Origin of the sequence: Leclercia sp. GLN_9, assembly GCF_043105735.1 — a bacterium.
GTDB lineage: Bacteria > Pseudomonadota > Gammaproteobacteria > Enterobacterales > Enterobacteriaceae > Enterobacter > Enterobacter adecarboxylatus.
Genome location: NZ_JBICLV010000015.1, coordinates 113,696 through 170,228 on the forward strand (window position 1 = coordinate 113,696; position 56,533 = coordinate 170,228).

Genomic DNA, 56,533 nt, shown 5'->3' on the forward strand with positions numbered 1-56,533 from the left:
AGAAAATTGGTTACGGCATGGGTGACGCCGCAAGTCACATCATTTTCGATAACGTTATGTTGTACATGATGTTTTTCTATACCGATATCTTCGGTATCCCCGCCGGGTTCGTCGGCACCATGTTCCTGCTGGCCCGTGCGCTGGATGCCATCTCCGACCCCTGCATGGGGCTGATTGCCGACCGCACCCGCAGCCGCTGGGGTAAGTTCCGTCCGTGGATCCTGTTCGGTGCCATCCCGTTTGGCCTGGTCTGCGTGCTGGCCTACACCACGCCAGACCTCAGCCTGAACGGCAAAATGATCTACGCCGCCGTCACCTATACCCTGCTGACCCTGCTCTATACCGTGGTCAATATCCCTTACTGCGCGCTTGGCGGGGTGATCACTAACGACCCGACACAGCGCATCTCCCTGCAATCCTGGCGCTTTGTGCTGGCGACGGCGGGCGGCATGCTCTCCACGGTGCTGATGATGCCGCTGGTGAATTTGATTGGCGGCGAGGATAAAGCGCTCGGCTTCCAGGGCGGCATCGCCGTGCTGTCGGTGGTGGCGTTCATGATGCTGGCGTTCTGCTTCTTCACCACCAAAGAGCGCATCCAGGTGCCGCCTGCCACCACCTCCATGCGCGAAGATCTGCGCGACATCTGGCAGAACGACCAGTGGCGCATCGTCGGCCTGCTCACCATCCTCAATATTCTGGCGGTCTGTGTGCGCGGCGGCGCGATGATGTATTACGTCACCTGGATCATGGGGTCGCCGGCGCTGTTCGTCGCCTTCCTCACCACCTACTGCGTCGGCAACCTGATTGGCTCCGCGCTGGCAAAACCGCTCACCGACTGGAAGTGCAAAGTCAGCGTCTTCTGGTGGACTAACGCCCTGCTGGCGGTAGCGAGCGTGGCGATGTTCTTCGTGCCGATGCAGGCCAACATCACCATGTTTGCCTTTATCTTTGTGATTGGCGTGCTGCACCAGCTGGTGACCCCGATTCAGTGGGTAATGATGTCCGATACCGTCGATTACGGCGAGTGGACCAACGGCAAACGCCTCACCGGCATCAGCTTTGCGGGCACGTTGTTCGTGCTCAAGCTGGGCCTGGCGCTGGGTGGCGCATTGATTGGCTGGATGCTGGCAGGCGGCGGCTACGATGCCGCAGCTAAAACCCAGAACAGCGCCACCATCAGCATCATTATTGCCCTGTTTACTCTGGTTCCGGCAGCGTGCTACCTGCTGAGCGCGGTGATCGCCAAACGCTACTACAGCCTGAAAACGCCATTCCTGATGAAAATCATGGACGACCTGGCACAGGGCGCGCGTCGTAATCAGCAGGAATTTAACACCCTGCCGGTCAGCAAAGAATTACAGAACTAAGAGGACGAACGTATGAAAATCAGTGATGGAAACTGGCTCATTCAACCAGGTCTGAACGTGACCTATCCGGTTCAGGTATTCGATGTGGAGCAGCAGGGCAACGACCTGGTGGTGTATGTCGCCCCGCGCGACGTGCGCGAGCGCACCTGGCAGCTCGACACCCTGATGTTCACGGTGCGCCTGTTTTCGCCGCAGGAGGGGATTGTCGGGGTGCGCATCGAGCACTTCCAGGGTGCGCTGGATAACGGCCCGCACTATCCGCTCAACGTCCTGAAGGACGTTAACGTGCAGATTGAAAACAACGCCGGGTTTGCCGAGCTGAAAAGCGGCAACGTCAGCGTGCGCGTCACCAAAGGCGAGTTCTGGGCGCTCGATTTCCTCAGGAACGGGCAGCGCATCACCGGCAGTCAGCTGAAAAACAACGGCTACGTGCAGGATGGCAACAGCGATCGCAACTACATGTTCGAGCGGCTGGATCTGGGCGTGGGCGAAACCGTCTACGGTCTGGGCGAGCGTTTTACCGCCCTGGTGCGCAACGGCCAGACGGTCGAAACCTGGAACCGCGACGGCGGCACCAGCACCGAACAGTCGTACAAAAATATCCCGTTCTACCTCACCAACCGTGGCTATGGCGTGCTGGTGAACCACCCGGAAAACGTCTCGTTCGAAATCGGCTCCGAGAAGGTGTCGAAGGTGCAGTTCAGCGTCGAGGGCGAGTATCTGGAGTATTTCGTCATCGACGGCCCAACGCCAAAAGAGGTGCTCAACCGCTATACGCAGTTCACCGGACGCCCGGCGCTGCCGCCCGCGTGGTCGTTTGGCCTGTGGCTCACCACCTCGTTTACCACTAACTATGACGAAGCGACGGTGAACAGCTTTATCGACGGCATGGCCGAGCGCGACCTGCCGCTGCACGTCTTCCACTTCGACTGCTTCTGGATGAAGGCCTTCCAGTGGTGCGACTTCGAGTGGGACCCGGTGACCTTCCCGGACCCGGAAGGGATGATCCGCCGTCTGAAGGAGAAAGGGCTGAAGGTCTGCGTGTGGATCAACCCGTACATCGGCCAGAAATCGCCAATCTTCAGGGAGCTGAAAGAGAAGGGCTATCTGTTGAAACGCCCGGACGGCTCGCTATGGCAGTGGGATAAATGGCAGCCGGGGCTGGCGATCTACGACTTTACCAACCCGGAAGCCTGCCAGTGGTATGCCGACAAGCTGAAAGGCCTGGTGGATATCGGCGTTGACTGCTTCAAGACCGACTTTGGCGAGCGCATTCCGACCGACGTGCAGTGGTTCGACGGCTCCGATCCGCAGAAGATGCACAACCACTACGCCTATATCTATAACGAGCTGGTGTGGAACGTGCTGAAAGAGACAGTAGGCGAAGAGGAGGCGGTGCTGTTTGCCCGTTCGGCCTCGGTGGGTGCGCAACAGTTCCCGGTGCACTGGGGCGGCGACTGCTACGCCAACTACGAGTCGATGGCCGAAAGCCTGCGCGGCGGGCTGTCGATTGGCCTGTCCGGGTTCGGATTCTGGAGCCACGATATCGGCGGGTTCGAAAACACCGCTCCGGCGCACGTCTACAAACGCTGGTGTGCGTTCGGGCTGCTCTCCAGCCATAGCCGCCTGCACGGCAGCAAATCCTACCGCGTGCCATGGGCTTACGATGACGAATCCTGCGACGTGGTGCGTCACTTCACCCAGCTGAAATGCCGGATGATGCCGTACCTCTATCGCCAGGCGGCACTGGCGCGCGAGTCTGGCACGCCGATGCTGCGGGCGATGATGCTCGAGTTCCCGGACGATCCGGCCTGCGATTATCTCGACCGCCAGTACATGCTGGGGGATTCGGTGCTGGTGGCACCGGTGTTCAGCGAGGCGGGGGATGTGCAGTTCTACCTGCCGGAAGGGCGCTGGACGCACCTGTGGCACAACGACGAAATCCAGGGCAGTCGCTGGCATAAACAGCAGCACGACTTCCGAAGCCTGCCGGTCTACGTGCGCAACAACACCCTGCTGGCGCTGGGCAATAACGACCAGAAGCCGGACTATGCCTGGAATGAGGGAACGGCCTTCCAGCTGTTTAACCTGGACGATGGCGCCACGGCGGTGAGCGAAGTCTCCGCGGCGAACGGTGCTGTCGCCTTCACCCTGACCGCAACGCGCAGCGGCGACACCCTGACCCTGAAAGGAAACGGCGAGGCGCGTGACTGGTCGGTCTGTTTGCGCAATGTGCACCGTGTTAGCGGCGTGAAAGGTGCGTCACATGCGGGCAGCGAGTGGGGCGTGGTGATGAAAGCAGAGGGGGACGAGGTGGTGATTCACCTCTGAGACCCTTCACCCTAACCCTCTCCCACAGGGGAGAGGGAAGAGTGAGTGCCCATCTTTAACAGGTGAGGACGGGGTAGCTCCCTCTCCCTTTTAAGGAGAGGGCTGGGGTGAGGGTTGTTGCTCAACCGTATTCACCGCCCCACCCGTCATTGTCTGCGTGACCTGCTGTTTATTCATATTCACCGCATTCAGCCTGCCGTTGACTGTCGGCTTCAACGGCGTGTCTTTCTGCACATTACCGCTGGCGTTGAGCTGAATATTGCCGTCGCCCGTGACCGGCAGCGCGGGCCAACCCCACTGCTGGAGCACGTTCAACGGCACACCTCGACCGGTCAGGTTGAGGGTCGTCTGGCGTACCGGCGTCTGCGAGACGCTGGCCTTCGCTTCCAGAATGCCTTTCTCGGTAAAAGCGCTCAGTTCATTGATGGCAATCGTCGAGGCGTTAGCCGTCAGGGAGAGTGACGGACGGCGCACGTCCACCCGGTTAAAGGTAGCGGCCGCCCCGTTCAGGGTGGCGGTGCCCGCCCATACGCCCCATTGACGATCTTTCGCCAGTTGCAGATTGGTGCCGTAACCGTCGAGGGCGGTGATCTGCCACGGGAAGGCGGGATCAACGTCGATCACCAGGTTACGGCTCAGGCCGAATTTGCGCAGCGTGACGTTGTGTAGCCATTCCGGCAGTGTCTCCATCCATTGCGTTTTCCAGTTCTGCGGCAGGGTGTACTCCAGCCCGGCGACGGCGACATCGTCCAGCACCAGCGCTTTTCCGCTGCGCAACCAGTTGCCGGAGGTGCGCACCATCCCGCCTTCCCAGCGCGAGGTGAACTGGCGCAGGGCGATCCCTTGCGGGGCAAATTCCGCATTCAGGATCGGGTCGAACAGGTGCAGCGAACCGTAGATAAACTCACTGGCATTCATCGACAGGCGACCGTCCTCGCTCTGCCAGTCGCCCTGGCTCAGGGTCAGGTTGCGCAGGCTCAAATCGAGATCCGTTACCGCCCAGTCCGGCCCTTGCAGGCGGGCGTCCGTCACGTCGAGGCGGCCAATCTGTAACGACGGCAGCGTGGTGATGGGAGCAAAAAAGTCGGACAGCGATTTATCGCTCTGCAGGCGGATATCGTTCAGGCGCATATTGTCCACCTTCCAGCCACCGTTGGCGTCGCGACGCGCGGTGCCGGTGAGGGAACCTCGTGCCATATCCGCACCGATGGTGGTCAGCACCACCTCTTTGTCGGTCAACTCCCCCTCGATCAGCACGTTGCTGGCCGGTACGCCGTTCAGCGTCAGCGACCCGGCGCTGATCTGGATATTTGCTTTTTTACCCAGCACGTTACCTGCTTCAGGGTCCCACGGGCGCACGCCGCCGGTCACCTTCTGGGCGCTGAGATCCCACGCGGTATTGGGGCTGTTAAAGGCCATGTTATTCAGCAGCAGGCGATCGGCCTGGAAGGGAAGCGGCGCCGTCTGAGGCGAAAGGTTCAGCGTGCCGTCAAACAGGGTAATGGTATCCATATGCAGCGGATCGGTGAGCTGGCGGCTGCTCACGCCGATATCCACCATTTTTGCCACCAGGGTCGCCGGTTGGCCATCGCGCCCGAAGGTGACGTTTTTCAGCACCAGGTGGGTGGGGGACGAGAAGCGGTGATCCATCAGGTCGAAATTGAGTTCGTAGTCGGTGTTTACCGTGATCCAGCTACTGACCTGCGCCGCTCCCCAGCGGGTTTGAACAAGGATATAGAGCGCGAGGATCGCGATAAGCAGAACGGCCAGAATACCGACGAGAAGCTTTCCAATAAATTTCATGGTCTTCCATCACGTAAAACACACATAAAGGAGTTATGCACGATTTATGCGCATTGCTCAAGGCGCGAATGGTGGAATTCCGGGTTACGGCAGCAGTTGCCTGCTGCCGTTAAAAGGATTAGTTCTTTTCTGGCGGGAAGATCAGGTTCAGGACGATAGCGGTGATCCCACCGGCGGCGATGCCGGAAGAGAGCAGGTTTTTCACCCAATCAGGGGCAAACTGCAGGATCAGCGGCTGCTGAGACACACCCAGGCCTACCGCCAGTGACAGCGCGATAATCATGATGGCGCGGCGGTTCAGCGGTTCACGGGAAACAATACGCACGCCCGATGCCGCGATAGTGCCGAACATCACCAGCGTTGCGCCGCCCAGCACCGGCTCAGGAATGTGCTGCACAAAGCCACTCACCGCCGGGAACAGACCGAGCACAATCAGCATCAGCGCCACGACAAAGCCCACGTAGCGGCTGGCAACGCCGGTCAGCTGGATCACGCCGTTGTTCTGGCCGAAGCAGGAGTTCGGGAAGGTATTGAACACGCCGGAAACAAAGGAGTTCAGGCCGTTGGCCAGCACGCCGCCCTTCAGGCGCTTCATGTACAGCGGGCCAGAGACCGGCTGCTCAGAGACGTCGGAAGTGGCCGTGATATCGCCGATCGTTTCCAGGGAGGTGATCATAAACACCAGCATCAGCGGCAGGAGCAGGTTCCAGTCGATGCCGAGACCGTAATAAAGAGGTGTCGGAACCACGATCAGCGGGTTGTCGGTCGGGGTGTTGTTTTGCGGCAACATGTCCATCGCCCAGGCTGCCAGGTAACCTGCCGCCATGGCGATCACCAGTGAGGCGACGCGCAGGTACGGGTTACGCTGACGGTTGAGCAGAATAATGATTGCCAGCACCACACCCGCCAGCAGCAGGTTTTTTGGGGCGCCGAAAGTGTGGTCGGCCATCGCAGCGTAACCGCCGCCGATGGAGGTGAGACCGACCTGAATCAGCGACAGGCCGATAATCATCACCACCACGCCGGAGACCAGCGGAGTAATAATGCGGCGCGCCAGGTGCAATACGCGGGAGATGACCATCTCGGTGCAGCTTGCCAGCATCAGAGTGCCGAACAAGGCTGCCATCATCGTAGGAACATCCGCGCCGCCGGTTTTCAGCGCCGTGCCGCCCATAATCAGTGGAGCCACAAAGTTAAAGCTGGTGCCCTGAATCGACAGCAGACCGGAACCCACCGGACCCCAGGCTTTAATCTGAATAATGGATGCCACGCCCGAGGCAAACAGCGACATGCTGATGATGTGCTGGGTGTCCTGCGCCGGTAAGCCGAGCGCCTGGCAGATCAGCAGAGCAGGGGTGATCACCGCCACAAACATTGCCAGCAGATGCTGACAGGCGGCGAACAAGGTCTGCGCCAGCGGCGGGCGATCTTCAAGACGGTAAATCAGTTCACTGTTATGCGGCTGCGCAATCGGTTGCGCATCTTGCTGTTCTACGGCGTTAACGGACATCTGCTGCGATCCCCTGGAAGAAAAGCGGGCATTTTAGCCGAGTGGATGAGAAAAGCAAACGATTGCTCACAAATATCGTTGATAAAAGCCTCAACTTAATGCGGCTTTTCTGTCACGCCACGGCAAAGTTCATTACACTCCTGCTCCCGATTGCGCTTAAGTCGCGCAATCGGTTCAGGAAAACGCGCATGTTGATGGAGTACGTGCCATATAAGGAGCCTACTATGATTCATCTTGATACGTTGTCGACCCTCGTTGCGGCAACGCTGGTTTTACTGCTTGGCCGTAAGCTGGTTCACAGTGTCCCCCTTCTCAGAAAATACACCATCCCGGAACCCGTCGCGGGCGGGCTGTTAGCCGCCGTTGCGCTGCTGGTGCTGAAAAAAAGCATGGGCTGGGAAATCGACTTTGATATGTCGCTAAAAGACCCGCTGATGCTGGCTTTCTTCGCCACCATCGGCCTGAACGCCAACCTCGCCAGCCTGCGGGCTGGTGGCAAAATGCTGGGCGTGTTTTTAATTGTGGTGGTCGGGCTGCTGGTGATGCAGAACGCCATCGGTATCGGCATGGCCTCCCTGCTGGGGCTGGATCCGCTGATGGGCCTGCTGGCCGGCTCCATTACCCTGTCCGGCGGACACGGCACCGGGGCGGCGTGGAGCAAACTGTTTATCGAGCGCTATGGGTTCCAGAATGCGACCGAAGTGGCGATGGCCTGCGCCACTTTCGGCCTGGTGCTGGGTGGTCTCATCGGCGGGCCGGTGGCGCGCTATCTGGTGAAGCACTCCACTACCCCGAACGGCCGCCCGGAAGATGAAGCGGTGCCAACGGCGTTTGAAAAGCCGGACGTTGGCCGCATGATAACCTCCCTGGTGCTGATCGAAACCATTGCGCTGATCGCCATCTGCCTGACGGTGGGTAAAGTGATTGCGCAACTGCTGGCGGGCTCCGCGCTGGAGCTACCGACCTTTGTCTGCGTGCTGTTTGTGGGGGTGATCCTCAGCAACAGCCTGGCGCTGATGGGCTTTTATCGCGTCTTTGAGCGGGCGGTATCGGTGTTGGGCAACGTCTGCCTGTCACTGTTCCTGGCGATGGCGCTGATGAGCCTCAGGCTGTGGGAGCTGGCCTCGCTGGCGCTGCCGATGCTGGCTATTCTGGCGGTTCAAGCCCTGTTTATGGCCCTGTATGCGATGTTCGTTACCTGGCGGTTGATGGGCAAAAACTACGACGCGGCGGTGCTGGCAGCGGGGCATTGTGGATTTGGTCTGGGGGCAACGCCAACGGCCATCGCTAACATGCAGGCTATTACCGAGCGCTTCGGTCCTTCACATATGGCGTTTCTGGTGGTGCCGATGGTGGGGGCGTTCTTTATTGATATCGTCAACGCGATCGTGATTAAGATGTACCTGATGTTGCCGATGTTTGGCTGATCAGGCGTTGGAGTAACGTTCGGTCTCTGGCATCCAGCGCTCGATTAACGCTGCCGCCTGGTCGGGGTAGCGTTCATGGATATGGCGCGCCAGACGCTGAACTTCGGGGATCATGCCCTGATCGCGCAACAAGTCGGCGACTTTAAACTCGGCGTTACCGGTCTGGCGGGTACCGAGCAGTTCGCCGGGGCCACGGATCTCCAGATCCTGTTGCGCAATCACAAAGCCGTCGTTGCTGTCACGCAGCACCTGCAGGCGCTTCTGGGCGGTTTTCGACAGCGGGGCTTTGTACAGCAGTACGCAGTGTGAGGCCACTGCGCCACGTCCGACGCGGCCACGCAGCTGGTGAAGCTGCGCCAGACCCAGACGCTCCGGGTTTTCGATGATCATCAGGCTGGCGTTAGGTACATCCACCCCCACTTCAATCACTGTAGTGGCGATCAGCAGATGCAGATCGCCTTGTTTGAAGGCCTGCATCACCGCCTGCTTTTCGGCAGGCTTCATGCGGCCATGCACCAGCCCGACGTTCAGTTCGGGGAGGGCCAGCTTTAACTCTTCCCAGGTGGCTTCTGCCGCCTGCGCTTCCAGCAGATCCGACTCTTCAATGAGGGTACAGACCCAGTAAGCCTGACGGCCTTCCTGGCAGGCGTTACGCACCCGATCGATGATGTCGCTGCGGCGCGTATCGGGGATAGCGACGGTAGTCACCGGCGTACGTCCCGGCGGCAGTTCGTCGATGGTGGAGGTGTCGAGATCGGCATAGGCGGTCATCGCCAGGGTGCGGGGGATCGGCGTCGCGGTCATGATCAGCTGGTGCGGATGGTATCCCTGCTGGAGTCCTTTCTCCCACAGGGCCAGACGCTGATGCACACCAAAACGGTGCTGCTCATCAATGATCACCAGCGCCAGGCCGTGAAACTGCACCTGCTCCTGGAAGATGGCGTGTGTGCCGACAATCATCTGCACCTGACCACTGGCAATGGCGTCCTGCTGCGCCTGTCGCGCTTTGCCTTTTTGCTTCCCGGCCAGCCAGCCCACTTCAACCCCCAGCGGGGCAAACCAGCTGCGGAAGTTATTCGCATGCTGCTCGGCCAGCAGTTCGGTCGGGGCCATTAACGCCACTTGTCTGCCGTGCGCAATGGCGCGCAGGGCGGCCAGGGCAGCCACCAGCGTTTTACCGGAGCCGACATCGCCCTGCACCAGACGCATCATCGGCACATCCAGCGCTAAATCGTGCTCGATCTCAGCGGTTACACGAGCCTGTGCCCCGGTGGGTTTAAAGGGCAGCGAAGCCAGAAGTTTATCTTTTAATTCGTTACGGGCCGGGAGCGGCAGGGCGTGAAAACGCTGGGCACCGGCGCGTAACGCCAACATGCTCAGGTTATGCGCCAGTAGCTCTTCCAGAATCAGACGACGCTGGGCCGGGTGCTGCCCGCTCTCTAAATCGCTGAGTTGCAGCGTCGGCGGCGGGCGATGCAGGGTGCGCAACGCTTCCGGCAGGCTCATCATGCCCTGCGCCAGCTCGGGTGGCAGCAGTTCGGCAATGGCGCAGGTGTCGAGCAGCTCCAGCGCTTGATCGGTCAGCTTGCGCAGCGTTGCCTGCTTGATGCCTTCGGTAGTCGGGTAGACCGGCGTCAGGGTCTCCTGCATCTCCGGGGTGCTGAGATCGCCCTGTACACGGTACTCCGGGTGGATCATCTCCGCGCCGTATTTCCCGCGTTTGGCTTCGCCATAGGCCAGCACCCGTCGCCCGGCGGCCAGGCTATTTTTCATCGCCGCGCTGAAGTTAAAGAAGCGCATCGTCAGGATGCCGGAGCCGTCGCTAATCTGGCAGGTCATCATCCTGCGGCCGCCAAAGGTGATGTTGCTGTTCAGCACTTCGCCTTCAACGGTGGCGTAAATGCCGGGCAGCAGCTCGCCAATCTGATAGAGCTGGGTGCGGTCTTCGTAACGCAGGGGGAGGTGCAGGAGGAGATCCTGCACGGTATGCAGGCCAATTTTTGCCAGTTTGCTGCTCTGGGCCGCGCCAACGCCCGTCAGGGAATTGAGCGGCACAGCATCAAGCAGACGGCCTTGCATGATTACTTCGTCGCTTGCATGGTGGCCCACCACGTTGCATCGGCTTCAATCTCGCCCTGCATATTCACGTGGGGGTAGGGTAATTTTTTCTGCTTCGCCACGTTGGCCAGCACCGGATAACCACCTTCAAACAACAGGCGCTGCTGCTCTTCTTCCGGCAGCATGCTGTTCTCGCGTTTGTACATCCCGGCATTTTGTCGCTGGCGCTGGGCTTCATACAGAATGAGCGCGGAAGCCACGGAGACGTTCAGCGACTGCACCATGCCAATCATCGGAATGATGATGTCCTGATCCGCCAGATCTAGCGCTTCCTGGGTGATCCCCGTTTTCTCCTGACCCATCAGAATGCAGGTCGGGCGGGTGTAATCAATTTCGCGGAAATCGACGGCTTTGTCAGAGAGGTGGGTCGCCAGAATCTGCATGCCGCGCCCTTTCAGATGTGAAATGGCGTCGGCAATATTGTCGTGGGCTTTGACCTGCACCCAGCTGTTGCTACCTGCAGCAGCCGAGGCCATGGGACGCATCCGCGTACCTTTCCAGACGGCGTGCACTTCATGCACACCGACGGCGTCTGCGGTACGGACGATAGCAGCAACGTTATGAGGTTTATGGACCTGCTCCATGCAGACCGTCAGATCGGGCTGACGCCTGGCAAGCATTTCGCAGATCCGGGCATAACGTGTTGAGTTCATAAACCTAGTTTCGGTTACGGGTGACTTTAATCACGTCGGCCATCACGCGGATTTTGCGCATGATATTCGCCAGATGCACACGGTCACGCGCGGTCAGACGAATAAAGGCGCTGTACACACGGCCATCTTTCTCTTCCGTATTCAGGCTATGAATGTTGGAAGAGGCGGTATTGATTGCCGCCGTCAGGTTGGCCAGTGCACCCTGGTGGTTGAACATATCCACCTTAATTTCGGTGATAAACTCCTGCTCGGTCTCTTTATCCCACTCTACCGCCATAAACTTCTCAGGCTCTTTCTGGTAGCCACGGATGTTACGACAGGATTCGTGATGGATAACCAGACCTTTACCAGGGCTGACGTGGGCAATAATCGGGTCGCCCGGGATCGGTCGGCAGCACTTGGCAAAGGTGATCAACACGCCGTCGGCGCCTTTGATCGGCAGATGGCCGTGGCTGGTTGATGACGGCTGCGGCACAGAGGTTTCGCCCTGCTGCAGGTTCTTCGCCACCACCACGCTCATGGCGTTACCCAGACCAATTTCCGCCAGCAGATCGTCAAGCGTGGCGAGCTTCATACGCTCGATTTCACGCTGCACGTTCTCTTTCGGGATCTCTGCCAGCTTGCGGCTGCCACCCAACGCGTGGTTGAGCAGACGACGGCCCAGGCTTACAGAGTCGTCGCGTTTGAGGTTCTTCAGCAACTGGCGGATCTTCGCGCGGGCTTTCGAGCTAACGACAAAGTTGAGCCATGCCGCGTTCGGACGGGCACCCGGTGCGGTAATGATTTCTACCGTCTGGCCGCTGGTCAACGGCTGTGACAGCGGGTACGGCTGGCGATCGACGCGCGCACCTACGCAGGCATGACCGATATCGGTGTGCACGGCATAAGCGAAGTCGACCGGAGTTGCGCCAGCAGGCAGTTCGACAATGCGCCCTTCTGGCGTGAAAACGTAAATCTCATCCGGGAAGAGATCGGATTTAACGCTCTCGATAAATTCAAACGAGCTACCGGCGCTCTGTTGCAGCTCCAGCAGGCTCTGCATCCAGCGCTGAGCGCGGATTTGTGCGGTGGTGCTGGTTTCGCCCTGTTCTTTGTAAGCCCAGTGCGCGGCAACACCCATCTCTGCCATTTGATCCATGTCTTCGGTACGGATCTGCACCTCAACCGGCACGCCGTGCGGGCCAATCATTGATGTGTGCAAAGACTGATATCCGTTGGCCTTTGGAATGGCGATATAGTCTTTCATGCGACCTGGACGCGGCTTGTACAGGCTGTGCATCTGACCGAGTACGCGATAGCAGGTATCGGCGTCGTGGACGATCACGCGGAACGCGTAGATGTCCATGATCGAGTGAAAACGCTGCTCTTTAAGCACCATTTTCTGATAGATAGAGTACAAATGCTTTTCGCGACCGCTGACGCGGCAGGGAATACCTGCTTCCTGCAAACGCCCTTCGATTTCAGAGAGGATTTTCTGAATCATCTCTTTACGGTTACCACGTGCGGCTTTCACCACCTCTTTAATCACGCGGAAGCGGTTCGGGTATAAAGCTTCAAAACCCAGCTCTTCCAGCTCGGTTTTAATGTGATGAATACCTAAACGGTGCGCCAGAGGGCTATAGATTTCGAGGGTTTCACGGGCAATGCGACGGCGTTTGTCCGGGCGTAATGAACCCAGAGTGCGCATATTGTGGGTACGGTCAGCGAGTTTGATCAGAATGACGCGGATATCCTGCACCATCGCCATGATCATTTTGCGGAAGTTTTCGGCTTGCGCCTCTTTCTTGTCGCGGAAATTCAGCTTATCAAGCTTAGAGACCCCTTCCACCAGCTCGGCAACGCTTTTGCCAAACAGCTGTTCCATGTCCTGGTAGGTGGCAGGGGTATCTTCGATCACGTCATGCAGCAGGGCGGCCATAAGCGTTTCGTAGTCGAGTTTCATCTCGGCCAGAATACAGGCCACCGCTACCGGGTGCGTGATATAAGGTTCACCGCTTGAACGTGTCTGGCCCTCGTGAGCGTCACGTGCAACGAGATACGCCTGCTGGAGACGCTTAATCTGGTCTACCGGCAGGTAGGTTTGAATCAGTTGATTCAGGCTTTCAAACAGATACAAGGGCGACCCGCAGGTTTAATTAACGACGACCTTCAGCAATGGCGGTAACGGCCTGCAGTTCTGCGGCTTCCTGCTCTTGCTGCTCCTGGCGTTCACGAACATCAAGGATCTGGTTGTTGATCAGACCTTCTTCGATTTCACGCAATGCGATAACAGTAGTTTTATCGTTTTCTTCTGGTACCAGCGGATCTTTACCGCCTGACTGCATCTGACGAGCGCGACGCGCGGCGACCAGCACCAGGTCAAAACGGTTACCAATTTTCTCTACAGCGTCCTGAACAGTTACGCGTGCCATACTTAAAATGCTCCACAGATGAAGAAATGACTGGGCATGATACTGAATGTGGGTTCAGTCTGCCAACAGTTTGCTGATTAATGCGTCATGTCGCTGCTTCTGGCGGCTCATGCGCAGACGTTCGGCGCGAAGGATAGTTTTGAGATCGCCCAGGGCGGTATCGAAATCATCATTCACAATAAGATAATCATATTCGGCGTAATGGCTCATTTCCGCAACTGCCTGGGCCATACGTTTTGCGATAACTTCTTCGCTGTCCTGGCCGCGGCCACGGAGACGGCGATCCAGCTCATCTTTCGACGGCGGTAAAATAAAGATGCTGCGCGCCTGCGGCATCTTCGCGCGAATTTGCTGCGCGCCCTGCCAGTCGATATCAAGGAACACGTTCACACCGGTCGACAGTACCTGCTCAATGGTCTCACGTGAGGTGCCGTAGTAATTACCGAAGACTTCGGCGTGTTCAAGAAACGCCTCTCTGCCAATCATCGCTCTGAATTCATCGTGATCGACAAAGAAATAATGTTCACCGTGCACTTCACCCGGACGCGGCGCGCGCGTGGTGTGAGAAACCGATACCTGGGTATCGTACAACGGTTGGGTTTTTAACAGCGCCTGAATCAGGCTGGATTTACCCGCGCCACTAGGGGCAGAAACAATATAAAGCGTGCCTTGAGCCATGAGAGTCTTTTGTATGTGTTAACGAAGAAAGTCCTACATACGGGCTTATTATACACGTCGCCGCTTCGTGACGTAGCCTTTGTCACACTTTTTCCGCTTCTTCGTTGATTTTTGCTCGCCCTTTTCCGCTTTTTTGCGCCGTTTGCTGCAACAGAATCAAAGTCCTGATGCTGGCTCGTAAAGTCTGTTTTTCCCTGTCGCCTGCAATTTCATACCGCGTTATACCTTCCATAAAACAGGGAGGGATGACGATGTGGCGAGGATTAGGCGTAGTGATGTTGTTGTGGAGCAGTTACGGGCTGGCGATATGCCCGGCCTGGTCACCCGCACAGGCAGAGCAGGAGATCGCCCGGCTTAGTGCGCAAATAGCCCGCTGGGATAAGGCTTATTGGCAGCAGGGGGTCAGCGACGTGAACGACGACGTCTATGACCAGCTGGCCGCGCGGCTGAAGCAGTGGCGGCACTGCTTTGGTGATGAACAGGCGACAGAGGCGCAAATGCCTGCGGGCGGTTCGATCAGGCACCCGGTCAGCCATACCGGTGTATCGAAGGTCGCGAATAAAGCGGCGCTCCGGCAGTGGATGCGTTCACATCAAGACCTGTGGATCCAGCCAAAGGTAGATGGCGTGGCGGTGACGCTGGTCTACCGGCAGGGGCAGCTGGTGCAGGCCACCAGCCGGGGAGATGGGCTGAAAGGCGAAGACTGGACGGCGAAAGTGAAGCGCATCGCCGCGATCCCCGCCCGGGTGACGGGGCCGCTCGCCAACAGCGTATTGCAGGGTGAGCTGTTCTTACGTCGTGATAATCATGTTCAGCATCAGATGGGCGGGATGAATGCGCGGGCAAAAGTTGCCGGAGCGATGATGCGGCAGGATGACAGCGCCCTCCTGGATCATATTGGCATCTTTATCTGGGCCTGGCCGGACGGTCCCGCCACGATGGATGAGCGTCTGCAAGCGTTAACCCGGGCGGGCTTTGACCTGACCGAATCCTGGACGCATAAGGTCAGTTCAGTGGAGGAGGTTGAAAAACTGCGCCATCGCTGGCTGACGTCGCCGCTGCCCTTTGTCACCGATGGCGTTGTTGTCCGCTCGGCACAGGAGCCGGCAGGCAACCGCTGGCTGCCCGGGGACGGTAGCTGGGTGATTGCGTGGAAATATGCTCCGGTTGCACGGATCGCTGAGGTCCGATCTATCACCTTTGCCGTGGGTCGCACCGGCAGGATCGCAGTGGTCGCCACCCTTGAACCCGTGCAGCTTGATGATAAACGGGTGCAACGCGTCAACCTGGGGTCAGTAGGGCGCTGGCAGGCGCTGGATATTGCACCGGGCGATCAGGTTCAGGTCAGCCTGGCCGGGCAGGGGATCCCGCGGTTGGATAGTGTCGTCTGGCGAGGGAGCAACCGGCAAAAACCGGTTCCGCCAGCGTCGCGCTTCACGCCGCTGACCTGTTTTTATGCCTCGCCGGAATGCCACGAGCAGTTTATGGCCCGCCTGGCCTGGTTGAGTTCGAAAGATGTGCTCGATATTAAAGGCGTGGGTGAGTCGGGCTGGAGGCTATTACATCAAGCACATCATTTTGAGAACATCTTTTCGTGGCTGGCGTGGACCAAAGAGCAGCTCCAAAACACGCCAGGAATGAAAGCCACGCGAGGCTTAATGTTATGGCATCGTTTTGAGTTCGCTCGCAAGCAGCCCTTTAGACGGTGGATTGCTGCACTGGGCGTTCCTTTACCGCGAGCCGCAGCAAAAGCGCTTAACGTGCATTCGTGGCAGCAGTTACGCGAAAAAGATGCAGAAAGCTGGCAACAGCTTCCTGGCGTCGGCAAGGAAAATGCGCAAAAGTTGATCGCGTTTATTCATGATCCCACCATCGCGACCCTGGCTGCATGGCTCGGAGAACAAGGTATCCAGGGATTTTAAAGTGAGCCAGGTTTTGCTTTCCGCCAGGGCGTATTTAAATCTTGTGAGCTAAACGTATTGCGTAGCTGGTTGTAATCGAAGATATGGCGTCCGCCGTCCATAACCGGAAGTGACGTAGGCTCTTGATAGCAGGTTTCGAGCACCGAAAGGCAGTTTTTAACCCCTGTAGAGATGCCGAGCCAGTTGAGCATAAGCCAATAGTTATTTGCGGTGGGCCAGAAGCCATTAACCCACCCTAACCGCCGTTTTTGGCTGAAAAGTGCGGGCTGGCTGTACCAGATGAACTGCGGGACTTCGTAAGCCTCTTTACTTGGATTACGGGAACCATGCATATAAATAGATTCCAGTTGCGGATTTTTTTCCAGCCCGTGATCGGAAAAATAAAGAATTGAAGAGGCGGTGTTTTGCAAGCGTTTAGCCACTTCGCCGATAAAGTAATCTGTATAACGAATCGCATTGTTATAGCAATCTTCGTACTTATTTCCGGTATCCAGAACACCTGCTGATGCAGGGTAGCGGTCACATGCCATTTCATGACTACCGTTAATGTGCAGGACAATGAATTTTTTACCGGGTTTGTTTAGTGCCTCTTCGAGGGCGGGTAAAAGCTCCGTATCATATTGGGTATTAATCCAGTGCAAATTTTGGCTGGTTGAAGCAATAGCAGCAATATAATTATTACTCTTTCCTGAGTTCCCTTGCGCACTGATCCATTCCGTGTAATAGCCTGCTTTTCTGGCAATGCTGACAACGTTGTCGGCAAGTTTGTCGACAGTGAAATTATCCGGGTCGGCCTGGCTGAGGATCATAGGGACCGCCAGTACCGTGGCCGATGCCGGGGCAATAGCATTCCTGAAGATCAGAGCGTTCTTTTTAAAAGATGACTCAACAGGTGTAGTGTTCTGGTTGAAACCATAAAGCTGCATATTGCTGCGTCGTGCAGATTCCCCGACGATAACCACGTAGTTTTCGATACCGGTGCGTTGGTATTGCAGGGCAGGATAATGCACATTTTGCTTACTGATTTTCTCAGCCAACGCGTTGTCCCGGTGAGCAATAATAAATTCAGAACCGATGTAAAACGGCGTATAAGTCAGGATCCTTGAACTGAGCGGATAGTAGACTTCCAGGTCTTTGCGCTTTTTAAGCCAGCTTGCGGCAGAGTACCAGCCCATATAGCCCACCAGTAACACCATACTGATGGTTTTTGCCCGATCCGACAGGTTTTCGCTAAGAGACTTAATGGCGTACCAGGTAATAACAAAATAGGCCATGACAATGGGAAGGCTATTGATATAGAGCCCCGACATGCTTTTAGCTTCAGCAATATGGGTTGCCAGGATACTCATGGCAAAAACGGTGTTGAATTCGCTCTGGTAAACATTCCACGTACTGAACGCAAACGCAAAATTGAGCGTTAACAGAACAGTCAGAGCGAAGGCAATAATTTTACCGGGGAGGTAGCGATAGATAGCTGCGGCAGCAAGCAACAAAAGGCTATTACAAATCGCAATGCGCACCATAAAACGTGCAGGTTGTGTGAAATACACCGGCCATAATTGAATCAATACAGAGCACAGCAGCAGGATTAAAAAATGCCTGCAGAGCTTTTTATCTATGATGAGGACAGAGGCTTTAGCAAATGACATCAGTTCTTAATGCAAATTTTGAAGATAATGACAGAGCGGTATTGTATGCGCTTTCCAATATATTATAAGCGCACAAAAGTGCTTTTTTCTGTCCATTTTCCTCTTATCCTTTTGTTAAAAACTCAGTGCGAATCATGTGTGTAATGAAAAACGGGTAGCCCAAGTTTCAAGCGCAGCGCCATCATACGCAGGGTAAAACCAAAAAGTAGTGTCGTAATAACGATGACATCATTGTTCGATACATAATGCTGCAATGCGATGTATAGCAAGGCTGCAGCGAACGAGATGCCGGCGTAAAGCTCTTTCTGGAAAACCAACGGAATACGCTTACAGAACATGTCGCGCAACACGCCGCCAAATACTCCGGTTACCACGGCAGCAATAGTCGCAATGATCGGGCCTTCCCCCATATCCAGCGCAATCTGAGCACCAATAATAGAGAACACAATCAAGCCTATTGCGTCCAGAACCAGAAACAGACGTCGAAGATAAGGCATCACAGGGGCGAAAATGGTTGTGAGCACAGCAGCAACAGCAACAATCACAACATACTCTGGATGTTTGACCCAACCGAGAGGATAGTGCCCAAGCAAGATATCGCGAACAGACCCTCCGCCGAGTGCCGTTGCGGTGGCAATAATGATGACACCAAAAGTGTCCATACGACGACGCCCGGCAGCCAGCGCCCCGGTCATCGCTTCGGCCGTAATACCGACCAGATAAAGAATGTGTAAAAGCATTGTCGCCCCCCAGAAACGTTCAGCAGAGTAGCCTTTTGTAGGGCGGAGCACGATTGAGATTTTCTAAGGCGAAGATTTTTAGCTTAGTTTAACTAATCCATACACACCATTTTTCTCAGTAAAGAGAAAAGAATTATTCTTTAACGATCTTTTATGGCATTAGAAAAACTAATGGGTAACTCACGCTGAGTTACCCATTCTGATTATTCGATGTTCTGAATCTGTTCGCGCATTTGTTCAATCAGCACTTTCAGCTCAATCGCAGAATTAGTCACTTCAGCGTTGATCGATTTCGACGCCAGGGTGTTCGATTCGCGGTTGAACTCCTGCATCATAAAATCGAGGCGGCGACCTACGGCCTCTTTCTTCTTCAGAATGTTATACGTCTCTTTGACATGCGCTTCCAGACGGTCCAGCTCTTCGGAAACGTCGATACGCTGGGCCATCAGCACCAGTTCCTGCTCGAGACGGTTATTCTCCAGCTGCACTTCGGCATCTTCCAGTTTGGCGACCAGACGCTCGCGCTGCCACTGCAGGATTTCTGGCATATGGGAACGGACTTTCACCACTTCGCCGCTCACGCCTTCCAGGCGCTGCTCGATCAGCGCTTTCAGCGCCTGGCCTTCGGTTTCACGGGCCACGATGAAATCGTCCAGCGTACCGTCCAGCGCAGCCAGGATCTCAGCGGTAATCGCGTCCAGATCCTGTTCGCCAGCCGCCATCACGCCAGGCCAGCGCAGAATATCAACCGGGTTGATTTCGCCTTCGTCGCTCTGCATCTTGACCCAGTTAGCGGCGTTAACCAGCTGTTTAGCCAGTTTTTCGTTGAGGATCAGCTCCCCTTGCGCACTCGCATCAGGCTCAAAACGCAGGTTGCATTCAATCTTTCCGCGCGTCAGACGAGCGCGGATACGCTCGCGAACCACTGGCTCAAGACTGCGGAACTGCTCCGGCATACGGAAATAGGTTTCAAGATAGCGTTGGTTTACCGAGCGCATTTCCCAGGTAGCGCTGCCCCAGCTACCCTTGATTTCACGGCGGGCGTAGGCGGTCATACTGCGGATCATAGACATTTCCGTTTTCAAAGGAGAGATGGGGGGATTATAGCTTTCGGGGCTTTCTCAGGATAGGAATAAGCGCGTTTAATCCGTATAATGCGCAGCCACATTCGTTTCAAGCCGGAGATATCATCATGCGTCCATCAGGTCGTAGCGCCAACCAGGTGCGCCCCGTCACCCTGACCCGTAACTATACAAAACACGCTGAAGGCTCTGTGCTTGTTGAATTCGGTGACACCAAAGTGCTGTGCACCGCCTCCATCGAAGAGGGTGTGCCACGCTTCCTGAAAGGCCAGGGTCAGGGCTGGATCACTGCCGAATATGGCATGCTGCCACGCTCCACCCACACCCGTAACGCTCGCGAAGCGGCGAAAGGTAAACAGGGTGGCCGTACTATGGAGATTCAGCGTCTGATCGCCCGTGCGCTGCGCGCGGCGGTTGATCTGAAAACGCTGGGCGAGTTTACCATCACCCTGGACTGCGACGTGATCCAGGCAGACGGCGGCACGCGCACTGCCTCTATCACTGGTGCCTGCGTGGCGCTGGCCGATGCCCTCAACAAACTGGTTGCGGCTGGCAAGCTGAAAGCGAATCCACTTAAAGGCATGGTTGCTGCGGTGTCTGTGGGTATCGTCAATGGCGAAGCGCTGTGCGATCTGGAGTACGTTGAAGACTCTGCAGCAGAGACCGACATGAACGTGGTGATGACCGAAGATGGTCGCATCATCGAAGTGCAGGGCACGGCAGAAGGTGAGCCGTTTACCCATGAAGAGCTTCTCGCCCTGTTGGCGTTAGCCCGAGAGGGAATCGAATCTATCGTAACGACGCAGAAGGCGGCGTTAGAAAATTGATTTTAAAGGCGACTGATGAGTCGCCTTTTTTTTGTCCGTAGAAAAGTAAGGAGCGAATCCATGAAACCGTATCAGCGCCAGTTTATTGAGTTTGCGCTTAGCAAGCAGGTACTTAAGTTTGGCGAATTTACGCTGAAATCCGGGCGCAAAAGCCCCTATTTCTTTAACGCCGGGCTGTTTAATACCGGGCGCGATCTGGCACTGTTAGGCCGCTTCTATGCCGAAGCGCTGGTGGATTCCGGGATTGAATTCGATCTGCTGTTTGGCCCGGCCTATAAAGGCATCCCGATTGCCACGACCACCGCCGTGGCGCTGGCGGAGCATCACGATCGCGACGTACCGTACTGCTTTAACCGTAAAGAGGCTAAGACCCACGGCGAAGGCGGTAGTCTGGTCGGCAGCGCCCTGCAGGGCCGCGTCATGCTGGTGGATGATGTGATCACCGCGGGCACCGCCATTCGTGAATCAATGGAGATTATCCAGGCGAATAACGCGACGCTGGCGGGCGTGCTGATCTCTCTGGACCGCCAGGAGCGCGGCCGGGGGGAAATTTCTGCTATTCAGGAAGTGGAACGTGACTACAGCTGTAAGGTGACATCGATCATCACCCTGAAAGACCTGATCGCGTATCTGGAAGAGAAGCCGGAGATGGCAGAGAGCCTGGCGGCGGTGCGGGCGTATCGCGAAGAGTTTGGCGTGTAAATAAAGTGCCCGGTGGCGCTGTGCTTACCGGGCCTGGAATACTGTTTCCGCTACTGCAACTGCGCAGCCACTAACGGCCAGCGGGCGTCAAAATCGTCCGTTGGGCGATATTTGAATTCACTGCGCACAAAGCGGGATAGCATCCCTTCACAGAAGGCCAACACCTGCCCCGCAAGCAGCGATTCATCCATGCTGTAACCCTCGCCTTCACGCATCTTCTTTTCGCGCAATACCTGGCGCAACTGCGCTTCGATACGTTCGAAAAGCTGGTTAATCCGCCCCTGTAGCCTGTCCTGCTCAAACATCAGTGCATGGCCGGTCAGGATACGGGTTAAACCCGGATTGCGTTCACCGAAACCGAGGATCAGCTGAACAATCAGACGCAGCCGTGCGGTGGTGTCTTTTTCATCCTTCAGAATCAGGTTGATACGCGTGATCAGGCTATCTTCGATAAACTCGATCAGGCTGTCGAACATCCGCGTTTTACTGGGGAAATGACGGTACAGCGCCGCTTCCGACACGCCCACAGAGGCGGCCAGTTTTGCGGTGGTGATGCGTTGACTGCCATCGCTGGATTCAAGCATCAGAGCCAGAGATTGAAGTATTTCTTCGCGACGGTTCCTTTTCGCTGTTTGTTTTTCTGCCATGTTGCAAAATACCCCTGAAAATAAGCACTTGTCAGGCTGACATCCACACAACGACCGCAAACAGGTGTTTGCGGTTTGTTAATACGTTATTAGATTGTGAGATGCGTTTAGCCGGGTTTATTTACGCCCGGAATGGCCGAAGCCGCCTTCGCCGCGATCGGTGGCGTCGAAGTCTTCTACCAGATTAAATTCAGCCTGTACCACCGGGACGAATACCATCTGGGCGACACGCTCGCCGGGTTGGATGGTGAAGCTGTCCTGGCCACGGTTCCAGACGGAGACCATCAGCTGACCCTGGTAGTCGGAATCGATAAGCCCCACCAGGTTGCCCAGCACGATGCCATGCTTATGGCCCAGGCCAGAGCGCGGCAGGATCACCGCAGCCAGAGAGGCATCGGCAATGTGAATTGCAAGACCGGTCGGCAGCAGGGTGGTAGCACCCGGCGCCAGTTCTACAGCGGCGTCGAGGCAGGCGCGCAGATCAAGACCGGCAGAACCGGATGTAGCATAGGTCGGCAGGGGAAATTCCTGACCAACGCGCGGGTCCAGAATCTTAACGTCGATTTTTTTCATCATAACGGGTAACGATCTCGTCCAGTAATAGTTGGCCCAGGAGTTCCTTGCGCTCAAGCGGTAAGACTTTATCTCCCTCCTGCCAGAATAGGTGCAGTGCATTGCTGTCGCTGTTAAACCCTTGGGTGGCCAGCGATACGTCATTCGCGCAAATCAAATCGAGGTTTTTGCGGGTACGTTTTTGCCGGGCATATTCTTCCACATTATTTGTTTCAGCAGCAAACCCAACAACGTAAGGCCGACGATCTTTTAGCGCGGCGACACCGGCAACGATATCCGGGTTTTTCACCATTTTTATTGTGATTTCATCGCCTTGCTTTTTAATTTTCTCATCTGCTATGGCCGCTGCGCGGTAGTCCGCCACGGCGGCACAGCCAATAAAAATTTGCTGCTGTTGTGCCTGTGCCTGGACAGCCGCTTCCATCTCCAGCGCGGTTGTCACGTCGATGCGCTGCACCCGCGGTGGGGTTGGCAACGATACCGGGCCGCTGACCAGCGTAACCCTGGCTCCGCGCTGCGCGGCGGCGGCGGCAATCGCAAAGCCCATCTTGCCGGAGCTTTGGTTAGTGATATAGCGCACCGGATCCAACGGCTCACGCGTCGGACCCGCGGTAATCATGATGCTGAGATGTTGCAGATCGTTGACAGGTGAAAAATGGCTGGCAGCCAGATCCACAATCGCCAGCGGATCCAGCATACGGCCCGGGCCGATATCGCCACAGGCCTGGCTGCCGCTGTCTGGCCCCCAGATCAGCAGGCCACGGGAAGCCAGCGTGGCAAGGTTATGCTGCGTTGCTGCGTTGCGGTACATCTGCTGGTTCATGGCGGGTACCACGGCGACCGGGGCCGGAGTAGCCAGGCAGATGGTGGACACCAGGTCGTTGGCCATGCCGGCTGCGACACGGGCGATGAGATCGGCGGTGGCCGGCGCGAGGATGACTAAATCGGCCCATTTACCCAGTTCGATATGGCCCATCGCGGCTTCGGCCGCCGGATCGAGCAGGCTGTCCGACACCGGGTAGCCCGAAACGGCTTGCAGGCTCAGTGGCGTAATAAACGCTTTGCCCCCTTCGGTTATTGCCACCCGCACGTCTGCGCCACGCTCACGCAAACGGCGCACCAGTTCCGGCGTTTTATAGGCCGCAATGCCGCCGCTGACACCGAGAACGATTTTTTTACCGGCCAGGCTCATCATGATTCTTTCCTGTTGGGTTCACCTGAGAGACGGGCATTTTATCACAATCCGAAAAGCATCGTGATGTTGTCCATCCGCCACTTTGCGAGGCGTTACGCAAGACAAGCAATCCGCCATCGTGAGGGGGAACGGTCTATGGCAGCATAGCCTGACGATGGAGGAGGGCTGAGTATGGATACACCATTCCCGCAGTTGCCGCGGGAAAAAATGCTCGCTGATGGCGCGACAACGCTGACGGACGAAGAGCTGCTGGCGCTGTTCCTGCGAACCGGTACGCGAAGTAAAAATGTTTTCACGCTTTCTAAAGATCTGTTGCAGCATTTCGGCTCCCTGCACGGCTTGCTGACTGCCGAACTGACGGCGTTCAGGGGCGTGGACGGGATCGGCATTGCGAAATTCGCTCAGCTCAGAGGTATTGCGGAGCTTGCCCGCCGGTACTATTGCTCGGGGATACGGCAAGAAAACCCGCTTAAAAACCCGGAGATGACCCGGGAGTTTGTGCGCAGCCAGCTGGCGGAAGAGGAGAGGGAGATTTTTATGGTGATTTTCCTCGATAATCAAAACCGCGTGCTGAAACACTCCCGGCTATTTTCGGGTACCCTGAGCCATGTGGAGGTGCATCCACGTGAAATTGTGCGCGAAGCGATAAAAGTGAATGCCGCTGGCGTGATCCTCGCGCATAATCATCCCTCAGGACGCGCCGAACCGAGTAAAGCCGACAGAGACGTGACCGCACGCATTATGAAATGCTGTCAATTCATGGACATTCGTGTTCTTGATCATCTGGTGATAGGCCGTGGAGAGTACGTTTCGTTTGCAGAACGTGGATGGATTTAAGCCATTTCTCGCGATCCATCGGGATCTTTGTCTGTTCGGGACTTGAGCACATCCTCGAGTCAGCGTATACTACGCCACCTTTGAGAATCTCGGGTTTGGCAATTGGGCCTGGCAATCGATGGTTCACTTAGAACTGCGATGACTGGGCTGTAAAGCCTGACGAGGCGCCGATACCCCATACGAAGCTCGAGCTAATTTGATTTTTGGAGAATAGACATGTCCCGAGTCTGCCAAGTTACTGGCAAGCGTCCGGTGACCGGTAACAACCGTTCCCACGCACTGAACGCGACTAAACGCCGTTTCCTGCCGAACCTGCACTCTCACCGTTTCTGGGTTGAGAGCGAGAAGCGTTTTGTCACCCTGCGTGTATCTGCTAAAGGTATGCGTGTTATTGATAAGAAAGGCATCGATACAGTTCTGTCCGAACTGCGTGCCCGTGGCGAAAAGTACTAAGTACTTAAAGAGGAAATAAATCATGGCTAAAGGTATTCGCGAGAAAATCAAGCTGGTTTCTTCTGCTGGTACAGGTCACTTCTACACCACCACGAAGAACAAACGTACTAAGCCGGAAAAACTGGAACTGAAAAAGTTCGATCCAGTTGTACGCCAGCACGTAATGTACAAAGAAGCTAAAATTAAATAATTTTAGGCTCCTTGTACTGAAAAACCCCGCAACTGCGGGGTTTTTTGCATTCTGCATCTCAACGGAGGAACCATGCCTGAATTACCTGAGGTAGAGACCAGCCGCCGTGGCATTGAGCCTCACCTGGTCGGTGCGACCATTCTTCACGCTGTTGTCCGTAACGGCCGCCTGCGCTGGCCGGTTTCTGATGAGATCCACACGCTGAGTGACAAACCTGTTCTCAGCGTACAGCGCCGCGCGAAGTACCTGCTGCTGGAACTGCCGGATGGCTGGATCATCATCCATCTGGGGATGTCCGGGAGCTTACGCATCCTTAGCGAAGAGCTGCCCGCAGAAAAGCACGACCACGTTGACCTGGTGATGAGCAATGGCAAAGTGCTGCGCTACACCGATCCCCGTCGCTTTGGCGCCTGGCTGTGGACTAAAGAGCTGGAAGGGCATAACGTGCTGGCGCACCTGGGGCCGGAGCCGCTCTCGGACGCCTTTGACGCGGAGTACCTGAAAGCGAAGTGCGCGAAGAAAAAATCCCCGATTAAACCCTGGCTGATGGATAACAAGCTGGTGGTCGGTGTCGGTAATATATATGCCAGTGAATCGCTCTTTGCCGCCGGGATCCATCCCGATCGCTTAGCCTCATCGCTTTCTGCTCAGGAGTGTGAGCTGTTGGTCAGGGTGATCAAAGCGGTGCTGCTGCGTTCGATTGAGCAGGGCGGAACCACCCTGAAGGATTTCCTGCAAAGCGACGGTAAGCCGGGCTACTTTGCCCAGGAGCTGCAGGTTTATGGCCGTAAAGATGAGCCATGCCGGGTCTGCGGTGCGCCGATTGTGGCAACGAAGCACGCGCAGCGCGCCACCTTCTACTGCCGTCAGTGTCAGAAATAATGCGATGCAGGCCGGGCAAGCGCAGCGTCGCCCGGCAAAAAGGCAGGAACTACTTCAGTTTGTCCATTAACGCCTGATGCACAACGGCAGGCAGGAAATGGGTAACATCACCCGCGTGGCGCGCGACCTCTTTCACCAGCGAAGAGGAGATAAACGACCACTCTTTGGATGGCATCAGGAAGACGCTCTCCAGCTCGGGCATCAGATGGCGATTCATGTGGGCGAGCTGCATCTCATATTCAAAATCAGCCACCGCCCGCAGCCCGCGAATCAGGATATTCGCCTGCTGAGCGCGGGCAAAGTTCGCCATCAGATCGCTAAAGCCCACCACATCCACATTTGACAGGTGCGCAGTCGCGGCTTTCGCCAGAGCCACCCGCTCATCAAGGTCGAACAGCGGCTTTTTGCTGGGGCTGGCGGCAATCGCCAGAATCACCGTATCAAACATGCTTGCCGCACGTGTGACGATATCGATGTGACCGTTAGTAATGGGATCGAAGGTACCCGGATAAATCGCTTTTGTGCTCATGGCTCACGCTTTCTCTGAGTAGCCGCGGTTCAGCGCCCACAGCTCGGTATATTTATTAAAAGTATACTGGGCGTTAACCACCGCCAGTAACCAGCCCTGTTTACCGTCCAGCACGCCACCGCGCAGCACCAGCGTCTTCAGGAACGCCCCTGCGGTGTGGCTGAAAATACCCGCCAGCGAGGTTGACTTACCGCGCTGATGACGCTCCTGCGCCCATGCCGTGGCGTAATTCAGCTGTTTACGCTGGAAGCTGGCGAAATCACGACAGGTGAGATGCAACAGATCGCCATCGAGGGCAACCACGCGTGCGCCGTCGCAGGCCAGCGATTCGTGCACCAGGTTATCGTTGTACTGATAGCGCGTGCGCGAGTACAGGCGCATCACGCGATCGGGATACCAGCCACTGTGCCGCATAAAGCGACCCAGGAAGTAGTTGCGCCGGGCGATGCTGTAGACGGCATCAGGCTGCGGTGCAGCCAGCACCTGCTGGATGGCCTGTTGCAGTTCCGGGGTAACACGCTCGTCGGTGTCGATCATCAGGACATAGTCGCCAGTGGCAAACTGCTGCGCGCGCTGGCGCTGGATGCCGTAGCCCTGCCAGTCGGTATTGATATAGACCTGCACACCGGCCGCGCGGGCGACCTCCACCGTGGCGTCGGTGCTGCCGGAATCAAGCAGAACGATCTCATCGGCCCACACCACGGAGGCGAGGCAATCTGGCAGCAGGTCAGCGGCGTTTTTGGCGATCATGACGACCGACAGGCGCGCAGACATTAATGACTCCGCAGGGGCAGGTAAGGTTGCAGAAGTTGCAGCAGGCGGGTCAATGCCCCCTGATTCTGATGCAGTACTTCGACAGCATGGCGGCCATACCACAGGCGATAATCTTCGTCGGTCAGAAGGGTGGAAACTTCCTTCACGATCGAATGTGCATCGGTGACCGTAATCAGCCCGTCAGCCTGCTGCAGTTTGGCGCAGATGTCTTTGAAGTTGAAAGTGTGTGGCCCCATCAGCACTGGAATGGCATGCGCTGCTGGCTCCAGCGGGTTATGCCCGCCGCGCTCCACGAGGCTGCCGCCGACAAAGGCCAGATCGGCAATGCCGTACAGCAACATCAGCTCGCCCATGGTGTCGCCAATCACGACCTGGGTGCCGGAGGACGGGATTTCACCGCTGCTGCGCATAGTGAAGCTGAACCCGCCTTTCTGCACCATGTCACGGGCATCTTTAAAACGCTCAGGATGACGTGGCACCAGAATTAACAACAGGTCCGGGAAGCTTTCCAGAAGCTGGCGATGCGCCTGGAGGATAATCTCTTCTTCGCCGTCGTGGGTGCTGGTAGCGATCCACACTTTACGGCGCGGCGCCCACTGGCGGCGCAGGGTAATGGCGCGGGCAGCCAGTTCCGGGGTAACCGAAATATCAAACTTCAGGCTGCCGGTGACCGCCAACTGATTGCGCTTCAGGCCAAGCGACAGGAAGCGCGCGCCGTCTTCTTCATTCTGGGCGGCGATCAGGGTGATTTTACTCAGCAGGCGACGCATAAATTTGCCCAGCTTGCCGTATCCCTTCGCAGAGCGCTCCGACAGGCGGGCGTTGGCCACCACCAGCGGAATTTTACGGCTGTGCAGGGCAGAAATCATGTTCGGCCACAGTTCGGTTTCCATCACAATCACCAGCTTAGGGCGCACGGTATTGAGGAAACGGTTCATGGCGCAGGGTAGATCGTAAGGCAGATAGACGTGATGCACATCTTTGCCAAAGGCCGACATGGCGCGTTCGGAGCCGGTTGGCGTCATGGTAGTGACGGTGATCGGCAACGAAGGATAACGGTGGCGCAGGGCACGAACCAGCGGAATGGCCGCCAGCGTTTCACCCACGGACACGGAGTGGAGCAGGATACCGTCCGGCGCAACTTTGTTGCGGCAGAAACCATAGCGTTCAGCCCAGCGTTTACGGTAGGCAGGCGCTTTACGGCTACGCAGCAGCAGTCGTAGCCACACCAGTGGCTGAATAATATAGAGCAGAGCGGTATACAACAATTCCAAGCGATTATCCGTTTTTTCAGTTTCGGCGGGCAAATTCTAAGCATTTAGGCCGTTTAAAGCTATCCCTTTGGCGCTTTTGCTCAGCCATTTGCCTGCGTTACATGCGTTCGCAGATAAAAAAACGGGCATCTGATGCCCGTTTTATGATTTCTGCTTAACGTTCCGCTTCCGGCAGTTCGTTCAGATGGTAGGTGACGCGCTCCGACAGGCCGCGAATATCACCCCCGGTGATGTAGTAGCTGTCGTCCTTCTGGTTCGGGTTGCTGACTGCGTAACCCAACATCTTGTTGATCAGCGTCGCCATCTGGTAATGGTTGAGCGGCACCTGTGGGCTGATAGCGCTCATCGTATACGCCGGATCGTTACTGAAGTAGAGGAACGGCACCTGGGCAATCGGCATTTCGACAATCGAGTGGCCGAACAGCCCGCCATCACCCACGCGTTCGCCGTGATCTGAGGTAATAAACACCAGGACCGGCAGTCTGGATTTCGCCATCGCGGTACGGATTGCCGAGGCCAGCTCTTTGTCGTACAGGCGCACGGCATCATCGTACTCATTTTTCTTCTGCGCCACGTCGTCACTCAGGCGTGGGGTAGAGAATTTCGCGAAGCCCTGCGGAATGTTGCGCTCATACGGAATATGCGGCGCACGGCTGTTCAGCACCATCAGGAAAGGCTTGTTCCAGTCCAGCTTCGCCTGCTCAACGGAAGGGGTTAGCACCACATCGGCACCGACGTCCGGCGCCGGGCGGATCTGCGTATCTTCCCACAGGTCGATATCGTGGATACCAATCCAGTTGCTCAGCCCTTCCAGACCCTGGGCAGAGATAAACGCCGTCTGGTAGCCCTGCTTTTTAGCATTGGTAAAGATGTTGGTCGACTTCGACTTATAAGCATCGTAGTTGTCCGGCTCGCGCAGGTTATTGACCAGCATCGGGATCGCCACGCGGGTCGAAACCGCGTTCGAGACGATCAGCCGACCCGTACCCTGATACTGCTGCATCAGGGCTTTCAGTTCCGGCGTGGTGTCGCGATCGTAGCCCAGGGCGCTGACGTGATGCGGGTTGAGGCTTTCACCAATCGCCAGGATGATGGAGTATTTCCCGGCGTGACTGCCTTCCACCGGTGTGACCTTATACGGCTCATAGTGCGTTATGCTCTGGTTTTCGCCGGAAAGGGCTTCAGGGATCAGGCGAATAGCGCTGTAACTCATGGCCGACAGACCGTTACGCAGTAAGGAGTGGCGCAGATCCGGGTTGAATTTATACATCTGCCCGTCGATGGCTTTATAGAACTGACCGGCAAACATCACCACGATAGCCAGCAGGCACGGCATCGCCACCCACTTATGCCACTGCGGTGCCAGACGACGAGTAAAGACCAGCGCAAAGATTACTGCGACGGCCATGATGGCAAAGTAGATCCCAAGCGATCCCAGACTGTCCGTAATGCCGCTGGCGATATCTTTGGTTTCGACAAAGGCCAGCCACACTTCACTCGGGCCATAAAACTGGCCGTAGAACTGGTAATAAACCGCTTCCGATATCTGCACGATAAAGGTAACCGCCAGCAGCAGACGGGTGAGGAAATAGCGGGCGCTGATAGCCGCCAGCAGGGAAATGATCAGATACAGCGACATGTCGCTGGATTTCGGCTGATAAACATGGTCTTTCAGCAGGATGATGATTTCACACAGTGAAAACAGCACCAGCAAAACCAGCGTGAGTATCACGGTACGCAGAATAGTGCGGCGCGGCGTGTGTGACGATTGTGAGGATGTTTTAAACATGAACGGACTCAAGGTTACTTAAAACTTTTTAGTCAGCGGGCGAATGGCTTTACCGAAACCAAAGCGCAGTGCACGAACCAGGGTAGGGCGTTTATGCAGTCCTTTACGCCAAATATCCTCAAACAGGCTGAACCAGCGCGCGGCGACCGCTTCGCGGGAATAAACCTGCAGACGTTTATCACCCTGCTCGCGCATCTGACGATACAGGTCTGGATTGTTTTTAAGCCGCATGATGGCCTCAAAAGCCTCATCCGGCGTTTTGGCGATCAGGTAGTCGAACTCGCTTTCGCGGATCGCGCGGTACGATGGCTCGTCGTCGCAGATCATCACCGTTTTGCCCAGCCAGTTGTTAATCAGCTTGCTGGCTGGTTTGCGCGCCAGCTTGTGGTCGTGCGATTTACGGAAACTGATACAGACGTCCACGTCCTGATAGTCAGTCCAGTTATCAAAGGAGATACGCAGGTCAATGCCTTGCTCGGCAAGACGCTGTTTAAAGGCCTCGCTGCGGAACGCCTCCGGGAAGCTGTCGACGCGGCCAAAAAAGGCCACGGTTTTGACGGTTTCATCAGTACGCTCACGCGGTTTCACCCCTGGCTGTGGCCAGTACGGAACAAAGATGCGGTTGCTGCGGTTATCGACTTCCGGGTTCTGATCCACAACCACGTCCGCGCCAATTACCGGTGGGCGGTCGGCACGTGCGACGACGGTCACCCCACGCCAGGGTTTGACGCGCGATCCAAAATCATCGTTATGCATCAGGTTGATGGCATCCGGGCGGCACTCCGATCCAAAGGAGCACTCAATGTCGTCACCGTAGTAGTGTTTCAGCGCCAGAGTTGTCTGGAACGTCCAGCCGCCGCGACCGCCGCAGTAGAAACGCTCCGGGATGGTATCCGGGTTGACGCGGTTATCCAGCAGCGTCTGGAAGTCTGCATAGTTTTTGGCGATGAAATCAGCGCGGGAGACCGCATGTAATTTAAGTTTGCTCATAATGTTCGTTAGCCGATGATTTTTTTAAGGCGGAAGTAACGACGCCCCAGGCGCCAGCGCTGGCGTAAACCGCGCGCGTTTTTCCAGATCATCGACCAGATGCCGCGATCGAACAGTTCCTGGGTGATTTCGCGTTTTTTCGCGCTGTCTTCGATATTGTTAATGCTGTGCAGAATACCCAGCCCTTCTTTGGCAATTTGCCACTGACAGGCCGGGGCGCGCTTCACCTGTTCTGGATAGCGTTTATTAATGGCATCCAGCATTTCGAGGATTTTCATATAGTGGCGTGAAGAGCGCATCCGCGTATCGTCAGTGCCGGGCGTGTGGGAAACCGATGCAGAGTGAATCAGATAGTCATAATAGACTTCATCCACATATTGCACGCGTTTGGCCGTCAGCAGCACTTCTGTGGTCCAGGGAATATCCTGATGGCGCAGCCCGTGTTCGAAGGTAAAACCCTGGGCTTTGATAAAGGCGTGGCGATAGATATTCAGCCAGGTGACATGCAGGAATTTACGTGAGGCCAGTGCCATCTGCAGCCACTCCGGGCCGTCGAGCACGCCTGTAGACGCGAGCTTGTCGGACGGAAAAATCTTTTTCGACGGGCGGCCGTCGTCATAAATATAGGTGCCGTTGCAGGTGGCGACATCCAGCTGGCCTGCAAAGGCAATATCCAACAGACGCTGGTACATGCCTGGATAAATAACGTCATCGATATCGGGGAAGGCAACGTATTCGCCTGTTGCGAGGGCAAGGCCAGTATTACGTGCGGCCGATACGCCGCCATTAGGCTGATCGATTATCTGGAAATGGCTAAATTCACTGGCATAGCGGGCAATAATTTCAGCTGAGCGATCCGTTGAGCCGTCATTAACAATAATGAGTTCGAGGCTCGATAAATTCTGCTGTTTAATGCTGTCAAAAAAAGCGCTCAGGAATTTTTCGCCATTAAAAACGGCAACGATGAGGCTTAATTGAGGCGTTTCAGACATGCTTTCTCCGTAAAAATACGCAGCAATAAAAAGGGTATAACGAGGCCATTTGCTGGCAATTCGACAGCCGACAGGCTAAAGCGTTCCGCGCCAGGGTGATTATTCCCCTGGCGCGTCAGAGTGATCAGGACGTTTGCTTTTCGGTGTTTGCAGGGCGCAGCGCGCACATGCCAACCAGCAGGCCGGTCAGTAACATATACTGCTCCAGATAGTGATCTTTGAGGTTGTGATCGACCATGGTCCGGCAGAAGAAGCCGATGGTAAAGAGCAGCAGGAACATCCCCACCATCATTTTGCCACGACGGAATTCTCGCCAGCCGATATACCAGCAGCCCACCAGCAGAATCAGCCAGCCTGCAATGCCAATAACACCGTTCTGAATGCCAAATTCAATCAGGCCATAGTGGCTATGGGGAATGTTGATACGGTTATCCTGGGTATCCCGGCGCAGCACATAGCGGAATGCCTCTTTTTTGGCCCCTACGCCTGCCGGATGCTCGGCAATCAGGTTCCACCCCTGATGGAAGAAGCTGGCCCGGCAGCCGTTGGAGTGGTTCATGGCGACACCCTGGCTGTTAACCGGTACCGTTCCGTCTGTTTTGTTGTAACAAAAGCTGGTGAAGGGGGCGTTCCAGCCAGCAATGGCATCACTTTCCAGGTTTTGCCAGCGTGGATCGGTTTTCCATGAGGCGTAACCGAGCAGCGCAGAAGCTACAATAATCCCGACGAGGATCCCCCCGGTGACGATCACCCGGCTGCGACGCATGCTGTGCAGGCTCAGCAGGATAAAGGTCGAGAACAGGCTGCCAACCAGGCCGATAGTGCCCCAGCGGGTATCCACCAGCGCGGTACACAACAGGTTACTTATTAGCATTAATGCCAGAACCGGGGTTTTCAGGCGCAGGAAGCGTTGATGCAGCAGACCACGTGCCAGCAGCTCGGCCATCAGGAAGCCGGTGATCATATTGACCTGGAAGCTCATGCGGGTGCGGTTATAGACAATCCGCGTTTCGCCCCAGTGAATATAACCGTCGCGCCAGTAGAGCCAGAGTGAATCCAGTAAATGTACGCAGACCACGCCCCAGAAGAAGAGGATCACCAGCGTAAAGAAGCGGGCGGCAGACATCGAGGGGTAAGTTCTCTGAATCGCCGGTAATAATACCAGGCCAGCGCAGAACAATAATACCGGGCGTAGCCACTGGCCACTCCAGGCAGAAACCATTTCTTTTATGTCGGGGGCGACAAAAAAACCATTAATCACAATAAAGAAAGTTAACGCCCATATCACAATAAGAACGAACTTAATTTTGCTTAAATCCAGCCGTTGTCTGGTTGTTACTCCATTAAAAAACAGGCCAAGTGCCACGGCGACAATGGGATAAATCAACCCATTGCGGTGAAAAGGTAGCTGATCGTTGGGAATAGGCCAGATAAAACATAAAGCCAGTACAGCAAGGACTAACAGACCTGTCAAAATGTTACGAGTATTTGTCATATATTTTGGGCTGGTTAAGGATTTTTCGGTTCTTGACCGGCTGGTTAACAACGCTGTGAGCGATCTCCACGGTTTTTCCGTGGGAAATAAAAAGCCAGAGAAAACTATCACAAATACCTGACCTACAGAAGGACAATGTTTGTAAGCAAGAATAATCCGTTAGGCGCTTTCCGACACCAGGCTTTATGTATTACCCGGGCCGTAAAGGTTATAATTTGCTGCTATGGCAAGTTCTTGCACAATAAACAGGAAAAGTATGCATATTGTTCACACTGAAGCAGACGGTGGTAAGGGCGGACAGCCATTACGCATCATTAATGAGTCCTTAGGGATGATTCAGCGCGGCCATCAGGTGACCATACTTTGCCCGGAGAGTGCACCGCTACACGGCCTGGCACGTGATGCCGGGTTAACGGTGGTGACGATGCCACTTCGGCGTAAGAACCTGCAAAATCTCCAGCTGCTGCGCCACTGGCTGAAAGAAAACCGTCGATCTATTGATGTCATCAATAGTCACAATTCCGCCGATACCTGGCTGGTGGCGCTGGCTAATCTCACCCTGTCAGATCCGGTTCCGCTGGTGCGTACTCGTCATGCCTCTGGCGTGCCGCGCAATAACTGGACTACCCGCTGGCTGTTTCGCAAAGCCTGTGCCCATATCGTGACCACCGGGGAAGCGTTGCGCCAACAGATGGCAGACATTGGCGTGCCGATGGCCCAGAGCACGTCTGTGCCGAGCGGCGTGGATACACAGCGTTTTCACCCGGCGGATAAACAGGCTGCCCGTGAACACTGCGGCCTGACGCAGGAGGATTTCTGGCTGGGCGTGGTGTCGCACCTGCGGCCTAATAAAGGTCATAGCGTGCTGCTGCGCGCGCTGGCCGCCGTTGATCATCCGCACATCAGGCTGGCGATTGTCGGTGAAGGGCCGCATAAAGCGACGCTGGAGCAGGAAATTATTGACCTGGGATTGCAGCAGCGGGTGGTCATGGCAGGCCATCGCAGCGATCCAGAACGCTGGTTCCCGGCCTTTGATGTCGCGCTCAGTCCCTCGCATGATATGGAAGGCGTTCCGCAGGGGGTGTTGCAGTCACTGGCGTCGCGGATCGCCACCATCGCCACCGACGCGGGCGGCACGGCAGATGCGGTGATTAACGGCCAGACCGGGATCCTGATTGCGCAGCGCGACGAAACGGCGCTGCGCGAAGCCATTGTGCAGTTATACGAAAATGCCGCGCTGCGGGAAAAGCTGGCGCAGCAGGGGTACGATTACCTGTGCAGCCATTTCACTCGCGAATGCATGCTGGAGGCGATGGAAAAAGTCTTTGCCACTGCGGCTCAGCGCAGCAGGTCGCGATAGAGCGCCTGCAGCTCTTTTGCCATCCGCTCCAGGGTGTAAGGCTCAGCAGTGGCGCGTGCCGCTGCTGAATAATCGACACCCTGCTCACGGCCCTGAAGCCAGTGGCTTATCACCTGCTGATACCCGTCGCTGTCGAGCGCGTCGCGCACCCAGCCGTTAACACCCTCTTTAATCCACTCCGCCGCGCCGCAGCCATGGCTGGTAAGCAGCGGCAGGCCACAGGCCAGCGCTTCGACACAGACATTCGGGAAGGGATCGTAAAGTGTCGGCAGGATCAGCGCATCAGCGGTGCCGTACACCTGGCGCACATCAGCAACCGGCCCCAGAAAACGCACCCGTGATGCCACCCCGAGGGTCTCGGCCAGCTTTTCGAATTTGCGCGCATGCTTATCACGCCCGGCAATCAACAGCCAGACATCAGGGTGAGGGACCAGCGCGCGCAGCGCCGTTGCCACCCCTTTACGGCTGAACCCGGAACCGACATAGGCCAGCACCGGTGCCGTCGGCGGGATCCCCAACGCATCACGTTGGGAAAGCGTGCGCACCTCAGGACTGAAATGAGCGGTATCCACACCGTTGTAGATCACCGTCAGTTTGTCATCCGGCAGGCTAAAACGGCGGGCGATATCATCCCGCACCATTTTCGAATTGCAGATCACCTTGCGCAGCGCAGGATGGGTAAACATCTGCGCTTCCGCCTGCAAAATATAACGGTGGTAGCGGCTCAGGGACTGCGCCCAGCGCGCCAGCGGCGACTGGATGCGGTTGTACTGCTCAAGCCAGGTGGCGTGTACGCCGTCTCCGGCGCGGAAAATGGTTGCCCCGGGAATACGCTCATGACTCTGCACGATATCGAACTGCGCAAACTGCGCCGCCGCGGCCCCGGCAAAACCCGATTCGCGATCGAGGCGGCTGCGGAAGGAGGGGTTAACTGTCAGGGTTTTCCAGCCAGCGGCGTCTTCCCACTGACGGGCGATCAGCGTCACGTCCAGGTCTGTATCCTGGGCCAGCACGTTCAGCGCGCGGGAGACAAAACGCTCCGCGCCGCCGTTGGGGTTATAGGTCTGTCGAACGATAGCCAGCTTCATGCCGGGTTTTCCAGCAGTAGGGTATCGATGGCGCTCAGCACCATTTGCGGGGTGATCGCCGTAATGCAGTCGGAGACGCCGCTGTCGCCGCAGCCCGCTTTACCGCAAGGCTGGCAGGTAAATCCGGCGGTGATGACGCGGTAGTTCACCCCCCACGGCGCCCACTTGATCGCCCCGGTCGGGCCGAAGATGGCGACAGTCGGCGTTCCCACCGCGCTGGCGAGGTGCATCGGCATCGAATCGACGCCAAAGTAGACCCGCGCGTGCTTCATCAGCGCGCCCAGCTCTTTCAGGTTTAACTGGCCGCTTAAATCGAACACCGGCTGGGTGAGCGCGGCACGCAGCGCATCCATATAGGCGGTCTCTTCTTTTGACGGCGCGGCAGAGAGGATAATCGGCAGGCCGCGGGCCGCCAGGTTATCAATGGTTGCCGCCAGCTTATTAATATCCCAGGCCTTAAACATCCAGCGCGACGTCGGGTGCACCAGAATGTAGGAGTGGCTCGCCAGCCCAAAGCCAGCCAGTTTCTCTGCAATCGACGCTTCCGCCGCGTCGCCAGGCACAAACAGGGTATGTTTATCGGCGTCGATCTGCGGATGAATGCCGATCCGCCGCAGCGCATCCAGATTCACTTCCACCATATGGCGGCTGTTATCCTGGATCGCCGGATAGAGGGTGGTGAAGGATTTCACCCAGCGGCGGCGCGCCAGCCCACTGCGTTTATCGGGCTTAAAGCCGACGGAAACGCGCGGTTTCAGGCGTCGCGCCAGACGCGCGCCATGCCAGTGTTCGGTAAGGTTGATCAGCACGTCATACTGACGCGCCTTCAGGGTATTCAGTAGTGCACGGTACAGGCGGAACTGTGCGAACCAGCCTTTTTTGCGCCAGTTGCGGCCAATGGTGTGCACCTGATCGATAAACGGATGGCTGGTGAGCATCGCCTGGGTGTCGTCATACACCAGGGCATCCACTTCGACATTAGGGTAGTTTTTTTTCAACACCGTAAAGACCGGCGAGGTCAGCAGAACGTCACCGTGATGACGCAGCTTAACGATCAGCACGCGCTTCGGTGGGCGCTCCGCTGAGAAAAAATCAGACATAGGCTCTCTCTGCTGCCAGCAAAGGCTTTAATTGCGCAAAGACCGCAGCGGCGGAAAGGTCGCTCAGCTGCGATGAATGTTCCGGGCGGCAGATATATTGATTTTTGCCATAGCCGCCAATCAGACCCGGATCCGTCGGGCCGTAAAGCGTAATATTAGGACGATCAAGCGCCGCCGTCAGGTGGCTGAGGCCGGTATCCACCGACACCACCGCCGTGGCGCCAGCCAGCTCTTGTGCCACGCCGTCCAGCTTCATGCGCGGCAGAACGTCCACGTAATCAAAACCTTCAGCCAGACGCTTCGCCCGCGCTTCTTCATGCGGGGCACCCCACGGCAACCTGATGCGCAGGCCAGTACCGCTCAGCAGGCCGATAAGATCGCGCCAGTGGGCTTCCGGCCAGTGTTTGTCATCACGGGTGGTAGCGTGCAGGAAGATGAGATAAGGCGTGCCCGCCTGCTCTGCACCGTGCAGGAAATGCCGGGAAATGGCGTAATCGCCCTGCATTTGCGGTTTCGCATAGCCCAGGCTTTTGGCGAACAGTTCCCGGGTGCGTTCCACCGCGTGCTGCTGCTTCGCAATCGAGTGGCGGCAATTGTAGAACAGGCTCGCCAGCGGCTCGCGGGCGCTGTGCCAGTCCATACCGTGCTTCACGCCATGCGCCAGCCGGGTAACGAGTGCCGCGCTTTTGACCAGCCCCTGAGCATCGATAATCGCATCGTAATGCCGGGCCTGAACCGCGTCGCGAAAGGCCTGACGTTCGGCCTTAATTGGCGCGGAGAACCAGGCTTTACGCCAGCGTCGGATCGCCACCGGGATCACCCGGTCTACGGCTTCATGCCAGCCTGGGATCTGCGCGAAGCCTTCTTCCACTACCCAGTCAAAACGAATGCCCGGGATAGCCTGCATAGCATCGGTGAGCGAGGGCAACGTATGCAGCACGTCGCCCATAGAGGAGGTTTTAACGATCAATACCCGCATCCGTTATCCTTCTTCGCTCAACAGCAGCTCGTTAAGCTCGTCCAGGACACGCTGCGGGGTAATGTCGATCAGGCTCTGGTGATAGCCTTCGGCGGCGTCGCCCTTACGCACTTTGTGGTAGCCGGTGATGAGGCGGATCACGCGCGCTTTATGCGACAGCGGCGGGGTAAAGTCCGGGCTGCTTGGGCCGTACAGCGCCACCAGCGGGCGGTTCAGTGCTGCGGCAACGTGCATCAGGCCAGAGTCATTGGTGACCACGGCTTTACAGGCGGCAAGCAGGATGACGGCCTGCTCCAGCTGGGTTTCCCCTGCCAGATTACGGCACCAGGCCTGCTGCTCAATGCTCAGCGCGGCGAGAATTTCATTCCCCGCCTCATGATCTTTCGCCGAGCCGAACAAGACAATCTGATAGCCTTCGTCGATTAACTGCTTCGCCAGCTCGGCATAGTGATAGTGCGGCCAGCGCTTCGCCGGGCCAAATTCCGCGCCAGGGCAGAAGCCAATCAGAGGACGATCGGCCAGCAGGCCAAAGGCGTTGCAGGTGTGGGATTTTTCACCCTCGTTGACCTGGAGCTGCGGCCACAGCAGCGGCTGGGGCAGATCTTTTGCACTGCGCATCACGCCTTTGTCGTAGGCCAGCGCCACATAGCGCTCCACCATCAGCGGCCAGGCCTCTTTATCCAGGATTCGCGCGTCGTTCAGCAGGCCGTAGCGCATCTCGCCACGCCAGCCGGTGCGGTGCGGCACGCCGGCAAAGAAGGGCACTAACGCCGATTTAAAGGAATTCGGCAGGACATACGCGCGGTCATAGCGTTTTTCGCGCAGGTTATGGCCGAGCTTGCGGCGCTCTGCGAGTTCCAGCGCCCCATGGCCGAGCGGCATTGGGATCGCCTCGTTCACTTCCGGCATCCGCGATAACAGCGGACGGCACCACGCGGGTGCCATCACGTCGATTATCGCCTGGGGATAGCGCGCCTTGAGCGTGCGATAGAGACTTTGCGACATCATCATGTCGCCCACCCAGGACGGGCCAATCACCAGTATTCTCATCGGTTACTTGCCTTACGCGTCGCGGTTCAGCCAGGCCATATATTCCGTTACGCCTTCGGCAACGGTTTTGAATGGCTTGTCATAGCCAGCGGCGCGCAGGTTGGTCAGATCCGCCTGAGTGAACGCCTGGTAACGGCCTTTCAGCTTATCCGGGAACGGGATGTACTCAAGGCTGCCTTTCTTATGGTATGCCAGCGCCGCATCCGCCACCGCCTGGAAGGATTCCGCGCGGCCCGTGCCCAGGTTGAAAATACCGGAAACACCGTTTTCCCAGAACCACAGGTTTACCGCCGCCACATCGCCCACGTAAACGAAGTCACGCTTGAAGCCATCGCTGCCTTCGAACAATTTCGGACTTTCGCCATTATTGAGCTGAGTATTGAGGTGGAATGCCACGCTCGCCATGCTGCCTTTATGGCCTTCGCGCGGTCCGTAGACGTTGAAGTAGCGGAAGCCGACGATCTGCGAGTTCGCTTCTGGCAGCACCTGGCGCACGTATTCGTCGAACAGGAACTTAGAATAGCCGTAGACGTTCAGCGGCTGCTCATATTCGCGGGATTCAATAAAGTCAGAGGTACGGCCGCCGTAAGTTGCCGCAGAAGAGGCATACAGGAACGGAATTTCACGCTCCAGGCAATAGTGCAGGATCTCTTTGGAGTACTGATAGTTGTTATCCATCATGTACTTGCCATCCCACTCGGTGGTGGAAGAGCATGCACCTTCATGGAAGATGGCCTCGATCTCACCGAACTCTTCACCCGCCATAATCTGGATAAGGAAATCTTCTTTATCCATGTAGTCGGCAATGTTCAGATCCACCAGGTTAACGAACTTGGTGCCGTCTTTCAGGTTGTCCACCACCAGGATGTCGGTGATGCCTTTGTCATTGAGGGCCTTAATAATATTGCTGCCGATAAAGCCCGCGCCGCCGGTAACGATGATCATAGCTGTAACCTTTGAAGTGTGGAGTCCGGGGACAATCCCGGACACTAATAGTCATATCATATCATTAGTATGACGCCCCATCAGCCATTCACAGACATACACTTCATCCTTCAGGCTGCCAGGCGTTGCCTGAGCTTAGAAGGCCCGGTCACCTGGTTCGCTATGCTCCCGGGCATTTCTTCCCTTGCCGCCCTGATGCATCCTGAATGATTTTGTGTACATGTAACAAATGCGTCACGTGATTTATGCTGCAAAAACGATAACTCTTAATGTGTCATCTCGTATCGGGGTATAGCTTTGGGTAATATGTGCCGAAATTTGCCGAGTCTGGAGAATTGCAATGCGTGGTGATTTTTACAAACAGTTAAACAGTGACCTGGAAACCGCGCGTGCGGAAGGGTTGTTCAAAGAAGAGCGAATCATTACTTCCGCTCAGCAGGCCGATATCACCGTTGCCGACGGCAGCCATGTGATTAACTTCTGCGCCAACAACTATTTAGGTCTTGCGAATCACCCTGAGCTGATCGCTGCCGCGAAGGCGGGCATGGACACCCACGGTTTTGGCATGGCCTCCGTGCGCTTCATCTGCGGCACCCAGGACAGCCACAAGGCGCTGGAGAGCAAACTGGCTGCGTTCCTCGGCATGGAAGATGCGATTCTGTACTCTTCCTGCTTCGACGCCAACGGCGGTCTGTTTGAGACCCTGCTCGGCGCGGAAGATGCCATTATTTCCGATGCCCTGAACCATGCGTCGATCATCGACGGCGTGCGTCTGTGTAAAGCGAAGCGTTTCCGCTACGCCAACAACGATATGGTTGAGCTGGAAGCGCGCCTGAAAGAGGCCCGCGAGGCGGGTGCGCGTCATGTGCTGATCGCCACTGACGGCGTGTTCTCTATGGACGGCGTGATCGCCAACCTGAAAGGCGTCTGCGACCTGGCGGATAAATACGATGCGCTGGTGATGGTCGATGACTCGCACGCGGTCGGGTTTGTTGGCGAAAACGGCCGTGGCTCCCACGAATACTGCGACGTAATGGGCCGCGTGGACATCATCACCGGCACGCTGGGTAAAGCGCTCGGCGGCGCGTCCGGCGGCTACACCGCTGCGCGTAAAGAGGTGGTGGAGTGGCTGCGTCAGCGTTCCCGGCCGTATCTGTTCTCCAACTCGCTGGCTCCGGCCATCGTTTCCGCCTCCATCAAAGTGCTGGAGATGGTGGAGTCCGGTGCCGAACTGCGTGACCGTCTGTGGGCCAACGCCCGTCTGTTCCGCGAAAAAATGACCGCTGCGGGCTTTACTCTGGCTGGTGCCGATCACGCCATTATCCCGGTCATGCTGGGTGATGCGGTGGTGGCGCAGAACTTTGCCCGCGAGCTGCAAAAAGAAGGGATTTACGTCACCGGTTTCTTCTTCCCGGTGGTGCCAAAAGGTCAGGCGCGTATTCGCACCCAGATGTCGGCGGCGCATTCCCCTGAACAAATTGAGCGTGCGGTGGAAGCCTTTACCCGCATCGGCAAACAACTGGGCGTGATTGCCTGAGGACGAGTGATGAAAGCGTTATCCAAACTGAAAGCGGAAGAAGGCATCTGGATGACCGACGTACCGGAGCCGGAAGTCGGTCATAACGATCTGCTGATCAAAATTCGTAAGACCGCTATCTGCGGTACTGACGTGCATATCTACAACTGGGACCAGTGGTCGCAGAAGACCATTCCAGTACCTATGGTCGTCGGTCACGAATATGTCGGCGAAGTGGTGGGCATCGGCCAGGAAGTGAAAGGCTTTAAGATTGGCGATCGCGTTTCCGGCGAAGGCCATATCACCTGCGGCCACTGCCGTAACTGCCGCGGTGGTCGTACCCACCTGTGCCGCAACACCGTTGGCGTAGGCGTCAACCGCCCGGGCAGCTTTGCGGAATACCTGGTGATCCCGGCGTTTAACGCCTTCAAAATCCCGGACAATATCTCCGACGATCTGGCTTCCATCTTCGACCCGTTCGGTAACGCGGTGCACACGGCGCTGTCGTTCGATCTGGTGGGTGAGGACGTGCTGGTCTCTGGCGCAGGCCCAATCGGCATCATGGCGGCAGCGGTAGCGAAGCACGTGGGCGCCCGCAATGTGGTGATCACCGATGTAAACGAATACCGTCTGTCGCTGGCACGCAAGATGGGCGTCACCCGTGCGGTGGATGTGTCGAAAGAGAACCTCCAGGACGTGATGGAAGAGCTGGGCATGACCGAAGGCTTTGACGTGGGTCTGGAGATGTCCGGCGCGCCGCCAGCGTTCCGCACCATGCTCGATACCATGAACCACGGTGGCCGTATCGCGATGCTGGGTATTCCGCCGTCAGATATGTCCATCGACTGGAACAAAGTCATCTTCAAGGGTCTGTTCATCAAAGGTATTTATGGCCGCGAGATGTTCGAAACCTGGTACAAGATGGCAGCCCTGATCCAGTCTGGTCTGGATCTCTCTCCGCTCATTACCCATCGCTTCTCCATCGATGAGTTCCAGCAGGGCTTTGACGCAATGCGTTCAGGCCAGTCCGGGAAAGTTATCCTGAGCTGGGATTAAACGAAAAGCGCCTGCGGGCGCTTTTTTTCGTTGGCCTCACGTTTTTCGGTCCACAACCGGATAATTCACAGCTTTTCATCGCTTTTTTTAGCCTGCGCTTATACAGTCTGAGGAAGTTTACTCAACTTTACAGCGCCTATGTTCAAGCTCACCGTTTGTTTATTGACCTGTAACTCAGCACGGCTACTGCGCGAAGTCCTGCCTCCGTTGATAGTGGTTGCCGATGAAATCATCGTCCTCGACTCGGGCAGCCACGACGCCACCTTAGCGATTTGCCAGGAATATGGCATCACTCCTCATCATCAGCCCTATACCATGCATGGCGTGCAGATGAACCACGCCATCGATCTGGCAAGCAATGACTGGGTGCTCTGCATGGACAGCGATGAGATCCTCGATGCTGAAACCGTTGATTTTATCCTGCGTCTGAAAGCGGGTGACGAACCAGCTCCGGATCAGGCATGGCGGATCGCCCGCTACTGGCATGTGTTGGGGGAAGAGATTCGGACGATTTATCCTGTCTCCTCGCCCGATTTCCCGGTACGGCTCTTTAACCGTACCCAGGCGCGGTTTAACCAGCGTCCGGTGGATGACAAAGTGGAAGGAGCGATCCAGTCGGTTAAAATCCCGGGTCGGGTGCGTCATGACACCTTTTATTCACTGCACGAGGTCTTCAACAAGCTGAACAGCTACACCAGCCGTCTGGTGAAGTACCAGCCTGTACGCCCGTCACTTTCGCGCGGCGTGATTAGCGCCATCGGCGCATTCTTCAAGTGGTATCTGTTCAGCGGCGCGTGGCGCCAGGGGCGAGTGGGAGTGGTAACCGGCCTCTATGCCACCTCTTACAGCTTTCTGAAATACTTCAAAGCCTGGTATCAGCACCACGATCAAAAAGAGTCTGCGGGCAAAAAACACGCAGACTCTCACGTTATTGAGTAAAGGACCCGCCTCACGGCGGGTATCAGCTCTTCTTACCCCAACCCTGCCACTGCAACTGGACGTATTTCACTAGCGTACTCTGGCTGATGCTCTCCCCAAGCACCGAGAAGTAGCGGCTCATATAGACCGGCTCTGGCGGCTGCTTAGGCGCACAAAGCGTTACGCCCCGGAAAGGATTACGTGGTTTTGTGCCAGGCGCAGTACCCGCTGGTGGCGAGCTGACCGGGCGGGACGTATCCACCTGCGGTTCATTGAGCAGGCTGCTCGCCGGCACCAGGGTGATATCCGCAGGCAGCGTGGGCAGCATCTGCTGTAGCACGCGAACGGTGGACGGATGTGGGTGACCAATGGCGATGGCCGAGCCTGAACGGCGGGCCACCTGAACGGCGCGGTTGAACTGGACGCGGATATCGGCCTCGTTTTGCGTGTCATCGAGGAAGACTTTGCGCTTAATCACCTTCACGCCAGTGCCCTGCGCGGCGCGCATCGCCTGGCTGTTGCCGATGGTCATGCTGTCGAGGAAGTAGAGGTTGTAGCGCGCCAGGGACTGCATCACCTTCTGCATACCAAACAGGCTGGAGGTCATGGCGCTGCCCATATGGTTATTCAGCCCTACAGCGTAAGGGACTTTGGCGTAAGCCTCGCGGATGATGCGCTCGATCTCGTCGCTGTTCATCTCCGGGCGGAGGGTGTCTTTTTCCAGCGGCTGTTTACTGAGCGGTGCCATCGGCAGGTGGATCAGCACTTCATGCCCGCTGTTGTGGGCTTTGGTGGCCATCTCATGGGCGTGCGGCGCGTTCGGCAGTACGGCGACGGAGATTGCGGATGGCATTGCCAGCACCTGGTTTTCTGTGTGTGGACGATAACCGAAGTCATCAATGACGATAGCGAGTTTACCTGCGTAAACCGGCATCGCCAGCGCCAGTGCGCTGACGAAGGGGAGAACCATACGACGAAATTGAAGCAAAACTTATCTTCCCAACCACGGCTGTGGATTGACCGCCTGACCCTGGCGACGAATTTCGAAATAGAGTGACGGGCGGCCCTGACCGCCACTGCTGCCCACAAGGGCGATAGCCTGACCGGCGCGTACCTGGGTGCCCACGCTGACTAAAGCGCTCTGGTTATAGCCGTAAAGACTCATGTCGCCTTTACCATGCTCAACCACCACCACCAGACCGTAGCCCTGCAGCCAGTCAGCGAGGATCACCCGGCCATCGGCAATAGCTTTGACTTCGCTACCTTCCGATGCACCGATAACAATCCCTTTCCAACGTAGCTCACCCTGCAGTTGTTCGCCATAGCGATGCAGAATTGAGCCGCGTACCGGCCAGTAAGCCTGACCGCGCGGCGAACCAAGACCGCCGGTGCGCGACATCAGCGAGCGTTCGTTTTCTGTTGGCTTGTAGGTGGTGCCTTTGCGGGAAGCTTCCTGCTGCTTGTCGCGAACGGCCTGCGCTTCACGGGCCTCTTTCTCGGCGCGAGCTTTGGCGGCCGCCGCCGCACGGGCGATGCTGTTACGCAGTTTCGATTCGTTGGCGCGCATTTCCCCCAGCTGCGCCTGTCCCTCCTGAATGGAGGATTCCAGCCCCGCGAGGGTCTTCTTACGCTCGTTGCGCGCCTGCTCCAGCTTAGCCTGCTGCGCCTGCTGATCGTAAAGCAAGGTCTGCTGCTGGCTCTGCTTCTCTTCCAGCTCCGCTTTTTGCGTGGTGACCTCTTCCCGCGTCTGCTTCAGTTGGGCGATGGTCTCCTGGCGGGACTGGTTAAGGTAGCCGAAATAGGCCTGCAGACGTTGACCGCGCTGGCTCTCTTCGCCGCTGAGGATCAGCTGGATGCCGGTGTGTTCACCCTGGCGAAAGGCGGCATCCAGTTGTGCGGCAAGGTTGCGCTCCTGAGCTGCGCGCTGGCGCTCAAGTTTGGCGATAGACGCATTCATTTCGTCTATTTGCTTATTCAACTGGGCGAGGGTGTTCTGGGTTTCGCGCAGCTGACGTGCCGCTGCGGAGATCGCCTCTTCCTGCTTTTTGAGTTGCGCGAGCAGGGAGGAGCGTTGTTGCTGTTGCTGACGTACCGCCCGCTCTTTAGCGGCGATATCGGCCTGAATGGTTTTAAGCTGGTCGCGCTCGTCCGCCTGGGCGGATGCCGCGCACAACAATACGCCAGCGCTGAGCACGCTGGCGTAAAGTAAAGGCCTGACTGATAACCGTAACGGCTTCACGACCCATGTGATTGAAACAATCGCCTTTCCCCTCATGGGGAAGGATTATTCCACGATGAACAGCGGCTTGCCAGTCATCTCTTGCGGGATTTCCATGCCCATCAGGGTCAGCATGGTTGGGGCGATGTCCGAAAGCTTACCGCCATCAACGGATTTCACCGCTTTATCACCAACATAAATCAGTGGTACCGGCAGGTTGGTATGCGCAGTGTGCGCCTGGCCGGTAGCGGGATCGCGCATCTGTTCGGCGTTGCCGTGGTCTGCGGTGATCAGCATCTGGCCGCCTGCAGCGATTACGGCGTCGGTCACCTGCTCAATGCATGCATCCAGCGCTTCAATCGCTTTGATCGCGGCTTCCATCACCCCGGTATGGCCAACCATGTCGCCGTTCGGGTAGTTACAGATGATGGTGTCGTATTTGCCGCTTTCGATGGCTGCAATCAGCTTCTCGGTCAGCTCGGCAGAACTCATCTCTGGCTGCAGGTCGTAGGTGGCGACTTTCGGGGAGTTGATCAGAATGCGGTCTTCGCCTTTGAACGACTCTTCCACACCCCCGTTAAAGAAGAAGGTCACGTGGGCGTATTTTTCGGTTTCAGAGATGCGCAGCTGAGTCTTGTCATGCTTCGCCATCCACTCGCCGAAGGTATTCGCCAGAGAAGATGGCGGATAGGCGCATGGCGCTTTGATGTCGGCGGCATATTCGGTCAGCATCACGAAATCGCCCAGCTTAACCTCTTTTTTACGGGCGAAGCCGTCGAAGTCAGCGTTGACGAAGGCGCGGGTGATTTCGCGAGCGCGGTCGGCACGGAAGTTCATGAAGATCAGCGCGTCGCCATCTTCCATTGCGGCATCGGCCTGGCCTTCGGCGCGGATCACCGTTGCTTTGACGAATTCGTCGTTTTCATCGCGGGCGTAAGCGGCTTCCAGCGCAGCAACCGCGGTGTTGGCCTGGAACTCGCCTTTGGCTTCTACCAGCAGATTGTAGGCCTGCTCTACGCGATCCCAACGGTTGTCGCGGTCCATGGCGTAGTAGCGGCCAATGATAGAGGCCACGCGGCCTTTACCGAGGGTGGCAAACTTGTCTTCAAAGGCTTTCAGGGAGGATTCAGCGCTGCGCGGCGGGGTGTCACGACCATCAAGGAAGGCGTGCAGGTAGATTTTGTCCGCCCCTTTTTCTGCGGCCAGCTCGACCATCGCCATAATGTGGTCTTCGTGACTGTGGACACCACCGGCAGAGAGCAGACCCATAATGTGTACCGCTTTGCCTGCGGCGGCGGCTTTCTCAACCGCGCTGGTCAGCACCGGGTTTGCAAAGAAGGTGCGTTCTTTAATTTCAACATCCAGACGGGTCAGATCCTGGTAGACAATGCGTCCGGCACCCAGGTTGACGTGTCCAACTTCGGAGTTACCCATCTGGCGATCGGGCAGACCCACTTCCAGGCCGGACGCATCAATCAATGTATGAGGACGTTGTGCCCACAGTGCATCCATAACCGGGGTTTTAGCGTTGAAAATGGCGTTATCCTGCTGATCTTCGCGATAGCCATAGCCATCCAGAATCACCAGTACCATAGGTTTTTTAGAAACCGACATTGCGACAACCTCTTTGCTCAAAAGACAAAAAATTTGCGTAATTTTACTACAGCTGAATCGATCAAATAGCCGCAGAAGATCAAAGAAATCACCGGGGGAAGCGTAAGGAGAGGGCAATTTTGGTCTTTTTTTTCGTGGCAGCACGCAGAAAATGGATTAGCTTATTGTCGCTGGCTGTATTTGCCACAACGCACAGGTATACTCCTGTCCTGGTTTTTTATTCACTCAGTCGGGAGTCGTTACCCCCCATGCAAGAAATTATGCAATTTGTCAGCCGCCACCCCATACTTTGTATCGCGTGGATTGGTCTACTGGCAGCCGTACTTTTCACCACGTTCAAAGGCCTCACCTCAAAAGTGAAGGTGATTACCCGCGGCGAAGCCACTCGTCTTATCAATAAAGAAGATGCTGTGGTTGTCGATCTGCGTCAGCGTGATGATTTCCGCAAAGGCCATATTGCAAGCGCAATTAACCTGCTGCCAGCCGACATCAAAGCCAATAACCTTGGCGAACTGGAAAAGCATAAAGACAAACCCATTATTGTCGTTGATGGTACCGGGATGCAGGCAAACGAGCCAGCAAATACCCTCGTCAAAGCAGGCTTTGCAAACGTCACTGTCCTGAAAGACGGCATCTCTGGCTGGAGCGGTGAAAACCTGCCTCTGGTTCGTGGTAAGTAAACAGGAGTCTGAACATGGCCAATATCGAGATCTATACCAAAGCGACCTGCCCGTTCTGCCATCGCGCGAAAGCGCTGCTGGACAGCAAAGGCGTTGCCTTCCAGGAACTGCCTATTGATGGCGACGCTGCGAAACGCGAAGAGATGATTAAACGTAGTGGCCGGACGACAGTTCCGCAGATTTTTATCGATGCGCAGCACATTGGCGGCTGTGATGACTTGTATGCGCTTGACGCGCGTGGTGGACTTGATCCCCTGCTGCGCTAAGGCGTTTTAGGACAATTAAAAAGGGTATTTCCATGTCAGAACAAAACAACACCGAGATGACTTTCCAGATCCAGCGCATTTACACCAAAGACGTCTCCTACGAAGCACCAAATGCGCCACATGTTTTCCAGAAAGACTGGCAGCCAGAGGTTAAACTTGATCTGGATACTGCTTCCACCCAACTGGCGGAAGATGTGTATGAAGTCGTACTGCGTGTTACCGTAACCGCTTCTCTGGGCGAAGAGACTGCATTCCTGTGCGAAGTACAGCAGGGCGGCATCTTCTCCATCGGCGGCATCGAAGGTAATCAGATGGCGCATTGCCTGGGTGCATACTGCCCGAACATCCTGTTCCCGTATGCCCGCGAATGCATCACCAGCCTGGTTTCCCGTGGTACGTTCCCGCAACTGAACCTTGCGCCGGTGAACTTCGATGCGCTGTTCATGAACTATCTGCAGCAGCAAGCTGGCGAAGGTACTGAACAACATCAGGATGCCTGATGAGTACTGTCAATGCGTCAATGACTGTGATCGGTGCCGGCTCTTACGGCACCGCTCTTGCTATTACCCTGGCAAGAAATGGTCACGAAGTGGTTCTCTGGGGCCACAATCCTGAACATATCGCGACGTTAGAAGCCGATCGCTGCAACGTTGCGTTCCTCCCCGATGTGCCTTTCCCTGACTCACTGCATCTTGAAAGCGACCTGGCGACAGCGCTGGCTGCGAGCCGCAATATTCTGATCGTTGTACCGAGCCACGTCTTTGGCCAGGTGCTGCGACAGATTAAACCGCTGATGCGTGATGATGCCCGCGTGGTCTGGGCGACCAAAGGGCTGGAAGCCGAGACCGGCCGACTGCTGCAGGATGTCGCCCGCGAAGCGCTGGGTGATGCTATCCCACTGGCGGTGATCTCCGGCCCGACCTTTGCGAAAGAGCTGGCGGCAGGGCTGCCGACGGCGATCTCGCTGGCCTCAACCGATGAGACGTTTGCTGAGGATCTGCAGCAGCTCCTGCACTGCGGTAAAAGCTTCCGCGTCTACAGCAACCCCGATTTTATCGGCGTTCAGCTGGGTGGTGCAGTGAAGAACGTTATCGCGATCGGCGCGGGCATGTCCGACGGTATCGGCTTCGGCGCGAACGCGCGTACGGCGCTGATCACCCGTGGTCTGACCGAAATGTCCCGTCTGGGCGCAGCGCTGGGTGCCGATCCCGCCACCTTTATGGGAATGGCAGGGTTAGGCGATCTGGTGCTGACCTGTACCGACAACCAGTCTCGTAACCGTCGCTTTGGCATGATGCTCGGACAGGGCATGGATGTCATCGGCGCGCAGGAGAAGATCGGTCAGGTGGTGGAAGGCTATCGCAATACCAAAGAAGTCCGCGAGTTGGCACACCGCTTTGGTGTCGAAATGCCAATAACCGAGGAAATTTATCAGGTATTGTATTGCGGAAAAAATGCGCGCGAGGCAGCATTGACCTTATTAGGTCGTGCACGCAAGGACGAGCGTAGCAGCAGTTAACCGCAGGAAAGCATTATCACCTGAATGACCCGGCTGGCGAAGAACTGGCCGGTCATTATCATTACGTCTGGAGCAAGCAATGCCGTGTGAAGAACTGGATATCGTCTGGAACAATATTAAAGCCGAAGCCCGTGCTTTGGCCGACTGTGAGCCGATGCTCGCCAGTTTTTACCATGCAACGCTACTCAAGCACGAAAACCTCGGCAGCGCGCTGAGCTATATGCTTGCCAACAAACTGGCATCACCGATCATGCCCGCTATCGCCATCCGCGAAGTGGTGGAAGAGGCCTATGCGGCCGACCCGGAGATGATCGCCTCAGCTGCCTGTGATATCCAGGCAGTACGCAATCGCGACCCGGCGGTGGATAAATACTCCACGCCGCTGCTCTATCTGAAAGGTTTTCACGCTCTGCAGTCCTACCGTATCGGCCACTGGCTGTGGAACGAAGGCCGTCGCGCGCTGGCGATTTTCCTGCAAAATCAGGTCTCGGTGAGCTTCCAGGTGGATATCCACCCGGCAGCGAAGATTGGCCGCGGGATCATGCTCGACCATGCCACCGGCATTGTGGTGGGTGAAACGGCGGTTATTGAAAATGACGTCTCGATCCTGCAATCCGTGACGCTGGGCGGGACCGGCAAAACCAGCGGCGATCGCCACCCGAAAATCCGTGAAGGGGTGATGATTGGCGCGGGGGCGAAGATCCTCGGCAATATCGAAGTCGGACGCGGCGCGAAAATTGGCGCCGGTTCAGTGGTGCTGCAACCTGTACCACCGCATACCACCGCCGCAGGCGTTCCGGCGCGTATCGTCGGCAGGCCGGACAGCGATAAACCAGCGATGGATATGGATCAGTTCTTCAACGGTCACCATACCTTTGAGTATGGCGACGGGATCTGAATAAATGCCCGGGGGCGCTACGCTTACCGGGCCTACCTGAGTATTGCTCCGGCGTACCCCAACTGGCGCCAGGCTTCATAGACCACTACCGACACCGCATTTGACAGGTTCATGCTGCGGCTGTCCGGCATCATCGGAATACGGATTTTTTGTTCAGCAGGCAGGGCATCAAGAATGGTGGCCGGCAGGCCGCGCGTTTCCGGGCCAAACAGCAGATAGTCCCCCTCCTGATAGCTCACCGCGCTGTGCGCAGGCGTACCTTTGGTGGTGAGGGCAAAGATCCGTTCCGGGTTTTCCGTTTGCATGAATGCGGCCAGATCCTGATGGCGAACCACGGCGGTGAATTCGTGATAATCCAGACCGGCACGGCGCAGGCGCTTGTCGTCCCACGTAAAGCCCATTGGCTCGATGATATGCAGACGGAATCCGGTATTGGCGCACAGGCGAATGATGTTGCCGGTATTAGGTGGAATTTCTGGTTCGAATAGAACGATATTAAGCATGCTGCCCCCTTGAATAGCGGGGGCAGAATAGCAGAATTTTTCACTCACCCTAACCCTCTGCCAAAGAGAAAGTACCCTCTCCCTTGAGAGAGGGGCTGGGATGAGGAGATCAGACCGTACCTACGCCGCGTTCCCCTGCGCCAGCGGTGCCAGCCCGGCAGGGATCTGACTCAACTCCTGCACCAGCATCTCTTTGCTGATGTCACGGATAGACTTCGCCCCGGTCAGCGTCATGGCCACTCTCATCTCCTTCTCGATCAGGTTAAGCAGATTCGCCACACCTGCCTGGCCGTGCGTCGCCAGCGCGTAGAGATAGGCTCGTCCCAGCAGGACGGTGTCGGCGCCGAGGGCAATCATGCGCACCACGTCCAGACCGTTGCGGATCCCGGAGTCCGCCAGAATCGCGATATCGCCTTTAACCGCATCGGCAATGGCGGGCAGGGCGCGGGCAGACGAGAGCACGCCGTCCAGCTGGCGGCCGCCGTGGTTCGACACCACGATACCGTCGGCACCAAAGCGCACCGCATCGCGGGCATCTTCTGGATCGAGGATCCCTTTGATCACCATCGGGCCATCCCAGAACTCCCGGATCCACTCCAGGTCTTTCCACGAGATGGATGGATCAAAGTTATTCGCCAGCCAGCCAATGTAATCTTCCAGCCCTGTCGGTTTGCTCAGATAGGTGGAGATATTGCCCAGATCGTGCGGACGCCCGTTCACACCCACATCCCACGCCCACTGCGGATGGGTCACTGCCTGCCAGTAACGACGCAACGCTGCGTTCGCACCGCTCATCCCGGAGTGCGCATCGCGATAGCGCGCGCCGGGGGTGGGCATATCAACGGTAAACACCAGGGTGGAACAGCCCGCCGCTTTCGCCCGCTCCAGGGCATTACGCATAAAGCCGCGATCGCGCAGAACGTAGAGCTGGAACCACATTGGACGCTTAATGGTCGGGGCCACCTCTTCAATCGGGCAGACCGAGACGGTGGAGAGGGTAAAAGGAATGCCTTTGGCGTCGGCGGCCGCTGCGGCCTGCACTTCACCCCGGCGGGCGTACATGCCGCACAGGCCGACGGGGGCAAGGGCTACCGGCATAGAGAGCGTTTCGTTGAACAGCGTCGTCTCAAGGCTCAGGTCAGACATATTCTTCAGGACGCGCTGGCGCAGGGCCACCTGCGACAGGTCTTCCACGTTGCGGCGCAGGGTATATTCAGAGTAGGCCCCGCCATCAATATAGTGGAACAGGAACGGGGGCAGGATGCGCTGCGCGGCGGCGCGATAGTCACTGGCTGCAGAAATGATCATGCTTTGTTCTCCCTGGAAATATCGTTGTCGCCAGGCAGACGGGTAATACGCGCCTGTCGGGCCTGATCTTCATCGAATCGTTTAATGGTGGTATGCACGAAGCCCAGATGCGCCATCATCGCCTGACGGGCAGCTTCGGCATCGCCAGCAAGAATGGCGTCGAGAACAGCCTGATGCTGCTCAGTCAGCCGGGCAAATACCGGCGGCACCTGGTACATCCGCTGGCGGCTCTGCTTAACAGAGGTTTGCAGCAGATCGAAAAACCCGCGCATGGTCTGGAGCAGCACCACGTTGTGCGAGGCTTCAGCAATTGCCAGATGAAAACGCACATCGGCCTGCGAGGCGATATCGGGATCGCTGCTGTGGGTCGCCTCGAAGCAGGCTTTTAACTTCTCTTTATCCGCCGGGGTGGCGCGCATGGCGGCATGCCAGGCGGTGCTGGTCTCAATGGCGTGACGCGCTTCGAGAATATCGAAGCTGTAGTCAGGGTCGTTTTCCATCAGCGTTTTCAACGGCTGGACAATCGCCTGTTCTGACCACTCCTCATGCTGCCAGCGCACAAAGGTCCCGCCGCCGCGACGGCTCAGCAGTACCCCTTCACTGACCAGCGTCGCCAGGGCTTCGCGCAGCGAGTTGCGCGACACACCAAGCTGGGCGGCAAGCTGGCGCTCGGCGGGCAACTTCATGCCCGCCTCCAGCTGTTGTTCTTCAATCAGCGCCCGCACGCGAGAAGCAATCTCGTCGGACAGGCGTCTGGGCATCACTATCATGGGATCATCCAGGTTAAGACGTAAGCCTGCAACGTGGTGATCACCCCCACCATGCAGGTAAATATCAGGCTGTGTTTAACGGTAAAGCGGAACAGATCCGACTCTTTGCCCACCAGGCCTACCGCCGCACAGGCAATGGCGATGGACTGCGGCGAGATCATCTTGCCGGTCACGCCACCGGTGGTGTTAGCGGCGACCAGCAGCACGTCCGAGACGCCAATCTGCTGCGCGGCTGTCGCCTGCAGGGCCGCAAACAGGGCGTTAGACGAGGTATCTGACCCGGTCAGGAACACCCCCAGCCAGCCGAGGAATGGCGAGAAGAAGGTGAACGCGGAGCCGGTATGCGCCAGGGCCAGGGCCAGCGTTGACGACAGGCCAGAGTAGTTGGAGATAAACGCAAAGGCCAGCACCATACCGATGGAGTAAATCGGCAGCGCCAGCTCTTTCAGCGTACTGGCAAACGTCTGCACCGCGGCGGCAGGCTTCATGCGCAGCCATACAATGGAAAGGATAGCGGCAAACAGGATGGCCGTACCGGTTGCGGAGAACCAGTCGAATTTAAACACTGCTGCATACGGCGTGGCGTCATGCACCACGGGTGGCATACGGGCGACCATTTTATCGAGGAACGGCACCGAAATATTGACCACCATGTCGTACAGCGCACCGTTCGGGGCAAACAGGGCTTTAAAGGGCGGTACGCTCCACAGGGTTACTGTGGCGGTCAGGAACAGGAACGGTGACCAGGCACGTATAATCTGTCCTGGGGTGTAGCGGGTGCGGGCCAGCGTCATATCGACCTGCGAGGCACCCATATCGGCAAAGCGGAAGATCCGCACCGGCTGCCACCGTTTGAGGAACAGCGTCAGGCAGACCAAAGAGACCAGCGAAGAGATAATGTCCGGCAGTTCCGGGCCGAGGAAGTTGGAACTCAGATACTGGGCGATAGCGAAAGAGCCACCCGCCACCATCACCGCAGGCCAGGTTTCCTTCACGCCGCGCCAGCCGTCCATAATCGCCATGATCCAGAACAGCACGATAATGGTCAGGAACGGCAGCTGACGGCCCACCATCTGGCCAATCTCAAAGCTGTCCAGGCCGGTCACCTGTCCGGCAACCAGAATCGGAATGCCCATCGCGCCAAAGGCCACCGGCGCGGTGTTGACGATCAAACACAGACCGGCGGCATACAGGGGGTTAAAGCCCAGCCCGACCAGCAGCGCGGCGGTAATTGCCACCGGGGCACCAAATCCGGCTGCCCCTTCCAGGAAGGCCCCGAAAGAGAAGCCGACGATGAGCATCTGCAGACGCTGGTCAGGGGTAATCGACAGTATCGACGAGCGAATGATGTCGAACTGCCCGGTTTTCACCGAGATTTTATAGACGAAGACTGCGGCGATGATGATCCACGCAATTGGCCACAGGCCGTAGAAGAAGCCATAGATGACAGACGCCAGCGCGCGATCCACCGGCATTTTGTAGAAGAACAGCGCCACCATCAGGGCGATGGCAACGGTGTACGTCGCGGCAAGGTATCCCTTCAGCTTGAGCTTAATCAGCGCAAAGAAGAAGAACAGGATAGGTAGCGAGGCGATCAGGCTTGATAGCCAGATATTTCCTGCCGGATCGTAGTTTTGTTGCCAGAGGCTCATTGCAGGTCTCCCGAGGACCACACCTATTGCGATGCGGTGAGTCTGTGCTCATCTCGGCGTCACAATATGTGTAAAAGTGGTCCTGCCAATAGTGTGATGTAGGGTTAATGACAACAAATGGTTAACCAAATGTTATTGGTCGGCAATGTGTTTGTGAGCAAAGATTATGGAAATGTGAACCAAGGGAGGGTTGGTTGCGGAATTGGTTGGGCCAATTTTGAAGGGAAGGAGAGCGGTAAGCCGGGTCAGCGTAGCGCCACCCGGCTAAAAATCAGAACTCAGTCTTGCTGAAGCCCGTCATCTCTTTCAGGCCCATTTCACGGCCCAGCTCGGTCATTGGGTGGACGACGATCAGGCCGCGCACGCTTTTCTTCAGCTTGCCCATGTCGGCCTGCTCTTTCTTGGTAATAGCGCGGCGGAAAGGCAGTTTAGAGAGCTTCTGGGCTTCTTTACTCAGCTTCTGCTCTTTTACGCCACGCAGGCGTTCGATTTCCGTTTCCAGCGTCGCTTTCTCTTTTTCCAGCTCGGCGTATTTCTCGGCGGCATCAACCAGGGAGAGGCTGGCCTGCTGGTGGCGGATCAGATCCAGGCGGTCGCTCAGGCGCTTAATTTCATTCTTTTCGACTTCTTTCATCACAAATAGCTCTAAAAACAGGGGAGATTACAGGGAAGGATACACCAATGTGCGCAGGCTTACTTCTGAAACGCTTTTTTTAAGCTGATTCGGGAAATCAGCTCAGTCAGGGAAAGAACCATCGTGGAGCGAACGATCTGCTGGTAACGCTGCTTCTGCATCGCGTACAGCTCCGGGTCGCTGGTATCAAAATGCGGCGTCGGGGGCAGGGCGGTCACGCAATGTAACTCGCCGAGCGGGCCGAGGATCTCGTCGTCGGTGAACGCATACTCGTTGCCATCGTGGTTCAGCTCTTCACGCAGCGCCATCAGCAGTTCGGCGTCTTCATACTCATGACGGCTGATAACGCCCAGGCCATAGATCAGTTTCAGACGCACGGATAAATCGCCCAAGGGGCCGTCACCGTCAAGCAACGGTTCAACTGCGTATTTCACCGCGTAGTCGTCTTTGCGAAAAACCTGAAGCACCAGGATATTCACCGCCTCGGTTAGCAACTCGACGGCGGATATCAGGAAACTTCGAACGGTTTTTCCAGTATTCAGACGCTCCAGCACACGGTTTTCAAAGGCCTGGGTTTGTTCCATTATTGCCTGCATATCTGACAATCTATATTCCGGGC

The 56,533-nt window shown here is 56.7% G+C and carries 53 protein-coding genes (2 of these 53 cut by a window edge); 19 read left to right on the forward strand and 34 right to left on the reverse strand.

Translation table 11 applies throughout. The features are described 5' to 3' along the window. Window positions 1-1,367, forward strand: partial view of a glycoside-pentoside-hexuronide family transporter gene (locus ACF8PE_RS09445; RefSeq protein WP_059309018.1) — the 3' portion only. The gene continues 28 nt to the left of window position 1, outside the view; 1,367 of the gene's 1,395 nt are visible here — the last part of the coding sequence; the start codon falls outside the window, past its left edge; it ends in the stop codon at window positions 1,365-1,367. Between the two features lie 12 nt (window positions 1,368-1,379). Next, window positions 1,380-3,698, forward strand: a complete 2,319-nt coding sequence (yicI, locus tag ACF8PE_RS09450) for an alpha-xylosidase (protein WP_392494799.1) — start codon at window positions 1,380-1,382, stop codon at window positions 3,696-3,698. A gap of 90 nt (window positions 3,699-3,788) precedes the next feature. Here yicI and ACF8PE_RS09455 read toward each other — a convergent pair whose 3' ends face one another. After that, on the reverse strand, window positions 3,789-5,501 hold the full coding sequence (locus ACF8PE_RS09455; RefSeq protein ID WP_148569660.1) for an AsmA family protein: 1,713 nt from the start codon (window positions 5,499-5,501) through the stop codon (window positions 3,789-3,791). Between the two features lie 118 nt (window positions 5,502-5,619). Continuing rightward, a complete protein-coding gene (locus ACF8PE_RS09460) occupies window positions 5,620-7,011 on the reverse strand; it encodes an NCS2 family protein (RefSeq protein WP_032615677.1) in 1,392 nt (463 codons plus the stop codon). Between the two features lie 224 nt (window positions 7,012-7,235). Between ACF8PE_RS09460 and gltS the strand changes: the two genes are divergently transcribed. Continuing rightward, window positions 7,236-8,438, forward strand: coding sequence for a sodium/glutamate symporter (gltS, locus tag ACF8PE_RS09465; RefSeq protein WP_032615679.1), 1,203 nt, complete (start codon window positions 7,236-7,238; stop codon window positions 8,436-8,438). Here the strand turns inward: gltS and recG are convergent, their stop codons facing one another. The 5 genes from recG to gmk are packed head-to-tail and all read right to left on the reverse strand — an operon-like array spanning window position 8,439 to window position 14,298. Then, complete coding sequence (recG, locus tag ACF8PE_RS09470) at window positions 8,439-10,517, reverse strand: ATP-dependent DNA helicase RecG (RefSeq protein ID WP_032615681.1); 2,079 nt, start codon at window positions 10,515-10,517, stop codon at window positions 8,439-8,441. A 2-nt stretch (window positions 10,518-10,519) separates the two neighbouring features. Continuing rightward, the gene (gene trmH, locus ACF8PE_RS09475; protein WP_032615683.1) at window positions 10,520-11,209 is read right to left on the reverse strand and encodes a tRNA (guanosine(18)-2'-O)-methyltransferase TrmH; all 690 of its coding nucleotides are present in this window, start codon (window positions 11,207-11,209) and stop codon (window positions 10,520-10,522) included. A gap of 4 nt (window positions 11,210-11,213) precedes the next feature. Next, the gene (spoT, locus tag ACF8PE_RS09480; protein WP_032615686.1) at window positions 11,214-13,325 is read right to left on the reverse strand and encodes a bifunctional GTP diphosphokinase/guanosine-3',5'-bis pyrophosphate 3'-pyrophosphohydrolase; all 2,112 of its coding nucleotides are present in this window, start codon (window positions 13,323-13,325) and stop codon (window positions 11,214-11,216) included. Between the two features lie 19 nt (window positions 13,326-13,344). Further along, entirely contained in the window at window positions 13,345-13,620 is a 276-nt protein-coding gene (rpoZ, locus tag ACF8PE_RS09485) for a DNA-directed RNA polymerase subunit omega (RefSeq protein WP_032615688.1), read from the reverse strand. A gap of 54 nt (window positions 13,621-13,674) precedes the next feature. Then, window positions 13,675-14,298 (reverse strand): guanylate kinase, encoded by a 624-nt coding sequence (gene gmk, locus ACF8PE_RS09490; RefSeq protein WP_032615690.1) that lies wholly within the window; start codon window positions 14,296-14,298, stop codon window positions 13,675-13,677. Between the two features lie 251 nt (window positions 14,299-14,549). On the opposite strand from gmk, the gene ligB reads away from it, so the two are divergent. After that, window positions 14,550-16,220 carry an NAD-dependent DNA ligase LigB gene (gene ligB, locus ACF8PE_RS09495; protein ID WP_270735759.1) on the forward strand — a complete coding sequence of 557 codons (1,671 nt, stop codon included), beginning with the start codon at window positions 14,550-14,552 and terminating at the stop codon, window positions 16,218-16,220. Here ligB and ACF8PE_RS09500 read toward each other — a convergent pair. From ACF8PE_RS09500 to ACF8PE_RS09510, 3 genes are all read right to left on the reverse strand, one after another. Further along, a complete protein-coding gene (locus ACF8PE_RS09500; protein WP_032615694.1) occupies window positions 16,217-17,869 on the reverse strand; it encodes a phosphoethanolamine transferase in 1,653 nt (550 codons plus the stop codon). The genes ligB and ACF8PE_RS09500 overlap by 4 nt on opposite strands. Window positions 17,870-17,991: 122 nt before the next feature. Continuing rightward, entirely contained in the window at window positions 17,992-18,609 is a 618-nt protein-coding gene (locus ACF8PE_RS09505) for a trimeric intracellular cation channel family protein (protein ID WP_059309010.1), read from the reverse strand. A gap of 203 nt (window positions 18,610-18,812) precedes the next feature. Further along, a complete protein-coding gene (locus tag ACF8PE_RS09510) occupies window positions 18,813-19,676 on the reverse strand; it encodes a YicC/YloC family endoribonuclease (RefSeq protein ID WP_032615698.1) in 864 nt (287 codons plus the stop codon). A gap of 125 nt (window positions 19,677-19,801) precedes the next feature. On the opposite strand from ACF8PE_RS09510, the gene rph reads away from it, so the two are divergent. After that, window positions 19,802-20,518: a ribonuclease PH gene (rph, locus tag ACF8PE_RS09515; RefSeq protein ID WP_032615700.1), complete on the forward strand. Its 717-nt coding sequence runs from the start codon at window positions 19,802-19,804 to the stop codon at window positions 20,516-20,518. Between the two features lie 60 nt (window positions 20,519-20,578). Further along, entirely contained in the window at window positions 20,579-21,220 is a 642-nt protein-coding gene (pyrE, locus tag ACF8PE_RS09520; RefSeq protein WP_077226465.1) for an orotate phosphoribosyltransferase, read from the forward strand. A gap of 50 nt (window positions 21,221-21,270) precedes the next feature. Here pyrE and slmA read toward each other — a convergent pair whose 3' ends face one another. From slmA to coaBC, 3 genes are all read right to left on the reverse strand, one after another. After that, window positions 21,271-21,867, reverse strand: coding sequence for a nucleoid occlusion factor SlmA (gene slmA / locus ACF8PE_RS09525; RefSeq protein ID WP_032615703.1), 597 nt, complete (start codon window positions 21,865-21,867; stop codon window positions 21,271-21,273). A 117-nt stretch (window positions 21,868-21,984) separates the two neighbouring features. After that, window positions 21,985-22,443, reverse strand: coding sequence for a dUTP diphosphatase (gene dut / locus ACF8PE_RS09530; RefSeq protein ID WP_032615705.1), 459 nt, complete (start codon window positions 22,441-22,443; stop codon window positions 21,985-21,987). Then, window positions 22,421-23,632, reverse strand: a complete 1,212-nt coding sequence (gene coaBC, locus ACF8PE_RS09535; protein WP_098946311.1) for a bifunctional phosphopantothenoylcysteine decarboxylase/phosphopantothenate--cysteine ligase CoaBC — start codon at window positions 23,630-23,632, stop codon at window positions 22,421-22,423. Before coaBC ends, dut begins: the two co-directional genes overlap by 23 nt. 174 nt (window positions 23,633-23,806) lie before the next feature. Here coaBC and radC point away from each other — a divergent pair, with 174 nt between their 5' ends. From radC to mutM, 4 genes are all read left to right on the forward strand, one after another. Next, complete coding sequence (gene radC / locus ACF8PE_RS09540) at window positions 23,807-24,472, forward strand: DNA repair protein RadC (protein ID WP_032615711.1); 666 nt, start codon at window positions 23,807-23,809, stop codon at window positions 24,470-24,472. Between the two features lie 216 nt (window positions 24,473-24,688). Beyond that, complete coding sequence (gene rpmB, locus ACF8PE_RS09545) at window positions 24,689-24,925, forward strand: 50S ribosomal protein L28 (protein ID WP_002436699.1); 237 nt, start codon at window positions 24,689-24,691, stop codon at window positions 24,923-24,925. A 22-nt stretch (window positions 24,926-24,947) separates the two neighbouring features. Next, window positions 24,948-25,115 carry a 50S ribosomal protein L33 gene (gene rpmG, locus ACF8PE_RS09550; RefSeq protein ID WP_013094893.1) on the forward strand — a complete coding sequence of 56 codons (168 nt, stop codon included), beginning with the start codon at window positions 24,948-24,950 and terminating at the stop codon, window positions 25,113-25,115. A 72-nt stretch (window positions 25,116-25,187) separates the two neighbouring features. Further along, window positions 25,188-25,997: a bifunctional DNA-formamidopyrimidine glycosylase/DNA-(apurinic or apyrimidinic site) lyase gene (gene mutM / locus ACF8PE_RS09555; RefSeq protein WP_032615712.1), complete on the forward strand. Its 810-nt coding sequence runs from the start codon at window positions 25,188-25,190 to the stop codon at window positions 25,995-25,997. A gap of 49 nt (window positions 25,998-26,046) precedes the next feature. Here mutM and coaD read toward each other — a convergent pair whose 3' ends face one another. From coaD to ACF8PE_RS09590, 7 genes are all read right to left on the reverse strand, one after another. Continuing rightward, window positions 26,047-26,526 carry a pantetheine-phosphate adenylyltransferase gene (gene coaD / locus ACF8PE_RS09560; protein WP_130588017.1) on the reverse strand — a complete coding sequence of 160 codons (480 nt, stop codon included), beginning with the start codon at window positions 26,524-26,526 and terminating at the stop codon, window positions 26,047-26,049. Between the two features lie 3 nt (window positions 26,527-26,529). Then, on the reverse strand, window positions 26,530-27,300 hold the full coding sequence (locus ACF8PE_RS09565) for a glycosyltransferase family 2 protein (protein ID WP_130588016.1): 771 nt from the start codon (window positions 27,298-27,300) through the stop codon (window positions 26,530-26,532). Further along, complete coding sequence (gene waaA, locus ACF8PE_RS09570; RefSeq protein WP_032615836.1) at window positions 27,300-28,574, reverse strand: lipid IV(A) 3-deoxy-D-manno-octulosonic acid transferase; 1,275 nt, start codon at window positions 28,572-28,574, stop codon at window positions 27,300-27,302. The genes ACF8PE_RS09565 and waaA overlap by 1 nt, the downstream gene beginning before the upstream one ends. A gap of 154 nt (window positions 28,575-28,728) precedes the next feature. Further along, window positions 28,729-30,363 (reverse strand): sulfatase-like hydrolase/transferase, encoded by a 1,635-nt coding sequence (locus ACF8PE_RS09575; RefSeq protein WP_059309008.1) that lies wholly within the window; start codon window positions 30,361-30,363, stop codon window positions 28,729-28,731. A gap of 18 nt (window positions 30,364-30,381) precedes the next feature. Continuing rightward, on the reverse strand, window positions 30,382-31,353 hold the full coding sequence (locus tag ACF8PE_RS09580) for a glycosyltransferase (RefSeq protein WP_032615716.1): 972 nt from the start codon (window positions 31,351-31,353) through the stop codon (window positions 30,382-30,384). Window positions 31,354-31,361: 8 nt separating this feature from the next. Next, window positions 31,362-32,345, reverse strand: coding sequence for a glycosyltransferase (locus tag ACF8PE_RS09585; RefSeq protein ID WP_392494800.1), 984 nt, complete (start codon window positions 32,343-32,345; stop codon window positions 31,362-31,364). A gap of 124 nt (window positions 32,346-32,469) precedes the next feature. Next, complete coding sequence (locus tag ACF8PE_RS09590; RefSeq protein ID WP_392494801.1) at window positions 32,470-33,840, reverse strand: O-antigen ligase family protein; 1,371 nt, start codon at window positions 33,838-33,840, stop codon at window positions 32,470-32,472. A 256-nt stretch (window positions 33,841-34,096) separates the two neighbouring features. Between ACF8PE_RS09590 and ACF8PE_RS09595 the strand changes: the two genes are divergently transcribed. Next, window positions 34,097-35,200, forward strand: coding sequence for a glycosyltransferase family 4 protein (locus tag ACF8PE_RS09595; RefSeq protein WP_155166181.1), 1,104 nt, complete (start codon window positions 34,097-34,099; stop codon window positions 35,198-35,200). Here the strand turns inward: ACF8PE_RS09595 and ACF8PE_RS09600 are convergent. From ACF8PE_RS09600 to rfaD, 5 genes are read right to left on the reverse strand one after another with little or no spacing between them, the layout of a single operon-like run. Further along, window positions 35,179-36,288, reverse strand: a complete 1,110-nt coding sequence (locus ACF8PE_RS09600; RefSeq protein ID WP_392494802.1) for a glycosyltransferase family 4 protein — start codon at window positions 36,286-36,288, stop codon at window positions 35,179-35,181. The genes ACF8PE_RS09595 and ACF8PE_RS09600 overlap by 22 nt on opposite strands. Further along, window positions 36,285-37,388, reverse strand: coding sequence for a putative lipopolysaccharide heptosyltransferase III (gene rfaQ, locus ACF8PE_RS09605; RefSeq protein ID WP_059309005.1), 1,104 nt, complete (start codon window positions 37,386-37,388; stop codon window positions 36,285-36,287). Before rfaQ ends, ACF8PE_RS09600 begins: the two co-directional genes overlap by 4 nt. After that, window positions 37,381-38,367 (reverse strand): lipopolysaccharide heptosyltransferase RfaC, encoded by a 987-nt coding sequence (gene rfaC, locus ACF8PE_RS09610; RefSeq protein WP_200142679.1) that lies wholly within the window; start codon window positions 38,365-38,367, stop codon window positions 37,381-37,383. The genes rfaQ and rfaC overlap by 8 nt, the downstream gene beginning before the upstream one ends. Before the next feature lie 3 nt (window positions 38,368-38,370). Continuing rightward, window positions 38,371-39,417: an ADP-heptose--LPS heptosyltransferase RfaF gene (gene rfaF, locus ACF8PE_RS09615; RefSeq protein WP_032615725.1), complete on the reverse strand. Its 1,047-nt coding sequence runs from the start codon at window positions 39,415-39,417 to the stop codon at window positions 38,371-38,373. Window positions 39,418-39,429: 12 nt separating this feature from the next. Further along, entirely contained in the window at window positions 39,430-40,362 is a 933-nt protein-coding gene (rfaD, locus tag ACF8PE_RS09620; protein ID WP_032615727.1) for an ADP-glyceromanno-heptose 6-epimerase, read from the reverse strand. Window positions 40,363-40,702: 340 nt separating this feature from the next. Between rfaD and kbl the strand changes: the two genes are divergently transcribed. The 3 genes from kbl to ACF8PE_RS09635 all read left to right on the forward strand — a co-directional run bounded on the left by kbl (window position 40,703) and on the right by ACF8PE_RS09635 (window position 43,873). Then, the gene (gene kbl / locus ACF8PE_RS09625; RefSeq protein WP_032615729.1) at window positions 40,703-41,899 is read left to right on the forward strand and encodes a glycine C-acetyltransferase; all 1,197 of its coding nucleotides are present in this window, start codon (window positions 40,703-40,705) and stop codon (window positions 41,897-41,899) included. 9 nt (window positions 41,900-41,908) lie between these two features. Further along, window positions 41,909-42,934 carry an L-threonine 3-dehydrogenase gene (gene tdh, locus ACF8PE_RS09630; RefSeq protein WP_032615731.1) on the forward strand — a complete coding sequence of 342 codons (1,026 nt, stop codon included), beginning with the start codon at window positions 41,909-41,911 and terminating at the stop codon, window positions 42,932-42,934. A gap of 138 nt (window positions 42,935-43,072) precedes the next feature. Beyond that, complete coding sequence (locus ACF8PE_RS09635) at window positions 43,073-43,873, forward strand: glycosyltransferase family 2 protein (protein ID WP_032615733.1); 801 nt, start codon at window positions 43,073-43,075, stop codon at window positions 43,871-43,873. Between the two features lie 22 nt (window positions 43,874-43,895). On the opposite strand, the gene ACF8PE_RS09640 is transcribed toward ACF8PE_RS09635, so the two are convergent. The 3 genes from ACF8PE_RS09640 to gpmM are packed head-to-tail and all read right to left on the reverse strand — an operon-like array spanning window position 43,896 to window position 47,684. After that, window positions 43,896-44,840 carry a divergent polysaccharide deacetylase family protein gene (locus tag ACF8PE_RS09640; protein ID WP_059309001.1) on the reverse strand — a complete coding sequence of 315 codons (945 nt, stop codon included), beginning with the start codon at window positions 44,838-44,840 and terminating at the stop codon, window positions 43,896-43,898. Between the two features lie 3 nt (window positions 44,841-44,843). Further along, entirely contained in the window at window positions 44,844-46,103 is a 1,260-nt protein-coding gene (envC, locus tag ACF8PE_RS09645; RefSeq protein WP_230431552.1) for a murein hydrolase activator EnvC, read from the reverse strand. Window positions 46,104-46,136: 33 nt separating this feature from the next. Then, window positions 46,137-47,684 carry a 2,3-bisphosphoglycerate-independent phosphoglycerate mutase gene (gpmM, locus tag ACF8PE_RS09650; RefSeq protein ID WP_392494803.1) on the reverse strand — a complete coding sequence of 516 codons (1,548 nt, stop codon included), beginning with the start codon at window positions 47,682-47,684 and terminating at the stop codon, window positions 46,137-46,139. Window positions 47,685-47,932: 248 nt separating this feature from the next. Here gpmM and ACF8PE_RS09655 point away from each other — a divergent pair, with 248 nt between their 5' ends. From ACF8PE_RS09655 to cysE, 5 genes are all read left to right on the forward strand, one after another. Continuing rightward, window positions 47,933-48,364 (forward strand): rhodanese-like domain-containing protein, encoded by a 432-nt coding sequence (locus ACF8PE_RS09655; RefSeq protein ID WP_032615742.1) that lies wholly within the window; start codon window positions 47,933-47,935, stop codon window positions 48,362-48,364. A 14-nt stretch (window positions 48,365-48,378) separates the two neighbouring features. Further along, entirely contained in the window at window positions 48,379-48,630 is a 252-nt protein-coding gene (gene grxC / locus ACF8PE_RS09660) for a glutaredoxin 3 (protein WP_032615744.1), read from the forward strand. A 32-nt stretch (window positions 48,631-48,662) separates the two neighbouring features. Further along, window positions 48,663-49,130 (forward strand): protein-export chaperone SecB, encoded by a 468-nt coding sequence (gene secB / locus ACF8PE_RS09665; RefSeq protein WP_032615746.1) that lies wholly within the window; start codon window positions 48,663-48,665, stop codon window positions 49,128-49,130. Then, window positions 49,130-50,149 (forward strand): NAD(P)H-dependent glycerol-3-phosphate dehydrogenase, encoded by a 1,020-nt coding sequence (gene gpsA, locus ACF8PE_RS09670; protein ID WP_032615748.1) that lies wholly within the window; start codon window positions 49,130-49,132, stop codon window positions 50,147-50,149. Before secB ends, gpsA begins: the two co-directional genes overlap by 1 nt. A gap of 79 nt (window positions 50,150-50,228) precedes the next feature. Continuing rightward, window positions 50,229-51,047 (forward strand): serine O-acetyltransferase, encoded by an 819-nt coding sequence (gene cysE, locus ACF8PE_RS09675; RefSeq protein ID WP_032615750.1) that lies wholly within the window; start codon window positions 50,229-50,231, stop codon window positions 51,045-51,047. A gap of 32 nt (window positions 51,048-51,079) precedes the next feature. Here the strand turns inward: cysE and trmL are convergent, their stop codons facing one another. The 6 genes from trmL to mtlR form a co-directional block, all read right to left on the reverse strand. Further along, window positions 51,080-51,550 carry a tRNA (uridine(34)/cytosine(34)/5-carboxymethylaminomethyluridine(34)-2'-O)-methyltransferase TrmL gene (trmL, locus tag ACF8PE_RS09680; protein WP_103793359.1) on the reverse strand — a complete coding sequence of 157 codons (471 nt, stop codon included), beginning with the start codon at window positions 51,548-51,550 and terminating at the stop codon, window positions 51,080-51,082. A 120-nt stretch (window positions 51,551-51,670) separates the two neighbouring features. Then, window positions 51,671-52,858, reverse strand: coding sequence for an FMN-dependent L-lactate dehydrogenase LldD (gene lldD, locus ACF8PE_RS09685; RefSeq protein WP_392494804.1), 1,188 nt, complete (start codon window positions 52,856-52,858; stop codon window positions 51,671-51,673). Then, entirely contained in the window at window positions 52,855-53,628 is a 774-nt protein-coding gene (gene lldR / locus ACF8PE_RS09690) for a transcriptional regulator LldR (protein ID WP_032615755.1), read from the reverse strand. The genes lldD and lldR overlap by 4 nt, the downstream gene beginning before the upstream one ends. Beyond that, a complete protein-coding gene (lldP, locus tag ACF8PE_RS09695) occupies window positions 53,625-55,280 on the reverse strand; it encodes an L-lactate permease (RefSeq protein WP_032615757.1) in 1,656 nt (551 codons plus the stop codon). The genes lldR and lldP overlap by 4 nt, the downstream gene beginning before the upstream one ends. A 271-nt stretch (window positions 55,281-55,551) precedes the next feature. Beyond that, on the reverse strand, window positions 55,552-55,914 hold the full coding sequence (locus tag ACF8PE_RS09700; RefSeq protein WP_032615759.1) for a YibL family ribosome-associated protein: 363 nt from the start codon (window positions 55,912-55,914) through the stop codon (window positions 55,552-55,554). A 59-nt stretch (window positions 55,915-55,973) separates the two neighbouring features. Next, window positions 55,974-56,533 carry the 3' portion of a mannitol operon repressor MtlR gene (gene mtlR, locus ACF8PE_RS09705; protein ID WP_032615761.1) on the reverse strand. Its footprint extends 31 nt past the window's final position, so the window shows 560 of its 591 coding nt (coding positions 32-591); the start codon falls outside the window, past its right edge; its stop codon occupies window positions 55,974-55,976.

What these genes read in the sequence shown, in the direction of transcription:
- yicI (WP_392494799.1), top strand. Translation starts at nt 1,380, where the DNA reads ATGAAAATCAGTGATGGAAACTGGCTCATTCAACCAGGTCTGAACGTG.
- ACF8PE_RS09455 (WP_148569660.1), bottom strand. Translation starts at nt 5,501, where the DNA reads ATGAAATTTATTGGAAAGCTTCTCGTCGGTATTCTGGCCGTTCTGCTT.
- ACF8PE_RS09460 (WP_032615677.1), bottom strand. Translation starts at nt 7,011, where the DNA reads ATGTCCGTTAACGCCGTAGAACAGCAAGATGCGCAACCGATTGCGCAG.
- gltS (WP_032615679.1), top strand. Translation starts at nt 7,236, where the DNA reads ATGATTCATCTTGATACGTTGTCGACCCTCGTTGCGGCAACGCTGGTT.
- recG (WP_032615681.1), bottom strand. Translation starts at nt 10,517, where the DNA reads ATGCAAGGCCGTCTGCTTGATGCTGTGCCGCTCAATTCCCTGACGGGC.
- trmH (WP_032615683.1), bottom strand. Translation starts at nt 11,209, where the DNA reads ATGAACTCAACACGTTATGCCCGGATCTGCGAAATGCTTGCCAGGCGT.
- rpoZ (WP_032615688.1), bottom strand. Translation starts at nt 13,620, where the DNA reads ATGGCACGCGTAACTGTTCAGGACGCTGTAGAGAAAATTGGTAACCGT.
- gmk (WP_032615690.1), bottom strand. Translation starts at nt 14,298, where the DNA reads ATGGCTCAAGGCACGCTTTATATTGTTTCTGCCCCTAGTGGCGCGGGT.
- ligB (WP_270735759.1), top strand. Translation starts at nt 14,550, where the DNA reads ATGTGGCGAGGATTAGGCGTAGTGATGTTGTTGTGGAGCAGTTACGGG.
- ACF8PE_RS09500 (WP_032615694.1), bottom strand. Translation starts at nt 17,869, where the DNA reads ATGTCATTTGCTAAAGCCTCTGTCCTCATCATAGATAAAAAGCTCTGC.
- ACF8PE_RS09505 (WP_059309010.1), bottom strand. Translation starts at nt 18,609, where the DNA reads ATGCTTTTACACATTCTTTATCTGGTCGGTATTACGGCCGAAGCGATG.
- ACF8PE_RS09510 (WP_032615698.1), bottom strand. Translation starts at nt 19,676, where the DNA reads ATGATCCGCAGTATGACCGCCTACGCCCGCCGTGAAATCAAGGGTAGC.
- rph (WP_032615700.1), top strand. Translation starts at nt 19,802, where the DNA reads ATGCGTCCATCAGGTCGTAGCGCCAACCAGGTGCGCCCCGTCACCCTG.
- pyrE (WP_077226465.1), top strand. Translation starts at nt 20,579, where the DNA reads ATGAAACCGTATCAGCGCCAGTTTATTGAGTTTGCGCTTAGCAAGCAG.
- slmA (WP_032615703.1), bottom strand. Translation starts at nt 21,867, where the DNA reads ATGGCAGAAAAACAAACAGCGAAAAGGAACCGTCGCGAAGAAATACTT.
- dut (WP_032615705.1), bottom strand. Translation starts at nt 22,443, where the DNA reads ATGATGAAAAAAATCGACGTTAAGATTCTGGACCCGCGCGTTGGTCAG.
- coaBC (WP_098946311.1), bottom strand. Translation starts at nt 23,632, where the DNA reads ATGAGCCTGGCCGGTAAAAAAATCGTTCTCGGTGTCAGCGGCGGCATT.
- radC (WP_032615711.1), top strand. Translation starts at nt 23,807, where the DNA reads ATGGATACACCATTCCCGCAGTTGCCGCGGGAAAAAATGCTCGCTGAT.
- rpmB (WP_002436699.1), top strand. Translation starts at nt 24,689, where the DNA reads ATGTCCCGAGTCTGCCAAGTTACTGGCAAGCGTCCGGTGACCGGTAAC.
- rpmG (WP_013094893.1), top strand. Translation starts at nt 24,948, where the DNA reads ATGGCTAAAGGTATTCGCGAGAAAATCAAGCTGGTTTCTTCTGCTGGT.
- mutM (WP_032615712.1), top strand. Translation starts at nt 25,188, where the DNA reads ATGCCTGAATTACCTGAGGTAGAGACCAGCCGCCGTGGCATTGAGCCT.
- coaD (WP_130588017.1), bottom strand. Translation starts at nt 26,526, where the DNA reads ATGAGCACAAAAGCGATTTATCCGGGTACCTTCGATCCCATTACTAAC.
- ACF8PE_RS09565 (WP_130588016.1), bottom strand. Translation starts at nt 27,300, where the DNA reads ATGTCTGCGCGCCTGTCGGTCGTCATGATCGCCAAAAACGCCGCTGAC.
- ACF8PE_RS09575 (WP_059309008.1), bottom strand. Translation starts at nt 30,363, where the DNA reads ATGTTTAAAACATCCTCACAATCGTCACACACGCCGCGCCGCACTATT.
- ACF8PE_RS09580 (WP_032615716.1), bottom strand. Translation starts at nt 31,353, where the DNA reads ATGAGCAAACTTAAATTACATGCGGTCTCCCGCGCTGATTTCATCGCC.
- ACF8PE_RS09585 (WP_392494800.1), bottom strand. Translation starts at nt 32,345, where the DNA reads ATGTCTGAAACGCCTCAATTAAGCCTCATCGTTGCCGTTTTTAATGGC.
- ACF8PE_RS09590 (WP_392494801.1), bottom strand. Translation starts at nt 33,840, where the DNA reads ATGACAAATACTCGTAACATTTTGACAGGTCTGTTAGTCCTTGCTGTA.
- ACF8PE_RS09595 (WP_155166181.1), top strand. Translation starts at nt 34,097, where the DNA reads ATGCATATTGTTCACACTGAAGCAGACGGTGGTAAGGGCGGACAGCCA.
- ACF8PE_RS09600 (WP_392494802.1), bottom strand. Translation starts at nt 36,288, where the DNA reads ATGAAGCTGGCTATCGTTCGACAGACCTATAACCCCAACGGCGGCGCG.
- rfaQ (WP_059309005.1), bottom strand. Translation starts at nt 37,388, where the DNA reads ATGTCTGATTTTTTCTCAGCGGAGCGCCCACCGAAGCGCGTGCTGATC.
- rfaC (WP_200142679.1), bottom strand. Translation starts at nt 38,367, where the DNA reads ATGCGGGTATTGATCGTTAAAACCTCCTCTATGGGCGACGTGCTGCAT.
- rfaF (WP_032615725.1), bottom strand. Translation starts at nt 39,417, where the DNA reads ATGAGAATACTGGTGATTGGCCCGTCCTGGGTGGGCGACATGATGATG.
- rfaD (WP_032615727.1), bottom strand. Translation starts at nt 40,362, where the DNA reads ATGATCATCGTTACCGGCGGCGCGGGCTTTATCGGCAGCAATATTATT.
- kbl (WP_032615729.1), top strand. Translation starts at nt 40,703, where the DNA reads ATGCGTGGTGATTTTTACAAACAGTTAAACAGTGACCTGGAAACCGCG.
- tdh (WP_032615731.1), top strand. Translation starts at nt 41,909, where the DNA reads ATGAAAGCGTTATCCAAACTGAAAGCGGAAGAAGGCATCTGGATGACC.
- ACF8PE_RS09635 (WP_032615733.1), top strand. Translation starts at nt 43,073, where the DNA reads ATGTTCAAGCTCACCGTTTGTTTATTGACCTGTAACTCAGCACGGCTA.
- gpmM (WP_392494803.1), bottom strand. Translation starts at nt 47,684, where the DNA reads ATGTCGGTTTCTAAAAAACCTATGGTACTGGTGATTCTGGATGGCTAT.
- ACF8PE_RS09655 (WP_032615742.1), top strand. Translation starts at nt 47,933, where the DNA reads ATGCAAGAAATTATGCAATTTGTCAGCCGCCACCCCATACTTTGTATC.
- grxC (WP_032615744.1), top strand. Translation starts at nt 48,379, where the DNA reads ATGGCCAATATCGAGATCTATACCAAAGCGACCTGCCCGTTCTGCCAT.
- secB (WP_032615746.1), top strand. Translation starts at nt 48,663, where the DNA reads ATGTCAGAACAAAACAACACCGAGATGACTTTCCAGATCCAGCGCATT.
- gpsA (WP_032615748.1), top strand. Translation starts at nt 49,130, where the DNA reads ATGAGTACTGTCAATGCGTCAATGACTGTGATCGGTGCCGGCTCTTAC.
- cysE (WP_032615750.1), top strand. Translation starts at nt 50,229, where the DNA reads ATGCCGTGTGAAGAACTGGATATCGTCTGGAACAATATTAAAGCCGAA.
- trmL (WP_103793359.1), bottom strand. Translation starts at nt 51,550, where the DNA reads ATGCTTAATATCGTTCTATTCGAACCAGAAATTCCACCTAATACCGGC.
- lldD (WP_392494804.1), bottom strand. Translation starts at nt 52,858, where the DNA reads ATGATCATTTCTGCAGCCAGTGACTATCGCGCCGCCGCGCAGCGCATC.
- lldR (WP_032615755.1), bottom strand. Translation starts at nt 53,628, where the DNA reads ATGATAGTGATGCCCAGACGCCTGTCCGACGAGATTGCTTCTCGCGTG.
- lldP (WP_032615757.1), bottom strand. Translation starts at nt 55,280, where the DNA reads ATGAGCCTCTGGCAACAAAACTACGATCCGGCAGGAAATATCTGGCTA.
- ACF8PE_RS09700 (WP_032615759.1), bottom strand. Translation starts at nt 55,914, where the DNA reads ATGAAAGAAGTCGAAAAGAATGAAATTAAGCGCCTGAGCGACCGCCTG.